The organism is Marinoscillum sp. 108 (assembly GCF_902506655.1).
Taxonomy (GTDB): domain Bacteria; phylum Bacteroidota; class Bacteroidia; order Cytophagales; family Cyclobacteriaceae; genus Marinoscillum; species Marinoscillum luteum.
Genome location: NZ_LR734812.1, coordinates 1 through 57,671, shown reverse-complemented (window position 1 = coordinate 57,671; position 57,671 = coordinate 1). Strand labels below are relative to the sequence as shown.

Below are 57,671 nucleotides of genomic sequence, written 5' to 3'. Positions count from 1 at the left end.
CCATCACAGGGATCACGGGGATGGTAAGTGCCGAAAATGTCAACGGAGATGTGGAAATCAAAGGGGCTCATTCAGTCGCCAGAGCTACTACAGTCAATGGAGATGTGGAAGTCACCTTTCAGAAGCGTCCCAATCTGGATGGCAGGTTCAGCACCATCAATGGTACGATCAACCTGTATTGTACATCGGATCTGAGCGCATCGGTCACTGCCAAGACCATGCATGGGAGTCTCTACAGTGCCTTTGACTTTGAAACCAAAAAACCCGAACTCAAGAAGGTGGTTTCCAAAAAAGGCACTTCCACCACTCATCAACTCAACGAAACTTTTGGGATAGAAATAGGAAAAGACGGACCTACGCTCAGCTTTGAAACCCTCAATGGGGACATCTACCTAAGAAAACTTTAAACCAGACTCATAGACATTAAAAAAATAGCATCATGAAAAAATCAATCATTATATGCATAGGCCTCTTCGCAGCAGTAGCCGCTTTGGCCCAGGAAAAATTCTCAGAGCAGTTTACCATCCCACTGAGTAAGCCGGGCGCACCCGCCCGCATCGAGCTGGATCACCTGAATGGGGACATCACGGTGACAGGCTACAGCGGAAGTGAAGTGATCATCACCGCCTCGGCATCTGGTAGTTCACTACAGCACGGATGTGACGACTGCCATGAAGATAAGAAGTCAGCGCCTCCCGGAATGAAGCGGGTCAATGCCAACCCAATGGAACTCCGAGCCAAGGAAAGCAACAATGTTGTGAGCATAGAGTCCGACTCGTGGAAGCGCCGAATGAACATTGAGATCAAAGCGCCCATCAAAGCCGACCTGGACCTGAACACTGTACATGGTACCATTACCGTGAAGGGCATCAACGGCACCATGGAAATCTCCGGCGTGAATGGTGGCATCGCGCTGGAAAACATCTCCGGGTCAGTAGTGGCCAATACAGTGAATGGGGATGTGAAGGTCACCTTCAAGTCTTTGACCGCTGGTGAGCCTATGTCCTTTGTCACACTCAATGGAGACGTGGATGTGACCCTCCCGGCCAACGCCAAAGCCACCACCAAGCTGCGCTCGGAGCGTGGTGAGATCTACACCGACTTTGATATGGCGCTGGAGCGATCCAAAACCAATGTGAAAAAAGAGAGTGGCGAGTATGAAGTGTCTATCAATAGCTGGGTCTATGGCAAAATCAATGGCGGTGGCCCCGAGTTTACCTTCAAAAACATGCACGGGAGCATCATTGTGCGTAAGGGAAATTAAGTTTTTATTTGAATAAAGAACCGCTGCCATGGATACCTTTGGTAGCGGTTCTTAACCCTTATAGTTACCCATAATTCCCTGCTCTTTACCAGAAACAAAAACACTCCCATCACATCGCTTCACACCTCCTGTTTGCAGAGATATGCAATGCCCTACATACCAATTAACGGGGTTGGTTATTTTCTAAAAATCAGGCATTCACCGGGCTTTTTCCCCTATTCAGCCTGAATTTGAGGTCTTCTACCGAGTCGGGTAGGATTAGGTTTGTCTCATTCGCTAATTCACATCCAAAACCCGAATCAACATGATTTTTACTTCACAAAACATCGACATTAAGTCCAACTCATCATTTGGCCCTCACTGCCTTCATTTCGTTTTCAAAGGAAAATTTACCGAACAGGCAAGTTTGGAATCCACCGAAGCCTGGAAAGCCCACACCCGGCAGTTTCCTTCTGAGAAATTTACCATGGTCTGGGATTGTCTGAAAATGGACGGATTCGAGCTGTCTGCGCGGCGAGAGTGGGTCGCCTGTATGCAAAGTGAAAAGGGACAAATACTCAAAGTCATTGTCATTTCGGATAATATAGCCATTCGAGGAGCCGCCTACCTCATGCTCAAATTATTCACCTTCGAATCGCTGGTAGTCAAATCGCTGATGGAACTCGCCCAGCGAATGTAGCGCTCCGATATCCTCTGGCCTTAAATTTCTTTCGGTACCCTTTGCAACCTTTTAGTACTTGCCAAGTACTTTCTCTATCTAGTGTCCAACAAAACCCTGACTACACATGATACGGAATTTCCTGAAAGTAGCCCTCAGAAGCATCCAACGAAACAAAGTTTACAGTCTGCTGAATATCCTCGGACTGGCCATTGGACTGGCCTGCGCCATGCTCATCCTTCTATGGGTGCAAGACGAAATGAACTACGACAGCCACCACCAAAATGTCAAAAGTATTTATCAGGTGATGGAAAACCAGCATTATGCAGACCGCATAGGCACCACCTTTTCTACCCCCGGGCCACTGGGACCCTACCTCAAAGAAACGTACCCTGAGGTGAAGTATTCCAGCAGGCTCACCTGGGAGTCTGAGAATCTTTTCACTTATCAAGAGCAGTCATTTTACGAGCAGGGCCGATTCGTAGATGCCGACTTCTTCCACATCTTCACCTTCGAGTTTTTGGAAGGAAACCCACAATCACCCTTCACCGACAAAACCTCCATGGTGCTCACAGAGAAGCTGGCGCAGAAGTACTTTGGCAACGAAAGCGCCGTGGGCAAGGTGATCAAAATGAACAATGAGACCAACTTCACCGTGACAGGCGTGGTGAAAAGCTGGCCAGCCAATACCACCAATGGTGATTTTGATTACCTGATCAATTTTGACTACTTCTGGGAGGATAACCTCACCTGGCTGGACCGCTGGGGCAACAACAACGTTCGCTGCTTCATACAGCTGCAAGAAAACATTGAATCAAGTGACTTTGAGGGCAAAATCGCCCACCTGCTGGATGAAAAGAATGAAGACAATGCCATTGTACTCTTTCTTCATCCACTCGAAAGGGTACACCTCTACTCCAGCTGGGACAATGGAGTGGCAGACGGAGGCCGTATTCGCTATGTGCGCATTTTTACCATCGTGGCTTTCTTTATTCTCCTGATCGCCTGCATCAACTTCATGAACCTGGCCACCGCACAGGCCGTCAAGCGTGCCAAGGAGGTGGGCTTGAGAAAAGTAGTCGGCGCCTACAGAGGCAACCTGATCGCTCAGTTTCTGAGTGAGTCGGTGATCTTTGCATTTTTAGGTGGTGTCATCGCCCTGCTGCTGGTGTTGCTACTGCTACCGGCCTTTAACACCCTCACAGAAAAAGCCATCCCCTTCGTACTCAACCCAAGCGCCCTTCTCCTCCTCGCCACCCTGGTATTTGTCACCGGGCTACTATCGGGGAGCTATCCCGCATTCTATATCGCCAGCTTCCAGCCGGCCAGCGTGCTGAAGGGTCAGATGAAAAGTGGGAAAGGAGCTTCCCGGTTTAGAAAAGTATTGGTCACCACCCAGTTTGTGCTTTCGATCATCATGATTTTCTGCACCATAGTGGTCTATCAGCAGTTGGTCTTTGTGCAAAACCAGGAAACAGGATTTGACAAACAAGGCTTGGTCTACGTGGAAATGCACCAAAACATGCGTGACAAATTCCAGGTCATCAAGCAGCAGTTGTCGCAAAATCCGGCCATCCAGTCTGTAGCGGCTATGAGTCAGGCACCGCTGGGTTTCAATAGTTCCACCTGGGGTTTTGACTGGCCCGGTAAAGACCCACAGTCCAAAATTCTCTTTACCAACCTCTCCATTGATAACACCTTTACTGAGACCTTCCGGATCCCACTGGCAGCGGGCAGAAGCTTCGACCCACAGTTCACCACCGACACCCTCCACTTCATGATCAACGAAGCCTCTGCTGTAGCCATGGGTTTCAAGCCTGAAGAAGTGGTAGATCAGCCAGTCACCCTCTGGGGCGACCGCAAAGGGAAGGTCATTGGAGTATTCAAGGATTTTAATTTCAGCTCTTCGAAGAGCAAAATCAGACCGCTCCTCATGCTTCACGATCCCGACTGGTACAATCACATCGTGGTGAGGGCCAATGAAGGGCAAAATGCTGCAGCCATTCAGGCATTGGAAGAAATCTATCAGGAATTCGCTCCGGCATACCCTTTCGAATACCAGTTTGTCGATGACAAATGGAAGGAGTTTTATGACAATGAAGCCCGCACGGCCAGCCTGTTCAACACCTTCGCGCTGGTGGCTATTTTCATTTCATGCCTTGGCCTGTTTGGCCTGGCAGCTTTCACCATCCAGCAGCGCACCAAAGAAATAGGGGTGCGAAAGGTGCTGGGAGCATCGGTGTTGTCCATCATTCAGATCACCACCCGCGAGTTCACCATACTGGTTCTAATGGCAGCGCTCATTGGATCACCCGTGGCCTGGTACCTCATGGACATGTGGTTGGAAGATTTTGCTTTTCGGATAGACGTCACCTTCTTCATTCCGTTGGTGGCTACGGCCATTGCCATCAGTGTAGCCATCGTCACCGTGGCCTATCATGCCTTCATGGCCAGCCATACCAATCCGGTGGAGGCACTTAAGTATGAATAATCTATTTTGACAGAGTAGACACTTTTTCTGGGCATCTGTTAAGATAATTTCAATAATCAGCTTGATTATTTGTACTTATCTTGAATGATTAATGATTATTTTTGTTAATCTTCAAATAGCAAAAATCAGCAGGTATGTCCATAAAAGTAGCAGTCAGGCATTACACCAAATACACCTACGACAAGCACATCGAGCTGAGCCCGCAAGTGATCCGTCTTCGCCCTGCTCCGCATTCGCGTACTTTCATCAAGGGGTATTCGCTCAACATCAAGCCGGAGGGGCATTTCATCAACTGGCAGCAGGACCCCTTTGGCAACTACCTGGCGCGGATTGTCTTTCCAGAAAAGGTAGATCACTTTGAAGTAGACGTTGAGGTGATTGCTGACATGGTGGTGATCAATCCGTTTGACTTTTTCATTGAAGAGTATGCGGAAAAATTTCCTTTTCAGTATGAAGAATACCTGAAAAGGCAACTCTCTCCCTACCTGGAGGTCACTGAAAATGGGCCCCTCCTGATGGAACTGGTGACACGCGCCAAAGAGAAAAAACTGGAAGAGATGAACACCGTGGATTATCTGGTCGCCCTCAATCAGATGGTCAATCAGGCGCTCTCCTATAACATACGCATGGAGCCCGGGGTACAATCCTGTGAGGAAACACTCCAGCTGGCTTCCGGTTCTTGCCGTGACTTTTCATGGGTTCTTGTGCAGCTCCTGCGGCATGTCGGACTGGCCTCCCGGTTTGTATCTGGCTACCTCATCCAGCTCAAAGCTGACCAAAAAGCCCTGGACGGACCTTCGGGCACCGAAGAAGACTTCACCGACCTGCATGCCTGGGCGGAAGTGTACCTGCCAGGTGCCGGGTGGGTAGGGTTGGACTCCACTTCAGGTCTCTTTGCCGGAGAAGGTCACATACCCCTCGCCTGCACACCAGAGCCGCAAAGCGCAGCCCCCATTTCAGGATTTGCAGAACCCGCCAAAACAGAATTTTACTTTGAGAATACCGTCAAACGAATTGAAGAGACACCCAGGGTGACTAAGCCCTATTCCGAAGAGCAATGGGCCCAGATCATGGCAGTAGGAGATCAGGTAGATGCGGATCTGAATGCAAACAACGTGAAAATGACAATGGGTGGCGAGCCCACCTTTGTGTCCATAGATAACAACGACGCCCCTGAATGGAACTCCGAAGCAGATGGTGAGCACAAGAGAAAGCTCTCCAATCAGCTATTTCACCAACTGAAAGAATCCTATGGAAAGGGAGCGTTGATGCAGTACGGACAAGGTAAATGGTATCCCGGAGAGCCACTGCCTCGCTGGAAACTGGCCTGCTACTGGCGCCTGGATGGCCAACCCATCTGGCACAATGACGCCCTGCTGGCAGATATCTCCAAAGATTATGACCTCAAACACACAGATGCCGCTAAATTCATAGAAGCACTCACCTCCGAACTGAATGTTGACAAGACCAATATCACTCCGGCCTATGAAGACCCCTTCTATTTCATCTGGGAGGAAAGCAAAGTGCCCGTGAATGTGGATCTCCTTAAAATAGACCTGAAATCTCCACTGGAAAGGCAAAAACTGGCCCAGCTGCTACAAGATGGACTGGACAAACCTGTGGGCTATGCCGTGCCTTTGTCATGGGATTTGGAGCACACATCCTGGCAGAGCTGCAAGTGGAGCTTTCGCAAAAAGAACCTATTCCTTGTACCTGGAAACTCACCCATCGGGCTCCGGCTACCACTGGACTCTATCCAATATACCGACCCGGAAGACGAGGAAATCCGTCCGGAGCGAGACCTTTTTGAAGAAACCGACGCCTTGCCCTTATCGGGTGAAGCTGCTTCTTTCGAACCCGACAGCAGGCCGTTCAACAACTCCGACAAAATCTTTAAAACCTCATTGCTTACTGAAATTCGGGACGGCAAACTCTTTGTCTTTTTCCCGCCGGTCACTCATTTTGAGCACTACCTGGACCTGGTAGGGGCTGTAGAGCGAACAGCCGAAAAGCTGCAAATTCCGGTTTTGATAGAAGGGTATGACCCGCCTGCCGACAACCGGGTGCAAAAGCTCATGATCACACCCGATCCGGGGGTGATAGAGGTGAATATCCATCCGGCCAAAACATGGCGAGAGCTCCTCAGCAACTACGAAATCCTTTATGACAAAGCCCGCGAGTCGCGCCTGACTACTGAAAAATTTAACCTGGATGGCAGGCACACCGGCACTGGTGGCGGAAATCATGTAACCATTGGGGGCAGCAAGCCCGCAGAAAGTCCAATCCTTCGCAGGCCCGATGTGTTGAAGAGTTTTATCACCTACTGGCAGCACCATCCGGCACTTTCCTATCTGTTCTCCACGCAATTTATTGGGCCCACCAGTCAGGCCCCACGTGTGGATGAAGGCCGGGATGATATCCTCTATGAACTAGAGTTGGCTTTTCAGCAAGTACCCAACCACAAAGAAGACGATGTGCCATATTGGCTCGTAGATCGCATTTTCAGAAACCTGCTGGTGGACATCACAGGCAATACCCATCGGGCGGAGTTCTGTATAGACAAACTTTACTCGCCAGACTCCAGCACGGGGCGTTTGGGAATTTTGGAGTTTCGGGGCTTCGATATGCCACCACACTACCGCATGGGGATGGTGCAGTTTCTGCTGATCAGAGCCCTGCTTAGTTGGTTTTGGAAAAACCCATATGACCACAAGCTGGTCAGGTGGGGCACGCAGCTCCACGACCGGTTTTTGCTGCCTCACTATTGCTATAAAGACATGACCGAGGTGGTCAATGACCTGCGCAATGCCGGGTATGACTTTGACATTTCATGGTTCGATCCGTTTTTCAGTTTCCGCTTTCCATTTGTTGGGGAGCTACAGGTAGATGACATCCATATCGAACTGAAAATGGCGATAGAGCCCTGGCATGTACTGGGTGAGGAAATGTCCAGCTCAGGTACAGCCCGCTTTGTGGACAGCTCTCTGGAGCGACTGCAAGTGAAAATTTCGGGGATGACAGACTCGCGCTACCAGCTCATGTGCAATGGCCTGAGGATTCCACTGAAAAACACTGGCGTGCAGGGAGAGTATGTGTCGGGTATTCGCTATCGGGCATGGCAGCCACCATCTGCGCTCCACCCCACCCTGGGTGTGGATACTCCGCTGGTCATAGACCTATACGACACCTGGACAAAAAAATCTGTGGCCGCCTGCAAATACCATGTGGCCCATCCAGGAGGTAGAAATTACAACACCTTCCCGGTCAATAGCTTTGAGGCAGAGTCACGAAGGATCTCCAGATTTTTTGACTTTGGACATTCTATCAACCTGGTGGAGCCCACAGTGGAGCAACCCACTTCGGTAGGCAGATTTATCACCAAAGTGAATATCCTCACCAACTATGAAGCAACCGGTGAGGTAGTGAACCCGGAGTTTCCACACACCATGGACCTCAGAAGATACAAAAGCGTGAAGTAGTCTTTTATATTCAGGAAAAGGATAATTTTACTGGTATGATCGAATCATATCTTGTTGATCGAATGTTCAACAATGAGCCGTTTCTGGACGAGCTGGCTACATCTGAAAATAAAGTCTCCTCACAGTGGCAAAAACTGGCCATGTACTATGACCGGCTCGGCCCTGAAAAGCTCGGTCAGTATCATGATGAGGTGAGCAGGCAGCTCCGTGAAAATGGTGTGACCTATAACATCTATGGCGATCCGGAAGGGATGAACAGGCCCTGGACGCTCGATCCGGTTCCGATGATTTTCAGTGGACAGGACTGGGCTGTGATAGAAAAAGGGCTTATTCAGCGCGCCGAGCTCCTCAATCATATCCTTTCGGATATCTACGGGAGCCGAAGCCTCATCAAAGACGGGTTCATTCCCTTCGAGCTGATCTACAATCATCAGGGATTTTTGCGGCAGGTCGATAAAATCAAGCTGGACGGCGAACAGCAGCTGATCCAGTACGCAGCGGACCTGGCTCGCGGACCAGATGGTAAAATGTGGGTACTACACGACCGAACAGATGCCCCGTCAGGTGCAGGCTATACCTTTGAAAACCGGGCAGCCATGACACGTGTTTTCCCGGATCTGATCAGAGAAAATGAGGTCAGGAAGATTTCTACCTACTATCAGACCCTCAAAAATACACTGGTCAATCTTTCATCCCGAAACAAAGAGAACCCGCGAATTGTGCTCCTCTCCCCCGGGCCAACCAACGAAACTTATTTTGAGCACGCCTACCTTTCTTCTTTCATGGGCTTCACACTGGCCCTGGGTGAAGACCTCACCGTGAGTGATGGGTACGTATGGCTAAAAACCATCAAAGGATTAGAAAAAGTAGACGTGATCATCCGGCGGGTAGATGATGTGTTTTGTGATCCCCTTGAGTTTCGAAGCAATTCACACCTGGGCGTAGTGGGACTCATGGAGGCCGTGCGCCAAAAAAAGGTGATCGTGATCAATCCCCTGGGTTGTAGAATACTTGAAAATCCTGGTTTGATGGCCTTTTTGCCAAGGCTTTCCCGACATATCCTGGGTGAAGAACTCATCCTCCCCTCTGTGGCCACGTGGTGGTGTGGGCAGGACAAAGAGAAAAAATATGTGCTCGATCACCTGGAGACGCTGATTATCCGCAAGATTTATCGGAGTGCAGATAACCGGTCGATATACGGAGGCTCCCTTTCCAAAGAGGAACTAAACCAGCTAAGAGCACAAATAGACAGGAGCCCCTACCTCTACGTGGGGCAGGAGTTGGTCAACTTCTCCACTACTCCGTCCTGGATCAATCAGAAGATGGAGGCGAGAAACGCGGTGTTCAGAAGCTACATTGTGGCGGATACTCAAAGCAGCACGTACTCGGTGATGCCGGGTGGCCTTTCTCGTAGCTCTGCGCAAAAAGGAGCCTTTATTGTATCCAACCAGCAGGGGGGCATCAGCAAAGACACCTGGGTACTCGGCAAGCGGGAGGAATCCAAAGTCACACCTGTAACAGAGGCTGGTCTTCGGCCCGAACTCAAAAGCGTGCTTCCCAGCCGAACTGGTGAACACCTTTTCTGGATCGGGAGATACATGGAGCGCTCCGTATACACGGTGCGTCTGATGAGGATGGTGCTCATGACCTACAATGAGGTAGATGAAGACATTCATATTAAAGAAAACCCTGTAGTATCCACCCTGCTAAGAACCCTGACCAAACTTACCGGTACACAGCCGGGATTTAAAGACAAAAAAATCCTCAGACATCCCGAAGAAGAACTGATTTCGCTGGTCCTCGACTCCAGTCGTGTAGGAAGTCTGGCCTACTCACTCAATGCTTTTCTATCTAATGGCTATGCCGTGCGTGACCGGCTGAGTCTGGATACCTGGAGAATCCTCGACAGCATTTCTGAGGAGCTTTCCCGAATGAAAAAAATGGGCTCCGATCTTACTCAGATATATGACGGGCTGGATAGTATGGTCATAAAGCTCATGGCATTCTACGGGCTCAACATTGACAACATGACCAGGGAACCTACGTGGCATTTACTGAATGTGGGACGATTCATAGAGTCCGCCATCAACAATTGTACGGTCCTGGGGTCGATGCTTGGCAAGCGCTTTGGATCAGAGACCGACAAATCCCTGATGGAGGATACCCTCCGCTGTAGCGAAAGTCTGGTCACCTATCGGTATCGCTATCGATCTGTGATGGAAATGAAAGGTGTGCTCAGTCTGCTCATTTTGCACGAGGAGAATCCCCGATCTGTCATCTACCAGATCATGCGGATAGAAAAACACCTAAGTAGTATGCCTCCGCAGGATCAGGAGGTGGAGGAGTTTCTCAGCCCAGCACGGAAAAAACTGCTGGAGGCTGTGACCAAAATTCGCCTGTGCGACATAGACCTACTGGCCACTGCCGATGGAAAGAAAGGGAATTACACTCATTTGAAAACCTTTCTGGATGAAATCACCGCGCTACTGAGCGACACTTCAGACCTGATCTACCAAAAGTATTTCAGCCATACCAGCAATCGCTACCACATGATTCAAACCTCTCTCCTCCCGGAAATATGAGATATCAGGTCACCCACATTACCGACTACATTTATCAAAACACTGCCTCTCTGTGTCACAACATCATGGTGCAGCTGCCAAAAGACTCAGAGTGCCAGACCGTAGAGGAAAGCAGTTATGAGATAGATCCGGAACCCAGCTTTCTGGGCGAGCGAAAGGATTTTTTTGACAATCAGTACCTCTATTTTTCCATAGAAAGGGCGCACAAAAAACTTACGGTAACCTCCAGAACCAGAGTAACTCTGAAATCACCAAAATGGATGGGAGTGGACCCGGCGAGCACCAGCCCGTGGGAAGAAGTGGTGAAATGGCTCCGAACCACGGATGCCCTGAATGACATTCGCCAGTTTTATCTGGAGTCCAAGCATGTGCATTTCGTAGAAGGGATTAAAGCCTATACCCTTCAGTCCTTCACCCCCGGCCGACCCATCATGGAGGCCATGATGGAACTCAACTCCAGGATCTTTCATGATTTTAGTTTCACTCCTGGCTTTACAGACATCAGTACTCCCCTTGAAAAGGTTTTTGAAACTAAAAAAGGGGTTTGTCAGGACTTTGCTCACTTTGCCCTGGCCTGCCTGCGCTCCATCAATCTGGCCGCCAGGTATGTGAGTGGCTATATAGAAACATTGCCTCCTCCAGGCAAGCCTAAACTGGTAGGTGCAGATGCATCTCATGCCTGGGTAGCCCTCTACATTCCAGAGTTGGAATGGGTGGAGTTTGATGCCACCAACAACCTGCTGGTGGATGACAAGCACGTGCGGGTGGCCGTAGGCAGAGACTTTGCAGACATTACGCCCCTCAAAGGGATTGTCTACAGTGTGGGTAAACAAACCATGAAGGTCAGCGTGGATGTACGCAATCTGGATAATGTGTAGGATCTTATTCAATAATTCTGTCTAATCCACCCGCCAAACCTGACCGTCTCTGACTATTTTAGAATAAATTTCAGGCTATGGCAGACCAAAATCCTCAGACTCCCCAGCTTAAGAAAACATTAGGTCCGCTGATGCTCTGGGGACTGGGCGTAGGCTATGTGATCTCCGGCATGTACTTTGGCTGGAACCTTGGCCTGGCTGAGGGGGGCACGCTGGGGCTGGCTATCGCCACGTTCTTCATTATCATCATGTACCTCACCTTCACCTTTAGCTACACGGAGCTTGCTTGTGCCATTCCCAAAGCCGGAGGAGCTTTTGATTATGCGGACAGAGCCCTGGGTAAGAAACTGGGATTTCTGGCCGGTATGGCTCAGAATGTAGAGTTCATCTTTGCACCTCCAGCCATAGCCGCAGCCATTGGTGCCTACTTCAATATTTTCTTCCCGCAGGTCGATACGCTCTACATTGCCATTCTGGCTTACCTGCTGTTTACCGGCCTGAATATCCTCGGTGTGAGGGCTGCCGCCATCTTCGAGCTGGTCATCACCGTCCTTGCCGTGCTGGAGCTGTTGATCTTTGCAGGGGTTTGCCTGCCTCACATGAAAGTTGAAAACCTCACCCTCAATGCCCTACCCAATGGGTTTCAGGGGGCGTTCGCAGCCATCCCATTTGCCATCTGGTTTTTCCTGGCCATAGAGGGAGTGGCCAATGTTGCTGAAGAAGCCAAAAACCCACAACGAAGTATTTTGATTGGCTTTGGCTCTGCCATTTTCACACTGGTGGTGCTGTGTCTGCTCACCTTCGTGTCGGCAGTCGGTGTGGATGGCTGGGAATCTATTGTCTACCCTCCAGGGAGCACTGAAGCTTCCGACTCTCCTTTGCCTTTGGCTCTGGCCAAAATAGTCGGCGACAGCCACCTGCTGTATCACCTGCTGATCACCGTAGGCCTGTTTGGTCTGGTAGCTTCCTTTCACGGGATCATCCTGGCGGCAGGGCGTTCCACGTTCGAGTTTGGCCGGGTAGGCTATATCCCCAAATCGCTGGGCAAAGTGCATCCTAAAACCCTCACTCCGGCCAATGCCCTGGTGGTAAATATGCTCATAGGGATTGTGGCCCTTCTAACCGGAAAAACAGGCGAAATCATCACCATTGCCTGCTTTGGGGCTTTGACTTTGTATATAGTATCCATGTTCTCATTTTTTGCGCTGCGCAAAAATGAGCCCGACCTTGCTCGTCCGTTTAAGGTGCCACTTTACCCCTTTTTCCCAGCCTGTGCCCTCATCATAGCCAGTCTGGCGCTGGTGGCTATGACCATTTATAACCTGAAGCTGGCATTGATTTACGGGCTGATTATGTTGGCCGCTTACTTATGGTTTCTCTTTACAGAGAAAAAGAATTAATTTGATCTATGTCATTTCGTTCCATCACATCACGGAGTTTCCTTTATGCAAAACAGGCTGAACTTTAACTTTCCTACGCCCATCCGGTTTGGGGCCGGGGTAATCGATGAACTACCCGATCACCTGCTGGCTCAGGGGCTTAGTCATCCACTTCTGGTGACGGACCCAGTGGTATCTGAGCTGGAGTTTTTTCAGGATATCCTGAATGGGTTGAGGTCAAAAAACATGACCCCTGAGGTGCATACAGAAATGCACAAAAATCCGATCGAATCAGATGTGCTCAAAGGTGGAGATCATTATCACCGCTCCGGATGTGATTGTATTGTGGGCATCGGCGGGGGTGTAGCATTGGATGTAGCCCGGGCCATTGTGCTCCGCATTCATCATCATCGGCCCCTCTTTGACTATGATGACCTGATAGGTGGCGACCAGTATGTAACCGAAGAAGTGCCTTATTTTGTGACGGTTCCCACCACGGCCGGTACCGGAAGTGAAGTGGGGCGCAGTGCCATTATTTCGGAGGATATTTCCAAGAAAAAAAGAATCCTCTTTGCTCCTAAACTGATGGCCCGACAGGTGTTTGCCGATCCCATGCTCACCATGGAGTTGCCCCCCTTTGTCACAGCCGCTACGGGTATGGATGCTCTCACGCATAACATGGAGGCTTACCTGGCCAAAAACTACCACCCCATGTGCGATGGAATCGCCCTGGAGGGCATGGCCCTCATAGCCAAATCCATAGAAAAAGCTACACACCACCCCGACCTGGAAGCCCGCTCAAATATGCTCCTGGGATCCCTCATGGGTGCCGTAGCTTTCCAGAAAGGCCTGGGTGTGGTGCATAGCCTGGCACATCCGCTTTCCAGTCTGCTGGACACTCACCATGGACTGGCCAACGCCGTGAATCTGCCCTATGGCATGGAATTTAACTATGCTGGTTTGGAGTCCCGATTTGATAAAATGGCGGAGTTTCTGGGTGTGGTGGACGCAGACGGAGCGCGCGTGGTAGATTTCCTCTTTGAGCTCAATCAGCGGCTGGAACTGCCAACCAAGCTGAGTGAAATCGGCGTACGGCCAGAACATATCGAAGAACTTTCGAACATGGCGGTGGCAGACTTTGCTCATCCCAACAATCCCAAGCCTGTGAGCTGGGATGACTTTCATACCTTGTATCAAAATGCACTTTGAGCATGTTAAAAATCGGCATTTCTGCCTGCTTTCTCTATCCCGACCCCCAACGTTCGGTTTTTGGACCAAAGACCCTGAGTTATCTTGAAAATGACATGGCCAGGTACCTTACCAAAGAAGGAGTGATCCCTGTACTCATTCCCGATGTGGAAGATAAACTTCTCCTTCCACTCGTAGAGGAAATGGATGGCTTCATTTTCCAGGGCGGCACTGATCTGGCACCAGAGTCTTACGGTGAAAAGCCGATAGAAAATGGTCGTTGGAAGGGTGATCCCGTAAGAGACAAGTATGAACTCAAACTCATGAATTTGGCTATGGAGAGTGATAAACCCATCCTGGGGATCTGCCGTGGGATGCAGCTCATGAATGTATATTTCGGTGGCACGCTCTATCAGGACACCAAAACCCAGCGACCAGAAGTATTGGTACACCGTGATGCCGAACAGTACGATACCGTCTCCCATGAAATTTCCTTTACGGAAAAAAAGATCCTATCGAAAATCTACAAAAACGCCCAAAGCACCCGGGTGAACAGTGTACACCACCAATCCATCAAGAACCTGGGCAAAAATCTGGAGGTCCTGGCCGAAAGCCCTGAAGATGGGGTGATTGAGGCCATTGGCTATACCAAAGCCCCAGACGGCTGGGTAATGGGGGTGCAGTGGCATCCTGAGTTTTCTCATACCCTGGGTAGTCAGGTCATCAATGCCGACAAACTTTATCTCTATTTTCTGGAACATGTAAAATCGCTGAAAAGCTAACCCTATGAACGTCATCAATCCTGCAACGGAAGAAGTCATCTCCGTGCTGACACCAGACACGGCCGCTACGGTCGCTGCAAAACTCAAGGCACTCAGGGCTGGTCAAAAGGACTGGCAAAATCATAGTGTGGAAGAGCGGCTGGCCATCATTGAGCGATTTGGTGAACTGGTCATGGAAAACAAACCCGAACTGGCCCGGATTCTGACCAGCGAAACGGGCAAGCCCATCTCACAATCCATCAATGAGATCAATGGCTCACTGGGCCGAATCCAGCACCTGAAGACCAATGCCGAAAAATGGCTGGAAAGTGAAATGATCACGCCAAAGGATGCTACAGTGGAGTTCATCACCCATGAGCCACTGGGAGTCATTGCCAACATTTCTGCCTGGAATTTTCCTTACAATGTAGGCTACAATGTATTCCTATATGCCCTGGTGGCTGGCAATGCCGTGCTCTATAAGCCTTCGGAGTTTGCATCCCTGACAGGATTAAAATTTAAAGCCCTCTTACATGAAGCCGGAGTCCCCGCCAATGTGTTTGAAGTAGTCATTGGCTCAGGTGCTGTGGGCCAGTACTTGCTGGAAGCCGATCTGGATGGGTATTTTTTCACGGGCTCATACAAGACCGGAGTACACATCACCCAAACTGTCGCACACAAGCTGGTGCCAGTCCAGCTGGAGCTGGGTGGCAAAGATCCCCTTTATGTGATGGATGATGTGGTGGATGTTCGGCAGGCGGCTATCAATGCGGCAGAAGGTGCTTTCTACAACAATGGTCAGAGCTGCTGCGCCGTAGAGCGCATCTATGTGCAGGAAGACATTTATGAGGAGTTTGTGCAGCACTTCACGGAAGAGGTAAAATCCTACAAACTGGGTGATCCCATGGAGGAGGACACCTTCACCGGGCCACTGACCAGGCCACAGCAAATAGCGGTCCTCTCAGACCAAATTAAAGATGCTGTTGCCAAAGGTGCCCAACTGGTGCTGGGAGGAGAGTCCCTCAGCAGAAAAGGATATTTTATGAGCCCGGCTGTACTTACCGGTGTAAATCACACCATGGAACTCATGCGGGAGGAATCTTTCGGGCCGATCATCGGAATCCAGAAAGTAAGCTCCGATGAAGAAGCTACCGATCTGATGCGAGACACCCCGTATGGCCTGACTGCAGCGGTGTTTTCCGAAGATGAGGCCAGAGCCCGCAAAGTATTGGATCAAATGAATGTTGGCACCGTATACTGGAACTGCTGCGACCGTGTGAGCCCCAATTTACCCTGGTCGGGAAGAAAAAACTCAGGGCTTGGGGCCACCCTTTCGTATATGGGCATTCGCGCTTTCACCCAGCCCAAAGCGTATCATTGGCGGGGGTAGACCATTTTCACCAAAACCATTATCTTTCGAGGCTGAAATATGGAATCAATAGACAATATCACCATCAACTTCTCAGACCAAAACATTTTTATCCTCAACCTCAGTTTAGGGTTTATCATGTTTGGTGTGGCGCTCAAACTAACTCCTGCTGATTTTAAAATGGTGCTGGCACAGCCGCTGGGCACCCTGGCCGGAGTGCTTTCACAGTTCATCATCCTGCCTTTTCTCACGTTTGTGCTGGTATGGATTCTGGAGCCGCACCCCACTTTCGCCCTGGGAATGATGATGGTGGCGGCCTGCCCTGGCGGCAACATCTCCAACTTCTTCTCTGCCCTGGCTCGTGGAAATATCGCCCTTTCAGTCAGCCTTACGGCCATTTCCAGCATTTTAGCCATCTTCATGACCCCCATCAACCTGTCTTTTTGGGCCAGTATGTATGCACCCACTGCCGCGCTACTCACTGAGGTGAGCCTCGACTTTTGGGATGTCTTCAAAACCATTGTTACCATTTTGGGAATTCCAATCGTGCTGGGCATGAGCTTCAGACACAAGTACCCTAAAACAGCTGAAAAACTTCACCCTTATATGCACTTTGGGTCCATCGTTATTTTCGCAGCGATCGTCATCCTGGCTTTTTCTGCCAACCTGGACATCTTCCTCAATTACATTTATCTGGTGGTCTTTTTGGTCTTTCTTCACAATGCCATCGCCCTCATTTCCGGATATCAGTTGGGGAGAATTTTCGGGCTGCCAGAGGCCGACAGACGCTCTCTGGCCATAGAAACCGGCATTCAAAATTCAGGACTCGGATTACTCCTTATATTTGCGTTTTTTCAAGGCCTGGGTGGCATGGCCATTGTCGCCGCCTGGTGGGGCATCTGGCACATACTGTCAGGCTTGTCCCTGGCTTATTGGTGGAACTATAGGGTAGCAGTAGCATTAAAATGAGAGCACACTGGTTTTATTATTTAGTAAAGGTTGCGAGTTGGATTGGGTTAAAATTATTCTTTGGCGGGGTAAAAATCTATGGCGCTAAAAACATCCCCAGGGATGCAGCGCTAATATTCACCCCCAACCATCAGGGTGCCTTCATGGATGCGGTGCTGGTGGGTACATTCAACAGAGTGCCAGTCTCTTTTCTCACCCGATCTGATGTGTTTAACAAATGGTCCATGCCCTTTTTGAAGGCGCTGAACATGATGCCGATCTATCGCATTAGGGATGGAATTGCCAGTCTTTCTCAAAACGATGCAGTATTTGACACCTGCTTCAGGATGCTCTCTGAGAAACGTGCGATCCTCATTTTCCCGGAAGGAAATCACGGAATAGAATATTATCTGAGACCTCTCTCCAAAGGAACTGCACGACTGGCGCTGGATGCACGGGCGCAGGTGGATCCCAATACCAAAATATACATCATCCCCACGGGCATCAACTATTTTTCGCATTACCGTCCATTGGCGAAAGTACTGATCAAGTTTGGTGAGCCCATCGAGCTGGAGGACTACATGGCGCAGTACCACGAGCATAAACAAAAGGGATATAATCAGCTGAAGCAAGACCTGGCCGAGGCGATGAAAAAGACCCTGATTCTGGCTGAAGATGGAACAGACTATACCCAGAAAAGAGACTGGATTTTCCAGCCCAAACATGAGCATCTGTCATTTGATGAGCTCAAGACCATGGCCGAGGGGGATCACTTTGAAGCACGTGAGCCAATGAAAAAAGGGCCTGTGCGAAAGGCGCTTATCTGGATATTATCCATATTCAACCTGCCTCCAATGCTGGGCCTCAGCAAAATCATCCGTGGCATCAAAGATCACGTGTTTTACGTCTCCATCAAGTACATGGTAGGGTCATTCCTCCACATCTTATGGTGGTCGTTTCTCTTTGCCGCTGGTGTTATCTGGATTGGCTGGGAGGCAGGACTTCTGTTTGCCTTTACGGCCATTATGGTGGCTATGGCGCGTCAGTCGCTCATCAAATTCTAGTTGACCCTCGCCTCGTACTTTTTGCGGTCATAGATGATATGCCCCTCCCTGTCCCACTCTTTGGTGATGACGGGTTTGGCTTTCTTATCAAAGGCCTCCAACGGGTAAGTCACTTCTCTTTTCACGCGCTCATTGTCATAATATTCGCGCCAGACACCTACCCGATGGTCAAACTGATAATGACCCACCACAGCAAGCTTCCCGTTCGGATGGTAAGCGTAGTACTCCCCTTGTCTTTCGCCAAAATGCACCGGAATCATTTCCTTGAGCTGCGTGCGATCAAAGTCATAGTAGGCCAAAAGTGACTCTTTCGGCCACCCCTTCCAGTAAATTTCCTTTTCTTGCAGGATATCGTGTCGGTTGTACCTGACCCATCGGCCGTGCTTCATTCCCTTATAGAAGTAGCCCTCCTCAATCACCTGATCACCCATCTTCTTTTCGTAATGGCCGTGCAGCACCCCTGCATTCTCACGTTTCACACGTAGGGAGTTCACGATCTTCTTTTTCTTAAAATCATACCAGTAGAAGTCCCGGGCATATGGATCAGGACCCTCATAGTCTTTGTCTTTGAGGTAGTAAAAAAGCTCCACCACGGTTCGGTCGCCAAAGCCCTGCTTGGCAAAACCACGCTTGGCTTTGATCTTATAGTAGATTTTAGGGTTTTTCTTCTTTTCCTTCTTCTTGGTCTCCGCCTTATCCAGAGGGTCTTTCTCCAGATCGGCTTTCATATCCAGAGTCAGAGGAGTTTCGTAATTCACCTTGAAAAGCTCATCGATGGACTCGCCATCTTGCCCCATCAAGGCAAAGGCCACAAAAAAGAATACAAGTAGCGATAATATTTTCTTCATTTCGGGATACTTCTTGCTCACTTCAACGATCAAACCTACCAAAAAATTTCATTCTTCTGCCGCTGCGCTGCTGATCGTTTGTCCAAAGAAAAGTGCATTCAGAAAAAGCTTATTGGTTCCGTACCAAAAGGCCCTGAAATTGGGGTTGTCAGCAAAGGTGATAATCCGCCCCTTTCTCAGTGCTGAAATGGTCACTGCCGGAGTAGCGGAGATTTGCTTCAGTCTTTCATCAGAAATATAGCCACTGAGCAGCGGGGTATCCAGGTAGACCATAGGATAAGCATATGGATTTGATGCTTTTTTCATCATAAGGCTATGGTCTCTAAAAAGCGGAATTTGAGCAGATTCGAGTCCGTAGCTGAGGGGGTGCCCCAGATCCACACGGGCCTCAAAAATAGCTCCGCCAACCACCTGTGCTCCACGATTTTGATCCAGCTCCAGGTACTTTTTGTAGCCGGTGGTGTCCGGTACGGCCTTCGCATACTGGACTTTGGAAATCTCCTTGTCCGACAACCATTTACCTCCTCGTTTCCATGTCACTATTACTCCACCTCTTGTGACCCATTGTTTCAGGTTTTCCACTCCCGTGTCAGATATGGCACGGTAATTACCATCTGTCATCACGATTCTATTGTATCGGCTCAGATCGGTCCGGTTGAGCGCTTCTACTGGCAAAAGGGTCACCTGCATATCCATTCGCTGATCCAGCAAATGCCATACCTCCCCGGCCTCATTACTATCCACACCATCTCCCACCAGTACAGCTACCTTCGGCATGGTCAACACTTCGGCCTGCCTGGTGCCCAGATCCGATCCTCCAATGGCTAAGCCGGTATTAAGCCCATAAACATTGATGCCATCCAGTACGGCAATCTCCTGAATAATCGCTTCTATGACGTCCCTTTTCTCCCGCTGCAGGCCCACAGGAATAACAATAGATCCCCGGACATATGATCGGTCGCGATCTGTATGTATGGAATGATTCACTTCCGTGACAATTCCCGCCTTTAACAACCGCATAATCGCCCTTGGAGTATAATACCCATTGGGCTCAAACAGGTAAGCATAGTCTGAACTACCAACGACCCGTCCCTTAGGAAACTGAGGCGTGGCAATCACCTCACCCAACTGGGTCTGCACGTAATCCCTGGCGCCGAGCTCATCATACTTGAGGTTGAAAGCCAGGGGCAGCGTCCAGGTAGACACGTCATAGAACAGGCTGTCCTGAAATGAAGTGCGGGTCTCAAATAGTGCCTTGATCAGCCGGTACTGTGGCTGATTAGTGGGGATCACGTAGCTACCAGTGCTGTATGCCTGTGTTCCTTTTTTAATGTTTTTTTCTACAGGATAAATGAGGATATCGTGCCGATGGAGTATTTCCATTAGGTGAAATGCCCTGGCAGGGTCACCCTCAGAACCAAAAACATAGGCCTTTACCGGGTCAGCTCCCGCCAGCTTTATCGACTCCTGGTAGAAAAGACTCTGGTGTTTGAGCAGGTCCGCTCGCAGATCGTTGGCTGCTTTGAGGGTGGACAATGATGTGACAAAATGATTCCTGATGGCCTCAGGAAATCCTATGCTCCCGAACTGATTCTCCTGCAGATGGCCTCTGGCACTGGCCTGCTCAAACAATATACCCACTGCTCCATTCATATCCGGATATGTGGATCCCTTGCCTACATAAAAATCATCAAATCCCTCCTTGGAGTAGTATAGTGAACCAACGCTATCCAGCGCGGCGGCATGGTATTGTGCGATTTTTTCTGTCAGGGTAACATTGTTCTGAGGAGTCAGGGGATACTTCCGGGAGGGTACACCCGGCTGAAAAAAGAAGGTACTATTACTCCCCATCTCGTGATGGTCTGTAAGAATGTTAGGTTTCCACCGATGATAGAGAGAGAGCCTGCCCTTTGACTCGGGGTGCTGCACAGGCATCCAGTCTCTGTTCAGATCAAACCAGTAATGATTGGTTCGTCCTCCCGGCCAGGCCTCGTCAAATTCCCTGGAGCTGGGATCAGACACCAGGTTGGCAGATTTATGCATGTTCACCCAGGTGGAAAATCGCTGAAGCCCATCCGGGTTAAATGAGGGATCGAGTAAGATGACCGTTTCAGAAAGCAGGCGGTCCACCCATGGGCCCTGAGCTGCTGCCAGGTAGTAGGCGGCCAACAAAGCAGCATTGGAGCCACTGGCCTCATTGCCATGAACACTGTAGCCCATATAATGGACGAGTTTTGAGTCACTATTGGGGGAGCCTTTTGTATTCACCAGCTGAACATGCTCGGAGCGGATGGCCTCAAGGTTCAGGTGGTTTTCAGGGCTGGTGATTACTAGTACCATCAGAGGTCTGTGCTCATAGCTGTAGCCGTATTCCTGTAAGGCGATGCGATCAGATACCCGGGCCAGTTCGCGCATGTATGAGACCAACTGGTCGTGACTCACATGCCATTCCCCCACCTCATAACCCAATATTTCTTCCGGTGTAGGGATCGCCAAATCATAGCTTACGTTTTGCGGGAGGTAGTCTTCGATGGGTGTCTGTCCCAGCGTAATCCAAGCCAGGAAAAGAAGCACCGATGACAATATTAATTTCTTCATACTAATGAATTTCCATGGTGTAATGGCAGCTAAAAATGGCAGAAGCATCCAGTTTCCTGATCCCTTCTTTGGCGCTTAGCTCTCCCGAGTGGTCCCCATAGTCAGCCAACCCATACCAGGGCTCTATACACACAAATGGGGATTCCTGGCTTTTCGACCAAATTCCCAGGTAGGGAAATCCTTCGAAATGAAAAGTCAGCCATTTCTGAGAGAGACTGGACAGGCTGACGCGGGTAGAATTGAGCTGCTTAAAGACGAGCGCATCTTGGTCAAAAAGATGATCTGTAATATGAAGACGTTGCCCATCCAGGTCAATGGCTTCCTTCTTGCCTGTAAATAATCCCCCATCAAGCCTGTGTGTAAATAAAGTTTCTTGCTGATCAAACTCCAGCCAGTAGTCAGATCGAAACTCCTCCGGATTAAGAGGGCAATCAAATGCCGGGTGTCCACCAATGGAAAAGTACATGACTTGTTTTCCTTTATTTTTTACTTCATAGGTGGTTCGCAAAGAGTGCCCCTCCAACTGGTAGATGATCCTCAATTCGAATCTGAAAGGGTATTTCTTCAAAGTATTTGAATCCGCATCCAGCTGAAAAATAATTTGATCTGAAGTGTGTTCTACAATTTCAAAATCCAAATCCCGAGCAAATCCATGCTGTCCCATCTCATAGGTTTTACCCTCATGCCGATACTGATCCTTTTTCAACTTGCCCACAAAAGGAAAAAGCACAGGAGCATGCCGTCCCCAATATTTGGTTCGAGCCTGCCAGATATATTCCCGGCCGGTGGCATTATGTGTCAAACTCGTGATCTCTGCTCCCCTAACATTGAAAGTCGCTTTGAGGTGATTGTTTGAAATCTTCATTCACTAAAAATAAAAAAAGGTAGCTTCTTGAGTGCTATTTTCAGCCTTTATCTCAAAAGTATCATTGGTTCCATAAGACCATAAAAAAAGGCACCCCGGTGGGGTGCCTTCTCCTCTGTTATGTTTTTTTCTATCAATAGAGGTAATTCAGTGCGGTTCTGTCATCGTTGTTGAAAGGTCTGTCACCACCATCTGTACAGGCCAGCATCCAGGACTTAGCAGAAGCAGTAGCTCCAGTAGGCGTGCCAGGGATGTGGTTGGCACCTACTCCACCGTCACCTTCATTGGAGGTTCCTCCTCCACAAGAGATGCTTCTGTCAAAATAATCTGTATGACGGAAACCAACACAGTGGCCCATCTCGTGCGCAATAATGGTAGCAATACCAGCAGTACTCAAACCATAAGAAGACTCCAGCACACCACTCATTTTGATTTCTCCGTAAGGATCACCAGAAGCTGTTGGGAATCCGGCAGATCCCAAAACACCTCTTCGCTCATCTCTTTTGTTCAGTCTGGTCATTACGATATCCGCATTGCTAGACGAAGTGACCCTTTGAAAAGAAATCTCCAGGTTTTGAGCATTGTAGCGGGAAATGGCTAAATCAAGGCCCGCGATCATTCCTGGGCTATAGCCTCCTGAACCGCCACCTTTTTTGCCTTTACCTCCTCCTCCGGAGCTTTCCTCTGGAGCGTAAACGGTGATCACTCTGTTACCACCAGTAGTCACCAGATTGTTGGTGCTGTACTGCTCCTCTACAGGTACACGTACTCCCGCTTTCATTCTAGCCAAATCAGCGTCGGTCAGATAAATATCTCCTTCTACCAAATAACCCTCTTCAAAAATCAGGGGAGCCTGGTCGGTGACGTCAAATCCAAGGTCGGTCAATCTGGCCATTACTTCAGGTGAAACAGTTTCTTCTTTCATCACTTGATCGGACTCACATGCAAAGAATGTTGCGCTTGCAAGAAGCATACATGCTGTGAAATAATTGAGCTTTTTCATTGTTGTAAGATTTAAGTGTTTAAATAAGTAAAATCAGCCAGTTGGAATAGCTATAAAACGGAAAGGACATCCTTTTGAGATGTCCTTCCAATATGTCATACTAAAAATATCAATACAGGTAATTAAGTGCTGTTCTGTCGTCGTTGTTGAAAGGTCTGTCACCACCATCTGTACAGGCAAGCATCCAGGACTTGGCAGCTGCTGTAGCGCCAGTAGGTGTGCCAGGGATATGGTTGGCACCTACACCAGCGGTTCCCTCATTTGAAGCAGACCCTCCACATGAAATACTCCTGTTGAAGTAATCTGTGTGACGGAAACCTATGCAATGACCCATTTCGTGAGCGATGATGGTAGCGATTCCTGCAGTGCTCAGACCGTAAGAAGACTCCAAAATACCACTCATTTTGATTTCGCCGTAAGGATCACCCGAAGAAGTAGGAAATCCGGCTGAGCCAAGGATACCTTGACGCTCTTCTCCCTTTTTAAGTCTCGTCATCACAATGTCAGCATTGCTTGAAGAAGTCACTCTCTGAAAAGAGATGGCCAGGTTCTGAGCATTGTAACGAGAGATGGCCAAATCCAAGCCAGCGATCATTCCAGAGCTATAACCATTTCTTCCGCCCTCAGGAGCGTACATGGTGATGGTTCTTGATCCGCCAGTAGATACCAGATTGTTGGTGCTGTACTGCTCTTCTACGGCCAGTCTTGTGCCTTCTTTCAAAGAAGCAAGATCAGCTGCAGGGATGTAGATATCTCCCTCTACGAGATAACCGTCATCGAATTTGATGGGTGCTTGTTGTGTTACATCAAATCCAGCATTGGTTAGGGCCGCAAGTACTGATTCAGAAACTTCATCCTGTGCAACCACAGCATCGTTCTGCTGTTCACAAGAAACAAATAGCATGCTCACTGCCAGAGTAAACACCGCTAGGTAATTAGTTTTTCTCATTGTGTAATAAGTTTTGAATTAGGTTTGAAAGATTCTTGATACCTCACCAAGAATTCCCCTAAAGTATCCAAAAAGTTGATTTGAGCAAAATATTCTTTCGAATTAGAATGTATTCATGAATTTATGTTTTTTTACAAAATATAATTCCGTCAAAAAATAGAATTTTGTCCGAAAATTCTGTCGTGCGATGACTTTGTCGAGGTAAACCCTCAAAACAAGCCCTCAGAGCCGAATTACCTCGCAAATCTGGCCGGATGTGTACTCACATTATCTTAATTATATTCGCTGCTATGAAGTGGCTGTTTTGGGTGCTTTTGGTCTCCCTGATGTGTGTGAATACGGTTTTGGCTCAGTCCAAGCTCTCTCCTAAACTGATAGAAGAGTCTCAGAGGCGCGCACACCTCAGCACCATGGATACATTTACAATTGCAGTGCAGAACCGGCCTCTTTTTGTGAGGCAATATGGGGGTCGGGTGAAGATACTCACCTGGCATTCGGCTTCATCCACGCTCACTTTCTATGCCACTCAAAGTCTGATCTTCGGTGAATTAATAGAGGACGAAAATATTCTCTTCATTGATGCCCCCGATCAGCCCAGAGAAGAATCGGTACTGGATGTGCCGAACTTTCAATACAACAGAATCCGAAAAGCACAACATCAATATCCCGACAACAGCGGCAGCGGTCTCAGGTTGTCGCTCAAAGAGCGAAAATTTGATGAAGCAGATATCGACCTGACTGGCAATACCTTTTCCATAGGTCTGGAAGCCGAAGACGTGTCGCAACATGCCACGGACATGGCTACAATCATCCTGGGTGCAGGCAACACTTCTCCCTTTTATAAAGGGATCGCTCCGGGGGCCCTGGTGGCCTCCTCAGACTTTAACAACCTGCTCCCCGATGATGAAACGGTACTGACTCAAAATGGCATTTATCTTCAAAACCACTCCTATGGAGTGGGCATTGAAAACTATTACGGGGTAGAAGCATACGCCTATGATCAGTCCATCTTTTCCGAACCTGAAATCGTGCATGTGTTTTCGGCAGGTAATGCCGGCACCTCCAGCCCTGAGGATGGTACTTACAGCGGTCTCTCTTTTGCCAATCTCACTGGTACATTTAAGCAAGCCAAAAACACCCTGATCGTAAGCGCTGTAGATACCAGTCTGGCCATAAGCCCCTACAACTCCAGAGGGCCTGCCTTTGACGGACGTATCAAGCCTGAGTTGACGGCCTATGGTGGTGGGGGCACCTCAGATGCTGCAGCGATTGTTTCAGGCATAGTGACATTGCTTCAGGAATCCTTTCAAAAAAAGACCCTGCACTTGCCTTCTTCGGCTTTGATCAAAACAGTGCTCATAGCTGGTGCTGAAGATATAGGGCCGGAAGGAATTGATTTCTACTCCGGATATGGTAGTGCAAATGCCTCCAAATCGCTGCAAATTCTGGAAAGCGGCTGGCACGATGAAGTGGTTGTCACCAAAGGAGAGAATACCACATTGGAAATAGAAATCCCCACAGGTGTAAAACAAATCAAACTGGCAGTCAGCTGGGTGGACCCTGCTGCTGAACTCAATGTCACCCGGGCCTTGATCAACGATGTGGATGCCCAACTCTCTCATGGTGGTGCTACCTGGCTGCCATGGGTTCTCAATCATAGTCCCTCGGAGGCCGCGCTGAATGAACCTCCCCAAAGAGCAATGGATCACCTGAACAATGTAGAATTCATCTCTCTGGAGTCTCCAGAGGCCGGAACCTATCATCTGGAATTATCCGGCGCAAATCTTAGTTCGGCCAGTCAGGAGGTGTCCGTCGCCTGGTATTTCGAAATGGCCGACACTTTTGAGTGGGACTTTCCAACCTCCAGTGATATTCTGGCTGCCAATACTGCTGAATGGCTCAGCTGGAATTCAACTTTCAATGCCAACGAAGGCCTGATGGCTTATCAGCTGAACGATGGGGAGTGGGTGGACATTGGCACGGTGAAGCTGAATGAGCCCTTCAGGTGGGCAACTCCAAAAATCTCTGCCGCGGCCCGGCTGAAAATGACCGTGGGGGTCAACGAGTTTGTTTCCAACAATTTTTCCATCTCTGAATTACCAAAGGTGTCTGTAGCATTTAACTGCGAAGAAACTTTTGGGCTTCAGTGGCCACAAATCGAGGCAGCACAGTCTTATGAGGTGTACGAGATGGGGGCCACTTCCCTCCACCTGATCGGGACAACAACAGACACTATCTATACCATCGAGAAGTCTGCCAGTGTATATTACTCAGTAGCTCCGGTGATTGGCAATGCCGGTGGTTTGCGGAGCCAGGCACTCAATTACACATTTCAGGGGACCTTTTGCTATTTCAATTTCTTTGCGGCAGAGCGTGCAAATGAAGAAACCGTACGGATCACACTCAACCTGAGCACGTCGGCCAACATAGAGCACGTGGAAGTGCTCAAATCCGTGAATGCTTCCGAGGAATTATTGACCGATATAGTACCCGAGGGGCAAACTTCTTTTGTGCTTTCAGACCCTGATTTAGATCCTGGCCTCATGACTTATCAGGCGATATTGTATTTCAAAGACGGAACTACCTTAAGGTCGGACGAGAGCTCTCTTTATATAGAGATTCCCGGGAAGCTGCTCCTATTCCCAAATCCCGCGACCGACCCCTACATCAACCTGCTGTCCTCTGGCAATGGGCAACTACTACAGATCACAGACGACCAGGGCAAATTGGTGCTGGAAAAGAAGTTGGTGGAGTCCTTTGAATACATCATCGTGCAGGACTTTCGGGAGGGCCTGTACCTCTACAGACTCCTGGAAGGGAAAAAAGTAGTGGATACAGGAAAATTTATCAAATACTAGCAATTAAAAAAGCTGTCCCGAAATGTAACCCGCGACTGGAATTAGCCGGGATTTATTCAGGACAGCTTTCTGATTCTACCTCGACAGAAATTTATTTTACCGCCAACTCCACACTCCTGTTGATGAAGTTGGTCAGGTTTTTACCACTCAGCATCCCCTGTGAGAGGAGCGCCCAGTCATAAGCCTGCTTAGCCAGCGCAATCTGATCTTCTTCACTTTCGGCCTCCACAATCTTGCGGGTAAACGCATGGTTGGCATTCACCGATACCGCAAGGTTGAGCGGCATCTCACCGAACATCATCGGGCCTCCACCGCCCTGCGCCTGCATGTCTCTCATCCTTCGGATAAACTCAGGCAGGGTGATCGTCACCGGCATGTCATCGGTGGCCATAGGCTCCACGGTCACATTGTTTTTATCATCCCCAATGGCTTTCTTGAAGGCCGCCGATACTTTCTCTTTTTCAGCATCAGATAATACAGATTCCTTTTTCTCATCTTTATCGATGAGCTTGTCTATCACGTCGGCATCCACCCGCTTGAGGGTAACGCCTTCATATTTCTGCTCCACGTGGTTGATAAAGTGGCTGTCCACAGGTCCGTCCAGTACCAGTACATCATAGCTTCGCTTCTTCGCAGTTTCGAGGTAGCTGTGCTGCTTTTCTTCATCCGTGGTATAAAGGAAAACCACACTCTTGTCCTTGTTGGTCTGGTTAGTGGCCACCTCTGTTTTGTACTCCTCTATGTTGAAGAACTTTCCCTCCACGTTTTTCACCAAAGTGAAATCCTTGGCTTTTTCTTCAAATTTCTCCTCGGAGATCATTCCGTATTTCACGAAAACACCAATATCACTCCATTTTTGCTCATAGCTCGGTCTGTCTTTTTTGAACAAGTCACCAAGCTTATCTGCTACTTTTTTGGTAATGTACCCGTTGATCTTCTTCACGTTGCTGTCTGACTGCAGATAGCTACGAGATACGTTTAGCGGGATGTCCGGAGAGTCAATCACCCCATGGAGCAACTGCAAAAAGTCCGGCACTATGTCCTTCACCTCATCGGTGATAAACACCTGACGCGAGTACAGCTGGATCTTATTCCGCTGCACCTCGAAATCTTTTTTCAATTTTGGGAAATAGAGGATTCCGGTAAGGTTGAAAGGATAATCCACATTCAAATGAATCCAGAATAGTGGCTCTTCTGAAAAAGGATACAGTTCCTTGTAGAATTCGAGATAATCTTCATCCTTCAGTTCGCTTGGTGACTTGGCCCAGAGCGGCTCAGGATTGTTGATAATGTTATCTTCTTTGACGGTTTTCCATTTTTTCTTACCGTCTTTGTCTTCTCCATCCTCTACTTGTCTGTCCTTTTGTCCGAATCGGATCGGTACAGGCAAAAATTTGGAGTATTTGTCCAGAATCCCCTGGATTCTGTGTTCTTCTAAAAATTCCTCTGAGTCATCAGCAATGTGCAGGATAATGTCTGTGCCGCGTTCCTTTTTCTTGCTGGTTTTGATCTCAAACTCTGTGTTTCCATCGCACAGCCAGGCGGCGGGCTCTGCGCCTTCCTGATAAGAGAGTGTCTGGATTTCCACCTGCTTAGCCACCATGAATGCTGAGTAAAAACCCAACCCAAAATGACCAATGATCTGCTGCTCATCACCCTTGTCTTTGTATTTCTCCACAAACTCTGTGGCGCCAGAAAAAGCTATCTGGTTGATGTACTTCTTGATTTCATCGGCAGTCATTCCGATCCCTTTGTCAGAAATCGTGATCGTTTTTTTCTTTTTGTCAACGCTGACATCAATGGTCAGGTCTCCAAGCTCACCTTTGTATTCTCCCAGGGAAGCCAATCTCTTGATCTTCTGGGTGGCGTCTACGGCGTTGGAGGTCAGCTCGCGTAGGAATATCTCATGATCGGAGTATAAAAACTTCTTGATGATCGGGAAGATATTCTCCGTGTGGATTGAAATAGTACCTTTCTCTTGCATATCGTTATTGTAATTTTTTTAATTCTGAGAGTCCTTGAAATCAAATACTATTCCAGAGGCTAAAGACTGTCAAGATGGCAGAACGTTGACAGCTCCAGGTGACCTGGCTCCAAACAAAAAATCCGTCTGAAGACGGATTTGGAATGTTACTATGTCGTGAAATATTATCTGATCCTATCAGCACTTCTCACCAGCTTCTCATCCTTACGAATAAAGCGGTTGGCCAAAGAGTTGAACAAAAGGGCTGCAGCGATAATATAAAAGCCAATTTCAAAGTTGCCTGCCGTATTCGGATTTAGCATTTGGTCACCCTTGGTGGAGTAGTAATACGTCATACCCAGGCAGCCGCCCATGATCAGGGAATTCAGCGCACCGAGTTTCATCTGCCTTAGCCTGGCTTTGTATTGAAAAATAGAAAACAAGGCAATACCAGCCGCTAAAATAGCCAGCGCCGAAATCCAAAAAGTATCCACAGAAGCCATCACTGTAGGTTCCCCAGCCTCATCGTAAGAGGAGTACACCATTTTAAAAGCATTGAGGGTCACTTTCTCCTGGGCATCAAGATCCAGTTTGTTCCAGATAGGTAAAAAAAGCACGGTCACCATGATAGCGGCTACCAGAAACAAAAAGACAGATTGGATTCTTTGAATCATAATTTCTAATATTTCCCGCAAAAATGCCGATACCTCCCCACAAAGCCAATCGAATCCTTACAAATTCTTTACAAGGTAAAGTCTTACTTTTGCAGCCATGAGATATTTCCTGGACATTTCATATCGCGGCACGGCATTTCATGGATGGCAAATACAGCCGAATGCTCATACTGTGCAGGAAGAAATCAACCGGGCGCTGAGCATCATCTTACAGCAGGACATCAGCTGTCTGGGCAGCGGCCGAACGGACACTGGCGTGCATGCCCTCCAGCAAATTGCACACTTTGATGCGGAGCTTTCTGATACGCTGGATCAACTTCAGTATCGACTGAACGGATTACTCCCGGCTGAGGTCAGTATCAACTCCATCCGACCGGTAAAACCGGAAGCACACGCCCGCTTTGATGCCGTACGGCGTACTTATCATTATCATCTGCACCGTCAGAAAGATCCCTTCAAAACGGGGGTCTCCTATTTTTTTTCAAGAAGCCTGGAAGCCGCGCCCATACAGGAGGCCATTGGCTTGATGAAGAATTGGAAGAACTTTCAGGCTTTCAGCAAGGTTCATACTGATGTCAATCATTTTGATTGTGATATTTACGAGATAAACTGGCAAGAAACCAACGAGGGTTACGTATTTTCCGTAAGTGCCAATAGATTTTTGAGAGGCATGATCAGGGCCATGGTGGGCACATTGCTCGAAGTAGGGCAGGGCAGACTTAACCAGACAGACCTTAAGAACATATTAGAAAGCGGTGAAAGATCACGCGCAGGGCGGGCTGTGCCTGCCGAAGGGCTTTTCCTTACTGAAGTAAAATACCCCGAGTCCATATACCTAGACATTTAAGCATTGGAGAAAGAAAAGACGATTAGTGGGAATATATTGGATTTGCAGATATTGAGGAGACTCTTTGTCTTCGCAAAACCCTATCAAAAGCAATTTTATCTGGTGGTGTTTCTCACCATTGCCTTGGCGGTGCTCACACCTTTACGCCCGTGGATCATCCAGTATACCATAGATAATGACGTGGCAATCGGAAACTACAACGGCCTGGTATTTTGGGTCATTGTACTGATTGTGCTACTCGTTGCGCAGGCCATTGTGCAGTACTTCCACACCTATATGTCTGGATGGCTGGGGCAGTACATTATCAAGGATATACGGGTTAAACTTTTCAACCACCTCCAAAACCTTCGTCTCCGTTTTTTTGATAAAACGCCCATCGGCCGACTGGTCACCAGAAGTGTAAGTGATATAGAAACCCTCTCAGAAGTATTCAGTACGGGTATTGCAGGCATCATTGCCGACATCCTCCAGCTGCTCGTCATCCTGGTGTTTATGTTTGCTCTGAGCTGGCAACTCACGCTCGTCAGCCTGGCCCTATTGCCGATCCTCCTCTTTGCCACTTATGTTTTCAAGGAAAAGGTGAAGGTATCTTTCAATGAAGTGCGAACTGCCGTTTCCAACCTTAACGCTTTTGTGCAGGAGCACATTACCGGGATGAACATTGTGCAGATTTTCAATGCGGAGAAGAGAGAGCTGGAAAAATTCAAAGAAATCAACCGCGAGCACCGCAAAGCCAATATCAAAGGGGTCTTTTATTATGCCACCTATTTCCCGGTGGCAGAAATCATTCAGGCCGGAGGTATCGGACTCATCGTGTGGTACGGGGCGGGCAGTGTCATCCAGGAGCAACTGACCCTCGGGGTACTCATTGCCTTCATCATGTACATTCAGATGTTTTTCAGACCCATCCGAATGATTGCGGATCGGTTCAATACCCTGCAGATGGGGATAGTGGCCTCCAACAGGATTCTGGATCTCATGGATAGCAAGGAGTACATAGAAGATAATGGAAGCCACCACCCGGAAGACATAGAAGGCACCGTGAAATTTGAAAATGTCTGGTTTGCCTACAACGATGAAGACTGGGTCTTGAAAGACATCAATTTTGAGGTGCAAAAAGGCGAGGCTTTGGCCCTGGTGGGAGCTACAGGCGCGGGTAAGTCATCGGTGATCAATCTACTCACCCGGTTTTATGAGATCAACAAAGGAACGATCGCCATTGATGAGACCAATATCCGTGAGTTTGAACTGGGAAATCTCAGAAATCACATTGCGGTGGTGCTGCAGGATGTGTTCCTGTTTTCTGACACCATCTACAATAACATCACCCTGCGCAATCCTGACATCACCCTGGAAAAGGTGAAAGAAGCGGCTGAGCTGGTGGGCGCCAAGTCATTCATCGAACGCCTTCCGGGTGGATTTGACTACAATGTCATGGAACGTGGCGCCACCCTTTCGGTAGGCCAGCGACAATTAATTTCATTTGTACGCGCCATGGTATATGATCCGAAAATCATCGTGCTGGATGAAGCTACCAGCTCTGTGGATACAGAGACCGAAGAGCTCATCCAGGAGGCCATACAGAAGCTCATGAAAGGCCGGACGTCCATCGTGATAGCCCACAGGCTCTCTACCATCCAAAACGCCGATAAAATCCTGGTGCTGGATAAAGGAGAGATTGTAGAAGAAGGAACCCACGAAACTCTGCTTGAATTAGACGGCTTTTATACGCAACTTCACCAAATGCAGTACAAAGAAGTAGTATCATGAATGTGACCCTGAGCAGGTATTTCTACCTGAGCCTTATCATTTTATTTCTCACCATCATCATCGGTTCCGTCTATTATATGCTGGGCGGTTTTGAAGAGGTAAAAGTGTATAAGCTAGACCCCATCAACAGAACTGTGGCTGGTAAAATGTTTATCACCCACTATACCGACCAGGCTCCGATAGACTTTGGCACCGAATGTAGGGAGATGGTTGCCAATGGCGACATAGACGGAACACTTACCATCATTACTTTTCAAAACGACACACTCCCAAAAAATAAGATCGCCAGGTTTATAGGCATTAGTTTGGCCGCAGAGATGTCTGAGATTCCTGAGAATTTCGAAGTGCGTCAATTTCAATCAAACTCACGCTATGCAGTGTTTCTCAGCATGCACGTGCTGGTACAGCCAAGGCCGCACAAAATTGAGGCGATGCTTCACGCAAAGGCACAGGAAGAAGGCGATGAACTTGATGATTTCTTTATGGAGATCCGTTTTCCGGACAATTCACTGACTGTGGAAGGCTGGACCAGGTAGATCAGATCTCCAGCTTTTCCTCAGATTCACTGACCAACTGCTTGTCGTGCAGCTCTCTGTAGGCACCACCTCGTGCGAGAAGTTCTTCATGAGTGCCACTTTCCAGTACTACCCCGTCATCCAGCATGATCACTTTATCAGCCAGCTTGGCAGACGATACCCTGTGAGAAATAATCACAGAAGTACGCCCCTTCATGATTCGGGCCATGGCGTTCAGGATGGCATTCTCTGTTTTGGTATCCACCGCAGAGAGGGCGTCATCCAAAATCAGAATTTTGGGCTCCCTGGCGATAGCCCTGGCAATAGACACCCTTTGCTTTTGTCCTCCAGAAAGAGTGATCCCTCGTTCGCCCACTCTGGTGTCAAAGCCATTGGGGAAACGGTCAATGTTTTCCAGTAAATCCGCATCAGCAGCAGCTTTGTGAACATCCGCTGTCTCCATAGAGTCAGCCCCAAAAGCAATATTTTCAGCAATGGTGTCCGAAAACAGGAAAACGTCCTGTGGTACATATCCTATCTGGCTCCTGACAGAGTCAAGGGAGTATTTTCGAATGTCCTCTCCATCTATGGTCAGAGTGCCCTCCGTGGTGTCATACATCCGGCAGATGAGGTTAGCAATGGTGCTTTTGCCAGATCCCGTGGTACCAATAATGGCCAATGACTGACCCGGGCTGATCTCAAAGGATACATGCTTCAGCGCGGTGATACCTGAGTCGGGGTAGTTGAAAGAAACATCTTCAAACCGGATGTGGCCTTCAATTTCTCTGGAAAGATTCTCTGTGGAAACAATCTCGCTTTTGGTATCCAAAAACTCATTGATCCTGCGCTGAGAAGCCGCTGCCCGCTGAATAATACTGGTGATCCATCCCAGAGAGGCCACCGGCCAGGTGAGCATATTCACATAAATAATAAACTCAGCGATCACTCCGGTACTGATGGAGCCGTTGAAAACCTCCACCGATCCGATGTACACCGTCAGGATCACACTCAGACCAATCAGCCCCATGATGAGGGGGAAAAACAGCGCCTGCACATTGGCCAGCTTCAGCGATTTGTCTTTGTAATTTTCGCTCGCTTTATCAAACTCCTGATCCATGTCGCGCTCACGCACAAATGCCTTCACCACCCGGATACCCGAAAAAGCCTCCTGTACATAGGTCGAAAGGTCTGACAAGCTCTTCTGAATCTCTTCGGATCGCTTGTCGATGATGTTATTGACAAAATAAATACTCAGCGACAGCAGCGGCAGTGGAATCAACGAATAAAGCGTGAGCCTTGGATTGATCGAAAACATAAAGGGGATCACCATGGCAAACAGTGTGAACAGACTGATTCCGTACATGATGGCCGGGCCCACATACATTCTCACTTTACTCACATCCTCTGAAATACGCGCCATCAGGTCACCCGTGTTGTTTCTTCGGTAGAAACTCAGCGGCAGCGACTGATAATGCTCATAAATTTCATTTTTCAGGTCATACTCGATATGCCGGGACATCACAATGATCGTCTGGCGCATAAAAAACATGAACACACCTTTGAGGAGCGCGGAGATCAAAATGAGCAGACCGAGTATAAAAATACTGGAAGCAAACACGTCATACGTCTCAGACTGGAGCTCAAAACCACTAAAGGCTTTAAAAATATCATAGCTGCGCTGAAGCAGATCAAAAGAATATCTGACTACTACGGCAGGCACAATGCCAAATAAGTTGGAGACAATGATGAAAATTGTCCCAAGAATCAAATGCCATTTGTATTTTCGGAAGTATTTATTGAGATGAGCTAAGTCTTTCACTAGGAATAAAACGGTGAGTACACCAAATGGTTATTTACTTAAAAACAACTAATTTTGAGGCCCCATAATTCCGGGTGCTCCGTTTTTTAGTCGGGGCAACAAAAGTAGCTAAAACAACAAGAATGATAGATACCCAGCCCCAAGTAAAAAACAGTGAGATTTTCAGCACAATGGCTCGTATGGAACACGAGCAGCTTGTGTTTTGCCACGATGAAGTATTAGGCCTGAAAGCCATCATAGCGGTGCACAATACCGTACTCGGCCCTGCCATGGGCGGCACACGAATGTGGAATTATCAGTCGGAAGAGGAAGCCGTAAAGGATGCCTTGAGACTTTCGCGTGGGATGACTTTCAAAAATGCCATCGCCGGACTGAATATCGGGGGAGGAAAAGCCGTAATTATCGGTGACGCCAAGAAAATCAAAACTGAGGCCCTGATGCGCAGGTTTGGCAAGTTTGTGCACAGCCTGAATGGAAAATACTGGACCGCAGAAGATGTGAACATGAGTGCCCGCGACATGGAGTATATCCGTATGGAAACCCCGTATGTCACTGGTATCCCAGAGAGCATGGGTGGATCAGGAGACCCCAGCCCGGTGACGGCATATGGTGTATACATAGGCATGAAAGCCAGTGCCAAAAAGGCCTATGGATCTGATAACCTGAAGGGCAAGAAAATAGTGGTGCAAGGTGCCGGAAATGTGGGCACCTACCTCATTGAGCACCTCCTCAAGGAAGAAGCCACAGTATTCGTTTCCGACATTTTCGAAGACAAACTTGCTGCGGTGACCAAGAAATTTAACGTGTCGGTAGTAGATCCCAAAGACCTCTACACCATGGATATGGACATCTATGCGCCATGTGCCCTGGGTGCCACACTGAATGATATCACCATCCCTCAACTCAAATGTGCCATAGTAGCCGGAGCGGCCAATAACCAACTGGACGAAGAGGATCAGCACGCCGAAATGCTGAAAAGCAGAGGGATTATTTATGCTCCCGATTTCCTGATTAATTCGGGAGGGATAACCAACGTATATTACGAACAACAAGGCAACTACAACCGACAGAGAGTCTACGAACAGACAGAACGGATTTATGAAGTTTGCCAGGAAGTACTCGAATACGCTGAAAATAACGAAACAACAACACACCAGGCAGCTTTGCAACTAGCCCTCAACCGGATCAAGGATGTAGGGAAAGTAAAGCTCGCTTACTAAAATAAAGTCAATATATGCTTAATCGTAGGATTCTTCGTGTCAAAGCCATGCAGGCACTTTACAGTTATTTCACGGCACAGGAATCGCTGAAAGATGTAGTCAGAGAAAGACTGGAAAGTCAGTTTTACCCGGACCCGGCCAAGGATGACTTTGCCGAATCAGATAAGTTCACTGCTCGTCGAAAGACAGCGGCGCGCCTTTTCACCGAAAACCTCCAGCACAGATCTGTGACTGAAGAGACCGAAGAAGATGTGAAAGATGCCGCTGAGAGAAGCATAGAGGCTTACCACACAGAGCTCAGAAAGGAGCAAAGAAATATTCGCAACGTCATGATCAATGACATTGCGGATATTCATAAGCTTTATTTCAAGCTGGTGGCCCTCCCTCTGGAGTTTGCCCATCAGGAAAAGCTGGAGAAGGATAAGAAGGAAAAAGCCCACATTCACAAAGAGAGTGCATGGAGGTGGCACTTCATTCAAAATCCGGTCATCGATGCACTTACCAAGCACGAACCCTTCACCAAAGGGCTGATCGAGCTTAAAATCTCCTGGGACGAGGATGCGGATCAGATCAGAACCTGGTACAAGGACATTCTGAAAGCGGACCCTGTTTTGATCGAATACCAAACCAAGGAGCAGCCGACGGACGATGAGCATAAAGAAGCCATTCTGCATCTCTTCAAAAAAATCATTTTCAAAAATGAGTCCATCAATGAGTTCTTGTCAGAGTCTGACCTTCGCTGGACCGAAAACAAGGCGGTGCTCAAGAGCCTCGTCGTGAAGACTTTTCAGGATTATGAAAAAGACCTGGATCCATCCTATGAGATGAAAGAAGTCATCACCAACAAAGAAGATGACATGGAATTCTTTGAGGTTCTTTTTGACGAAACACTCAAGAAGAGCAAGGAATGGGATGATTTGATTGTGAAAAAAGTGAAAAACTGGGACATCTCCAGAGTGGCTCTGATGGATAGAATTATCCTGAAAATGGCCCTTACCGAAATGATGCAGTTTCACAGCATTCCAGTGAAAGTGACCATCAACGAGTTCATAGAAATATCCAAGTTGTACAGCACCCCGAAAAGCAAACAATTTGTGAACGGCATTTTGGATGTATTGGCAAACGAACTAACTTCGGATGGCGTTATAAGAAAAAGTGGTCGTGGACTTATCGACAACAAATAAATTCAGAATAATATGAGCAGTCGAGGAAATTCATTTTTTGCATTCATCTTAGGAGCCATCACAGGAGGTGTTCTGGGTGTTCTTTTTGCCCCAGACAAAGGCACCAATACCAGAGATAAACTTACCTATCGTCTGGACAAGTATAAGAAGCGGCTTGAAGAGATCGTGGAAGATCTGGTAGAAGGTGCAGACATGGTGGAAAACGAAGCAAAGTCAGAAGGTGAAAAAATCGTGAAGGACGCCAAGGTAAAAGCCGAAAAGCTTCTGGATGACGTCAACGGACTCATCGATCAGATCAAAACCAAATAATCAAGTGGCTAAAGACCCAGGTTTAGAGGGTCATCGTTAACAAATCATTAGGAATTATTAGGGCCTGAAAATCCTTATTGTTCTTTAAGTTTGTAATGATTTTAGCAATAAAAACTAAGTTTTATTATTATGAAAAGACATACCATTAACATTTTACTCGTTGCCATATTGGGCGTAGTAGCACTGAGCTGTGGCAACAAAGAATTGGAATCAAGAATTGCCAAGCTGGAAGGAAAAATTGCAGAATTGGAATCTAAGGGCTCTCCTGCCCGTCCTGCAGCCAACCCAGCTCCGGAAGCTGCCGAACCTGAGGTAAAACCAGAAGGTCCGCTACCTGCTATCGAGTTTGCTGAAGAAGACCATGACTTTGGTACCATCAAAGAAGGTGAGATCGTTGAGCACATGTTCAAATTCAAAAACACCGGAGATGCTCCTTTGATTATTTCTTCTGCTACAGCTTCATGTGGTTGTACTGTACCAGTTTGGCCTAAAGAGCCTATTGCAGTAGGTGAGGAAGCAGAAATTCAGGTAAGGTTCAACAGTAAAGGCAAGCCGGGTATCCAGAACAAAACGGTAACCATTACGGCCAATACCTATCCTAAAATCAACAGGGTAAAGATCAAAGCGAACGTAACCAAAGAGGCTAATCCCTCATAATCTCGAATAAACTGAAATGATAAAAGCACTTTTACTCCAGGTAGATGCTGGAGGTACCAATTATACGCAATTCATCATGCTGGCGGGCATGATAGCTATTTTCTATTTTTTCTTCATCAGACCTCAGCAAAAAAAGCAAAAGGATCAGAAGAAGTTTATAGAGGCTGTTAAAAAAGGAGATCAGGTAATCACAGTAGGTGGAATTCACGGAAAAATTGTTTCTGTAGAAGATACCACTGTTACCCTGGATGTGGATAAAGGCAATAAGCTGACCATTGAAAAGTCATCCATTTCTCTCGATGCCAGCAAAAGATTGGCACAATAAACAAGTATATAAAATATACCAATAAGTGTTAAAGGCATTCAACAACTGGAAGGTAGTCCTGCTCTCAATCATTGGGGCGACTACCTTTTGGTTTTTTAATGCCCTGAACAAAGATTACGACGCAAGGATCAGCTACCCCATAGAGTTCCAGTTTGACCGGGACAGTGTAGTGATCATGCAACCACTCCCCACTACTTTGTCCATAGATGTATCCAGCGGAGGGTGGAATCTTCTTAGAAAAACCTTTTGGTTCAATGTCACGCCTATCCAGATCGTACTGGAAAACCCTACGGAAATAGGATTTTACACCCGCAATTCGCTCATGCCGATTGTGTCTGATCAGCTGGACGAGCTCAAAATCAACTACCTGGCCACTGATACGATCTACATCAACATCGAAAGAAAGCGACAGAAAAAAGTGGCGCTCTTTATCGATTCCCTGGGTATAGACCTGGCAGAAAATCACCGGATCACCTCACCCATTTCTCTTGCCCCGGATAGCGTCATCCTGGTAGGACCACAGAGTTTCTACGATACGCTGGGTACATCCCACCAGGTCTGGATAGAAAGCCGTGGAATCAGTAGCAATTTCAATCGGGAGATCGATGTGAAACTAAAGGGTGGCAGACTCACCTCCAGTATTCCTGATCAGGTTAGAATTCAGTTTCAGGTTGATAAATTCGAGCGACGAAGTATTCAAATCCCCATCGAAAAGGAAAATTTCCCTGAGGATTCATCCGTGGTACTCTCCACCGATTTTGTGCAGATTTTCTATACCATACAGCAATCAAAAGAAGAGGACTACAGTACCCGCGATTTTGCCATCACGGCGGACCTCCACATGCTGGATCGGGCTGACTCTACTGTACTCGCCATCCTGGTTTACCAACCGGAGGAAGCCATGGATATAGATGTGATCCCGGAGAACATAAAAGTGATTCATGTCCGGAAATAGACCCGCTCTCGTTGGTATTACTGGCGGGATAGGGGCAGGAAAAAGCACAGTAGCCCGCATATTCAAAACCCTCGGTATTCCCGTGTATGATGCAGACAGCCGCGCCAAGTGGCTCATGAACAATGATCGGGAATTAAAGGAAGGCATTGTGTCCTTATTCGGGACTGAAGCCTATGATCACCAGCAAATCAATCGAACGCACATTGCCCGGCTGGCCTTTTCTGATCAGTCTCTACTATCAAGCCTGAACGCCCTGGTACATCCGGCAGTAGCCAAAGATTTTGACCATTGGGCTGGAAAGCAAGCCACTCCGTATGTCCTGAAAGAAGCTGCTCTGCTTTTCGAATCGGGATCGTACCAATCGCTGAGTGCCATAATCACAGTGACTGCAGACGAATCTCTGAGAATGCGTCGCGTACTCAAAAGAGATGCCCATAGAACCGAACAGGATGTGAAAAAAATGATGGCCGCCCAATGGGCAGAGGATAAAAAAGTAGCTCGCTCCCAATACATCATCACCAATGATGAAACCACGGCTGTCATCCCTCAGGTCTTAAAAATACATGAGCAATTATTGGGTAAGATCTCTGGGTAATTTGATCTGATCTGCATAAAAATTCATTCTCTTGGACCGCACATCCAGGGGCTCTATCCGGTCCACACGATCCTCGCTGTTGTTGTAAAATACCTCCACATATACCCTGTCCAGCAGGTACAAATTGATTTTGTGCCGATAATATCTGATGGAAGTAATCAACTGTCCATTAAAGTAGAGCCACTTGGCCCTTTCAGGGAATGAAAGTCCGAGAAAACGATTTTTGGTCATGCATTTAAGTTACTAAAGAATTTACTGATCACAGTAAATCCGTTCATATTCTTCCGGGCGAAAGGCCTGAGACCGAATGGGCGCACCGGCCAGGTCAAAATAAGTTACCACGAAAAAGGCTGCCGTTTTAAGATGTTGCTCAGCAAAAAACAAAGGAGCCTCCTTTGTTCCCAGGTTGAGAATGTCATTGTATTGCATAGGAAGCAAAATGCCCCTGGTATCGGTCATCAACCCATGGCCGTCTTCTCCCACCACGATGGCCAAAGACTGACCATCCACCGAAAACCATGGACGCACCGACCGAATGGCATCCATTACCACTTCATTTTCAAAGGTCCTAAGCGACCAGATGGTCCCTGACCGCACCCAGCAGGTGGTATCATTCCACTTCAAAAGCTGATCAAATTCAGCCGGAAGCATCCATTTATTGGCCCCATTCACCAGCCCCACTTTGCCCCCTTTTTTAACCTCATAGTACTGACCGAATGTCTGGATTCGAGTCTCATACTCAGAGGGCAGGAGTACGCCATTGTTCAGATCCAGGCATCCGATCTTTCCATCTTGCAAGAGAAAAACGAGGCCATTCTTTTCATCAATCACTTCATATTTGAAAGGAAGGACTTCCTTGCCTTTGGTATTCATGAGGCCTATCTTTTTTCCTTTTTTCACACGAAACAATGAATCCGTCAGCAGAGCCACTTCGTCCAGTTGTTTTTCCAGAATCACGTCTCCAGACGCACCAATCACTGATTGTTTTTTGGCCTGACTCAGTAGCAGATAGCTCGCCTTTGATTCCCGTGCCTGCGGCCCAATGACCCTAATGCCATCACCTGCGCCCAACGTCCTTGTTAAACCATTCTGAAACAAAAGCTGACCCTGATCTCCTCTTTGTACATAGGCGGCATGCTGCGATAGCAGTTTGACTGAATCCAGGCCCGTCAGCAGGTCCACCGACTCCTGACCCAGACGTGAGAGCAACATCCAGGCATCTGGCTTTCTGAAAGCCAGCCACCCATCGTTTACCTCGATTTCTGCAAATACCGGTGCTTTCCTCTTGTGAAATTCATCCAGGAGGTAATACCCCTCAGAATCCTTCACATACCAAAACGAACCATCAAAATAAATCTGGTGAGCCGCCAAAGGCACCAATACCTCCAGGTTCCGGCCAATTAAACTTTCCTGATCTTCCCGAAACACCTGCACCAGACTATCACCAATCATTTCATAGTCATCATATACAAATGACAATCCGGAAGAGATTCCCTGTGCCACCTCGCTCACGTCAGAAATAGCAAAAAGGCCGTCCGATTCAAATAGGATGAATGATCCCTGAGAGGCAATAGAAGTATAGCCAGGCTTGGCCAAAAGATAACCGCCAGGCGTAATCAACCCCCACTCATAATTATGTTTAAAAGCGATCCATCCATTGGACAGTTCTTGTGCATCATCAACAGTCAGTCCTGAAATTTGATAGCCCGAACTGTGGTACAAAAACCCTTCGCCATCACGATACACAATCCTGACAGCTGCGCTGATCTCTTTAATGTCCTCAACGTCAGAGACAATCACCTGCCCCAACCTATTGACCACAGCAGTTGTCTTGTCTGCCCGCACCTGCAGCCAATCGCTGGTGATACCCCCGCATATATAGTCTTCAGAAATCTCATGATAAGCAGGCGGGATAATGGTTACTCCCTTCAGATCCATTAGTCCAAATTTATTCCCTTCCAAAAATGGCAACAGAAGCTTATCCTGCACACCAGCGATGCTCCGTAATGAATCAGGCTGCGGATGCAAACTCGCGAGCCGTTGAAGGGAGTCAGGAGCGCCCAGGTAATACAGCATGTCCACTGCTTTTTTTCTCAGATGGGAGGCTGGATAAGTCTTCACAAACCAGCTATAATCTGACCACTGATTCAGAATGGTACGCCGCTCAAAAATGATCTCCTCTGCCATTTTCCGAAAGGGGGTATCCGGATGATCCTCCAAAAACTTGATGTAGCTCTCCAGCTTATCATCTTTGGTGTAGTCTTTAAAAATTAAGGACTGGTACCTGCTGCGTGCGTCTGGCACAAAGGTGGATTGCGGATATTCCTCAAAAAATCGCTCATAAGCCTGCCAGGTGTCCTGCTCAGAAGCCTGTCCAAACGCCAGGCTATCACGCATGAAAATGGCCCTTCCCTTCTTCACTGCCTCAGGGAATTTCGCTAGGTATTGTTCAAAAGCCGCAATTGACATCTCGCTCTCCGTCCGTGCAAAAGCAGCCAATTCTACCTGTTGTCTTTGGGCTACAAATCTTGAGGAATCCAACCCGGCCTCCATGAGTTCCTCCCTGACCTCAGCAGTCGCCACCCCCAGATCAGACAGTGCGTTGGTGATATAGGCATATGCTGAATCCACCTGATAAAGGTGATACCTCTCCTCCAAAAAAAGGAGCGACATATAGTATCTGGATCCGGGATTCACACGCTCCTTCTCCAGGGATTTACGCGCCACCTTTTCGGCTTTTTCGTAATCCCCCTTTTCCATCAGTTTTTGGAGTTTTTCCAAAGGACCAGCCCAAAGAGTTGCCCCAAAATGGGCCGTCAATAAAACAATAATTAAAATTTTCTTCGCCATCTTTCTATGCTGCCAGCTGCGCAAAATAATAACAAATATTTACGACCTCCCTCAAAAAATTGAGTCCCTGTTTATTGAGTCAAAGAATATTCCCGTTTAAACGCAATTTGCTCCGTTTATTCATTTGACTTATTGCTTTTTAAGTGTTTTCAATACATTTACCTAATTAATTCGCAAAGGCGAGTAAATTTTAGGCGGTGATTGATCTGGCGAAAGCCAGATCCTAAGATTCGATTCCAACCAGTTATGGATCGATCTTAAACTGGGGGCAAGTTTCTTGCCCCCTTTTTTTGTGCCCGTCTAAACCCGATCAAACGGAAATTAGGGATCAAGCGGAATTCCTGTGGGGGGATTGTACTATGCATAGATTTTAGAGAGTCGATATAGGAAGAAACATACTTTTCTTACGCCTCTAAACTGAGCCCTTAGAGCTTTGATTTTGGCATTGAAAGATTCGGCAGCAGCATTGGTACTTCTTTGATTGAAGTAATTGAGGGATCAAGCGGAATTCCTGTGGGGAGATTGCATTAAAGATGGATGGTGAAGTTGTGATCTGATACCTTATATACCTCAATCTAGTTGATTGGCCACTTACCCTTCATTTTCTTTGCTTGCCCCGGGCCGCGTAGGCAAAGAAAACAATTGGTGGTCGTCCTACAGAAGGGCACCAACCTGGCCGGTCGCACGCAAAAAATCATTTTAACTCATCGTGTTTCAGCCTTTTTTTGGAATTTTATTGGAGTCAAAATGATTCACACTTGTCCCGGCCGGGCAAGGCTTGGATGCCCCACCCTCCTGAGCGTTCCTACTTTTCGAAATTCACAGTCCATTAATTGGGCTTTACAAAATATAACTATATAGAGTTACCACACACCAATATTGCTTGATCCGAGATTGTATTAAAAGTGGATAGTGATCCGTAATCTGGCACCTCATGTGACTCAATCCAACTGATTGGCTACCTATCTTCATTTCTTTGCTTGCCCTAGGCGGCGTGGACAAAGAAAGCATTTAGTGATACTACAGAAGGGCACCAACTTAGCCGGTCGCACGCAAAAAATCATTTTGACTAATCGTGCTAGGGTTTTTAGGAATTGTTAGAGTCAAAATGATTCACGCTTATCCCAGGCGGGCAAGACTTGGATGCCCCGCCCTCATTTGCGTCACTATGTTCTGAATCCGGAGTGAATTAATTCTTCCTTACAAAATATAACTATATAGTGTTACCCCACACGAATATTGCTTGATCCGTAGTGATCCCAAAAAAGCACTAACCTCACTGGTCCGACAAGGCCTGGCACCAATCCTCCTTTATACCTGTACATTCCTGAATTACGACGTACACCGTAACCTTTTGCAAGTATTTTAGAATACGTTTTGTCCCTTTCGGATATTCAGGCCTTCTGGTACTGCTCGTTCACTTTGGGTTCTCCCAACAGAATGTCCGCTCCGGTATTCCCTCTGAATTGGTCAAAGTTCTTATGGAACTTCAAGACCAGCTTATTAGCCATTTGGTAAAATGCCTGGTCGTTCTTCCAGGTTTCTCGTGGACTTAGAATTTCTGCCGGCACACCAGGGCAGCTGGTAGGAATCTCCGCACCAAATAGTGAGTGGGTTCGATATCCGACATTGTCCAAAATGCCGGAAAGCGCAGCTGAGATCATGGCTCGGGTATATTTGAGTTTAATTCTGGAACCCACTCCATAAGGCCCTCCTGTCCATCCTGTATTGATGAGCCACACGTTAGTATGATTTTCCTCCAATTTGCGCCCGAGCAGCTTGGCATACTCAGCCGGGTGGAGGGGCATGAAAGGTGCACCGAAGCAGGCAGAAAACACAGGCGTTGGCTCTTTCACACCATCCTCAGTACCAGCTACTTTTGAGGTATACCCGGATACAAAATGATACATCGCTTGAGCAGTGGACAATCGCTGGATAGGGGGCATTACCCCAAAAGCATCGCAAGTCAGGAAAAAAATGTTTTTCGGAATACCTCCTATAGAGGGCTCCACTGCATTAGGAATGTAACTAATAGGATAAGAAACCCTCGTGTTTTCAGTGACCTCTACATTGTCATAATCCACCTCGCGTGATTCTGGCAAAAATCGGGTGTTTTCCAAAATGGCTCCGAACTTTATGGCATTGAATATTTCGGGTTCCTTCTCATGACTCAAACCAACTGTCTTGGCATAGCATCCTCCTTCGAAGTTGAATACATTGCGCATAGTCCAGCCATGCTCGTCATCACCAATCAATAGTCTTTCCGGATCAGCCGAAAGGGTGGTTTTACCGGTTCCGGACAGTCCAAAAAAGATAGCCGTATCCCGATCCTTTATACCCATATTGGCAGAGCAGTGCATGGGGAAGACTCCCTCCTCAAGGGGCAGGAGAAAATTGAGCACAGAAAAAATTCCCTTTTTCATTTCTCCAGAGTAGCCTGTACCTCCAATAAGGATGATCCGACGGGTCAGGTCAATGACTGAAAAATTTTCCTGTCGTGTCCCATCTGTTTCGGGATCTGCCAAGAACCCCGGGCAGTTGATGATGGTAAAGTTTGGTACGAAAGTCTCCAGTTGGTACCGCTCTGGTCGGATAAACATGTTGAAGCAAAAAAGATTATGCCAGGCCACAGTATTAATCACCCTCAATTTGATGCGATGGGTCTTATCTGCTCCAGCATAAGCGTCTCGTACATAGACTTTCTTATCAGCCAGATAGCCAAGCATTTTGGCATACAATCGGTCAAAACTATCCGGAGAGATTGGAATGTTAATATCCCCCCACCACACGGCATTTTCAGTTTTAGAATCCCTGACTATAAATCTGTCTTTGGGTGAGCGCCCGGTAAACTGACCCGTATCGCACATGAGGGCACCTGTGTCCGAAAGTGTCCCTTCGCGGTTTTGTAGTGCGATTTCGGTGAGTTGAGAGGGATCCAGATTCCACCAGGCCTCTTTTACCTGTTTGATTCCTGATTCTGTGAGCCCCGATTTTTTGGACTTAATACCAAACTCTAGCATGGTTATATAAATTATTAGTGGTTGATTAATTGAGTTTTTCGCTCAGAAGTATGGAGAATTCCTGTGACAGGAACATCCCTTGTCCATCGTGTCCTATCCCGTCCACAATGCTACGGGTATGTGCATGCTGACCCGGATAATAAGCATTCATAAAAGTGAAGATATTCTCTCCGCGCTGATACCTGGTGGACCCAAGCAGTGTTGCGCTGCAGTCAGAGGTGTTTAGGGCGCCATCGTTGCTCGTGTTATTGCCCAAAAAGTAAACCACTTTTCTGCCAGCAAACTGACCATTGAAGTCTTCTGGGGAAAGTCCATTCAGATAAGATGGAGCACTCTGAAAGCCAAGCGGCCAGTAATTGTATCCTGCACAATCTGATGGCTCAAAAAAGGTTCCGGCCTGTTCATTGTATCGATAGTTATTGGGATAATACAAGTACTGACTGTTAGCTACCACATATTCGAAATCGATGGCGCTATGAATGCTTTGTGAGAAATTGGCCCCTGCATAAACATGGGTGAAAAGGCCCCCGGAAGAATGACCCGTAACCAGTATTTTTTCCAAAACTGGAAACCGTGACTTGTCCACTAAGATATTGATCAAGTTATCTACTAAAGCAAACGAGCTGATCCTTACATGGCCATTGGAGGGTTGCCCTTCCCGCCAACTGGAAGTATTCCAGTAAAAATCCTGATCATTAGCGTCGGATTCTTCTTTGAACCATGGAGCCAGGAGTACCGTATTGTTTTGAAGTTCCGTATTTCTGAGTGCAGTTGTGAGGTAGGTGAAGTAATTATCAGCGTCCCTGTTTTGTCCATGCACCACAATGACAGCATTTCGAAGTGTTTCCCATTGAGCGTTTTCCAGAAGGATGGGGTGGCTGCTATAAAAGTCAAAGCTTGCCGATTGTCCCTGATCCTCTACCTCCAATGTCTCGATACACGAGAGGTTAGTACAGGGAGCCAATTCGCGGATGATTTCGTCTTCGGCTGTGGTGAAGTTGACCATGAACCCTTCCTGAAGTGATTCGCCGCTGGCTCCTATTTCTCCTACTGACAGTGTGAGCGTATATTGAGTCTTGTAGCTCAGATCTGCGGTGATCTGAGCCTTTGACTGTGCATTGGACAGTAAAACCTCCACCGGAACCATCGTGTCCTCTGCCTCCAGGGAAAGGTGAGCCTTCAGCTGGTCCAAATCCACAGAAGCATCAAACACAAGTGAAATCTCAGAATCTATCTGCACCCCTGACAACCCATCCGTCAAAGCTGCTCCATTTATAGTGGCAGAAATAATGATGAGGTTCTTCGGTGCAGGAGTTTGATCTCCGCAAGACACTAAAGCCATGCTCAGTATCACTAGCAGCATTAATTTTAACTTCATCGAACGTTTTTTAGTAAAAAAAACCAAGGATGTCTCAATTCACACTTAATGAGACACCCTTAATTTCATTTTAATCACAAAAAGTATATGGACAGGCAGAATTTTGAGTGGTGGTGGATGTTGCTGCACAATCCACCCCTCCATGGGTCCATTTACTGCCTACTTTGTAAGCCCATGATCCGGCATACTCCCAAGGCTGACCTGTGCCGTCCACATCAGAATCTCCGAATACCTCAATAATCGTAGATCCCTCAAATAGCTCAATGGCATCATCTCCATTTTGATTCATGGCATCCGTCTCAAAGACATGATTGAATCCACTAAAGCAGGTGCCAAAATAGGTGCTCAGCGTGTTTACTTCCCTTGCCAGAAGAATGTGATCTCCCTCAGACACAGACATGGATGTTAGAGAATACTCCAGCCCATCGGTGCCTCCGCCATTATTTGCTACACCTACACCATATACTCCCAGATCGGCTATGTCTCGATTTGCCAAAAGGTGCACGGCCTTTCCTCCATTGGTACCAGAACCATCCCACGAAATGGCCAAAACCCCCTTGAGAATAAGTGGATTGTCACACAATGGATATATGCAGTCCGACTCCAAGGTACTGGAAGACCCCTCGCTGCAATTAACTAATCCTGTAGTCCAATTGCCACCCAACTTATATGCCCATGACCCGGCATATTCCCAAGACTGGTCTGTTCCATCTACATCAGCATCTCCGTAAGTCTCTATCACCGCTGTACCCTTGAATAACTCAATGGCATCATCCCCGTTCTGGCTCATTTCATCGGTTTGAATGATGTGCTCAAACTCCCCATAACATGTAGTTTCAAAATAGCTCTCGAGCGCCGATGGTTCACGAGCTATCAGGATATCCTCACCCGCCAATACCGACATAGTGGGTAGGTTGAACTCTATGCTGTCGGTTCCACCTCCATTATTGGCGACCCCCAGGCTATACAGGCTAAGATCGGCAATATCCTCAACGGCCTTCAGGTGTACAGCCTTACCGCTGTTGCCGTCAGTTTCAGTAGCCCATCGCAACGCCATCACCCCTTTAATGATCAAGGCTGGCAGTTCATCATTGATCGTCAGGTTGATTTGTTGTGTTCCACTCTCTACGGCATTGATGAGCTCACCAATGGTAACCTGAACACTCTCCTCTCCCTCAATGTCCGAATCGTTAATGGCTGTAAGGGTCACAGTGCTACTTGTGCTCCCTTTGGGGATACTTAAACTTTCAGCACTGAGAGAATAGTCCATACCGTGTATCGCATTCCCTGCAAAAGACAAACTCACCGTCACATCCACTGTGGTAGGTTGATTAATTGTAGCGCTGATCGATGCAGACTCTCCTTCAAGAAGGCCTGTTTTATCCACCGATAGCGTGACCTGCGATGGAACAAATGCTTTGGTGGAAAAAGTAAGAGCATAGTCGTCTACCAGAGCCTCTCCGCTGGCACCATAGCTTCCTCCAGGCAAACTGAGGGTATAACTTGTCTCATAATCAAGAGGTGAGGAAAATGCGATGGTGACAAATGAATTGGTTTCGTCGTAACTGAACACATAGTCAGTCACATTGCTAATGGACAAAGCCTCCTCCAGAGCCGTAGTGTTCAATGAGTGTGAAAAGACCATTTCAATCTGTGGGTTTTCTGTTTCCACTTCACTACCCTCCTCCAGTGCCGTAGCATTATAAGTAATAGAAATCACCCGCAGGTCGTTCGAGATGGCTGGGTTTTCTTCCTCTGTGCAGGCAGTCAGCAAGGTCATCGAGACTACCAGCAAAGCAATCAGGTATTTGATATTAGAGTTTATATTTTTCATGATCATCAACGATTGAGGTTAGTACTATTTAGATTTTGAAATTGCTTAAACCCTTCCGGGAAAAGGTTGGGATCAATGTCCCACAAGTAAGGCAGCGCGAAATAGGTAGCTATGGTGATCAGCATTATGGAAATGAGGTTCATCCAGAACCCTGAGCTGATCATATCAGGAATTCGGAGGTAGCCAGACCCGAAGACCACTGCATTAGGGGGTGTGGCCACCGGGAGCATAAAAGCACATGAAGCTGCCAGAGTTACAGGTACCATGATCATAAATGGATGCAAATTGAAAGACAGAGCCATAGGGGCAAGTACTGGTAAAAGCATGGCCGTAGTGGCCAGGTTGGAGGTGATTTCCGTCAGAAAATTCACAATGGTCACCAGTACCAAAATCAACACAATCAATGTAAGTCCATCCATTCTGGTCATTTGATTGGCAATCCACTCAGCCAGACCGGTAGAAGTAAATCCTTTGGCCAGAGCCATTCCACCACCAAAGAGCAAAATGATGCCCCAGGGCAGTTTCACAGCCTCTTTCCATTTGATCAGTTTTCTTGACCTTGTTTTGTCCGGGATCATAAAGAGGACCACCGCAGAAGTCATGGCAATGATGGTATCATCAAGTCCGGGAATAACCTTTTGGAGCAGTGACCTGAAAATCCATGCGAACGCTGTACAGATAAATACCACCAAAACGGCCTTTTCTTCAAAGCTGATTTTGCCCAGTGCCCGAATCATGTCTCTAATCTCCCCTTTGCCTCCCGGAAACTCGATTTCATCAAATCGAAAAGCATATTTGGTAAGATATCTCCAGCAAATCACCGTGAGAATAGCGGAAGTCGGCAAACCAAACATCATCCATTCAAAGAAGCTCAGTTTCACATTGTAGATTTCCTCCAAAATGCCGGCCAACACCAGGTTGGGAGGTGTGCCGATCAATGTGGCAATGCCACCGATCGATGCACTGTAAGCAATCCCCAGCATTAAAGCTTTTCCCAGAGCATTTCCATCATGTGCCGAGCCATTGGTATTTTTCTTAAACTGAGAAACAATGGCCGTGCCTATCGGGAGCATCATCACAGAAGTCGCTGTATTGGATATCCACATGGAGAGGAAAGCCGTAGCTACCATAAATCCCAGAATGATGTTGGAAACATTTGAACCTATAATTCGAATGATGTTCAAGGCTATACGTCTATGAAGGCCCCATTTTTCTATGGCAATGGCCAAAATAAACCCACCCATATACAGGAATATGTACTTGTGCCCGAATGACTCTGTGGTACTGCCAATATCCAGTGCGCCGGTCATTGGGAAAAGTAAAATAGGCAGCAGGGCTGTCACCGCTATCGGTACAGCTTCCATCACCCACCAGATAGCTATCCAGACGGTAGAGGCCAGCACATGATAGGCTTCTATATTCATGGACTCCGGTGGCCCCACCATCTCCATGATCAGGAAAGAGAGCGGCCCCAAAATCAAAGCAAATGTTTTGTTATACTTTCTGATCATTTCTTAATGTGTTCTGGGTTGAGGATGTGAGCCTCCACTACCGTTTGCAGAAACTCTGCGTTATCCTTGCCCATCATCGCCAGGTACAGCTCTTCTCCATTCTTATCTGTAATTTTGATCCGATCTGCTAAACCGATAGGGCTCTCGCCAGTGAGCATGGCGTAAAAAACGCAGGCCGTCAGATATGTCCCCGCTGTAGATGGATGACTTCCATCATCATGAAACAACTCCAAATCCGGTCGCAGACTTCTCACCTGTGCCCACACCTGCCCAACAGGCGCGACCTCCGTAGTGCTCACCTTACCCAGATTGCTATAACCTGCAGAAATCTTTTCCTGCATCAGTGGGTTATATGCTCTGGCCCACGTTTCATACAGCATCGGCCTGGCGCCTGACTCTCTGATCAGATCAATAAACTTTTGGCCATAGGATAAAAATTCTTCAGGTGTATCGATGCTGCTCAGGCTGTGGTTTTGAATGACCACCACGTCCCATTGACTTTGTGTTATGAGTTGTCTGGTTTTTAGTCCCTTTTCACCATCCCAGTGTTGCCTAAGTGAAGCGCCACCGGCAGTGGATTTTCTTGCCATCACCGGGAAATCCCGCGATGCTCCCATCGCAGCCACCATCTGGGGAAGGTTCCAGAAGTAGGTATAACTATTGCCTACAAAAAGCACTCGGAGGGTATCCTTAGGCTGAGCATCCAGACGGCTGGCTACCAGACAAAAGAAAAAGACCAACAAAACAGAGAGATTCTGCCTATATCGAAACTGCATCATAATATTATTGATTTACCATTGTGGCCTCAAAAAACCCGGGAATGGGATTCGGCACATTTTTATTTCTATCTATTTCTGACTGTGGATAAATAAACCTCTGGGGCAATTCATTGCCTGTATTGGGAGCCACCGGCACCCGCACCGTACCCTCACCCAAAGTGCGCCGAGTATCACAAAAGCCCTCTATCTGCCCAAAAAGGGTTACATATCGCTCCTGCAGAATTTCCCGTAGCAAAGCATTTTCTGAAGACAGTCCATCAGGATTTTCCATGCCTCCATTATCAAAGTCAGCAGAAACATAAGGATCGTAAAGGATGTCGGCAGGGCTCGCACTAGTCAGGTAACCACCTGTAGACATAAAGGCCCTGAACTCGTTGAGATGACTAAGGCCAATGCCAAAACTCTGGGATCTAAGGCCCGCCTCAGCCAGGATCAATAGGTTTTCTTGATAGGTGACCATCGGAGCGGAGGCCTCTTGGGCGGCCAACCCACTAATGGTATTAGGTTGGGTACCTACATCATTAATTTGGAAATAAAATTTATACCTCCCCGTTTCGTTGGTCTTGGTATTGCCCCGATAGTTAGCGATCTGCGGGTTTGTAGCAGGGTCTGGTGCCACCAGACTAGTCATAAAGTCTGAGGTGATCAGGTCGGCTCCTCTCACCTGCACGGCAAAAAACTGATAAGTGAGATTAGACTCATCGGCACCACTCCCATGCGGGGCATAGAGTGAGCTGGCCATAGACTGAATGCCATTGGCTGCCGCCGCATAAGCTGCTTCATAATTCTTCACATGCAGGAAATATCTCGCCTTAAGCGTATATGCCACCTCAGTCCAGGCATCAGGGTTCCCATCGAAGAAGATGTCGGATCCGCTGGTAGGCCTGCCTGTACCAGTGGATAGGTTGAGAATGGCTTCATCCAAAAGCAAATGTATTTTCTGATAAACCTGAACCTGTGCTTCAAACTTTGGATGCTCTATGGAAATGTCCGCTGCTTCATCAAAAGGGATATCACCAAATAGAGATGCCTCTGTACCATAGGCCATGGCCTGGATAACCTGAGCAATCCCGGCAGTAACGCCCTCTATGCCCTCCTGAGCTGCTGCTTCCTGAGCCTCCTTGGCATTCCGAAGTGTGTTCACAAAAGCATCATCCCACAAGTTGTCAAAGTCACTGGTAGTGACAGTATAGGAGTCAAACCCCTGGTGCTGCCGCTGTATCCCCGTATAATATCCACAGAAGATACCAGCCCTTCGTGCTGTTTCACCTGTCTGTAAAATGATGTTTCCCACTTCCGCACCTGTAAGGATGTTTTGATAAGATGCTGTTGTAGGGTTATTGGGGTCATCGTTTAGGCCTTCCACCAGTCCTTCACATGAGATCAGAATGCCCACGCCCAATAGTGATAATATGAATATGCTAGGTAATTTCATGTCTTTATCGTTTAGAGGTTGAGAAGTAGGGTGAATACATAGGATTTTGTGCTGGGGTTATTGAAGTAATCAATTCCCCTGGCAGCGCTCACTCCGTTCAAATTGGTATCGGGATCATTTCCTTCAAACTTGGTCCAGAGGAAGAGATTTCTTCCTGTGGCCGAGATCTCTGCGGATTTCACCCCGAGTTTTTTCAGAAGTGAATTAGACATTTGATAACTCAGGCCAAGCTCTCTTAACCTGGTCCACGAACCATCTTCGATGTAGAGTTCATCATTTCCATTGCCAAAGAATCCGCCATCTCCCAGATACCAGGGTTCAGTGAGGGCCACAGGCCCTGCGCCGAAATCATGTACCACTCCCCGGAAGGTTGTCCCCATCGGAATAACGTTACCGTTGTAATCCAGCAAATTCTGTGTTGACATTGATTCTTTTGCCGACCCTTCCCATCGGCCCAGGTCATATAAGACAGATTTGGTGCCTGCATAGATATCTGCTCCCTGAAATGTCTCAAGAAGTGCAGAAAGTGCGAAGTTTTTGTAGCGAATGGTGGTGGACACAGATCCTTGCCAGTCTGGATTAGGATCACCGATCACGCCTTCCAGTTGATCCTGCTCTGGAAATCCGTTTTTGTCATAGACGATATTTCCGGCATCATCTCTGAGCGTTCTGGATCCCCAGAGTACTCCGAGTGACTTGCCTTCCACCGCTCGGTTGTTTACAGCATCCAATCCTCCTAGTGCGAGGGACTCCACACCGGCCAGATCTGTCACTTTGTTTTGCACATCCGTGTAGATTACATTGGCTTGCCAACCAAAATCCTTCGTCTCAATAATGGTATAACCCAGGTCAAGTTCTACTCCTTTATTTTCAATTTCAGCGCCATTCGAATAAATCCGATCGTAGCCTCTTGAATTTGCAATAGGAAAATCGAGGAGCACATTTTCGGTAGTGTTTTGAAAATAAGTTGCACTCAGGGAAAGTCTGTCTTTGAGGAACCTCAGGTCGCCTCCCAGTTCAAATTCCTTTTTTCTTTCTGGCTGAAGGTTAGGGTTTCCACGAGAAGTGCTTGGAACAAAACCTCCGTTGCCATAGAGTCCCAGGTTGAGCCCACCACCGAATTGATCAGAGTAAGTAGGAGACACAAATACATTGCTGGTATTATACCGGGCAGGCTGCACACCCACCTCACCATAAGATGCGCGAAGCTTACCAAAAGAAACGCCTTCCACGTCCAACAGTTGATGAAACTGCCATGCCGCCGATACTGAAGGGAAAATAAAAGTATTATCTGCCTGGCTACCGAAAGTTGACGCAGATTCTGCCCGTATGGTTCCATTGATAAAGAGGGCATCAAATGCAGAAAACGTCATGGAGGAATATAAACCCACCGTTCTTTCCTGTCCAAAGGAGCTCTCTACCGTCCTGTTCTCAGGCAGGGCGTTGTCTATATCTCTGGTGGGGCTGGCCACATCAGTAAATTGTATAAAGTTAGAAATCTCACTGCCATCTACTTTCAGCTGCTTATGGTTGAAATTGAAACCAACCAGAAGGGACAAATCAAAATCACCACCAATGGATTTGGTTGCCTTGGCGATATAATCCATATTAAAAATAAGATTGGAGGCAAGGTTGGAACTGAAAGTGCCTGTGCGGTATTCTCCGGCCGCAGATCCGGGCGTATTGAACTCCTGTCTTTCCTCACTATAATGATCTATGCCCACCCGACCGATGAGATCAATCCAGCTTGTGGGTGAGTAAGTCAGCTTCAGGGTATTGATAAAACGATTGACGGTAGCCAGATTCTCTTGTTCATTAATGGTCCAGAGCGGATTATTATAGGTAGGAGTAGCGTCTGCGGCTAATGGCTCCCGATACGACCTGTGTCTGTTAGACACTGGTGCCGCATCCGGCCCTGCATAATAATCTCCTCGGTACCCCGAGATATCAAAGTCTGTGGGATTCCGCAATAGGCCGAGATAAAGACCTGATGAGCTCGCCCCTCTTCTTATCCTGTTAGAATTAGTTTTGGCGTAAGTCAGGTTAGCATTTATTCTAAATTTTTCATTGAGCATGTGCTCACCATTGAATCTTACGCTCGTTCTCCGATAATCAGAATTATTGCGAATAATTCCCTCCTGATTCAGATCGCTCACGCTAAAGAACGCAGTGCTGTTAGCATTCCCTGCGGACAAGCTAATGTTGTTTTCGAGAAAATGACCATTTTGAAAAACCTGATCGAAATTGGAGTCATCGTATGTTTCCTGAGATTTTTTGTCACTGATCGGGTACCAGATTTTGCCATCCTGATCCACAAAGTACTCGCCAGAAGTTTCAAACTCATCTTGCCCGCCAGCCCTTTCGGATATTTTGTCTCCCCAGGAATCCCGTGCCCGCCCATTATACACGCCATCGTTGCCCTGACCAAAAGTGTTTTGGAGCGGGTATTTCCGATTGATTTGATCTACTGAATAGCTCGACTTAATAGTCACTTTCAGGTCTTGATTGTATTTGCCACTCTTGGTCGTAATCATAATGACCCCTCCAAGTGCCTGAGTGCCCCATAGTGCTGCCGCCGATGCGCCCTTCAACACCGTAATATTTTCAATGTCGTTGGGGTTGATGTCATTCAGCCTCGACTGCTGGGCTATTCGACCAGCACCGTTGCCACGCACATCGTTGCTAATAGGCACTCCATCTACAACGATCAGCGGCTGGGCATCACGCGTGATCGTAGACAGTCCACGTATCTGAATGTACGCCCCGGCACCCGGGTCTCCAGAGTTTCGGGAAACCCTCACCCCAGAAGACTTTCCTGAGAGCGAATTCAGCAGAGTGCTCTCAGCAGCTTTGCTCACGGATTCACTATTGACCACCGAATTGGCATATCCGAGGTTATCACGATTTTCCTTGAAACCCAATGCTGTCACAATCACCTCATCCAACTCTTCCAGGTCAATCTCTAAGGATACATCAATCGACTCAGGCCCATTGACCGTTTTCCTGAGGGTTTCAAATCCCACAAAACTAAAAGTGAGGAATGAACCATTCTGCGCCTTGATGCTAAATCTGCCATCAACATCTGAAGTGGTTCCGTAGTTGGTGCCCTCTACCATAATAGTGGCCCCTATGATGGGCTCACCATCCGGGTCCTTCACAGTACCACTGATGGTCTGCTGCGCAATTGCCCCCAGACTGGATAGCCACAAGGCGCAGAGGATTAGAATTAGTTTGTTTTTTGGCATAGGTGTCATTTTTTGGTTGATAAAAAGTATAAAACCACTCGCCAGCAGCCCTCGAAAGCAACATATTCATAATATATCGCATTCGTATAGGTTTAAAAATGAGTGATTCGTAATTATAGGGGCATTTTTTTGCGAAATACATACTTTGAGAGATTATATCCTTTTTCAAGGAATTTTATGCGATTTCAACAAATCCGGCCAAAAAGAATCGGAGCCTATTTGCAGGAATTTATTAGAATTACACCATAATGACGGAACTCTACAGTGATTTCATCCATAAGCTCAAGAAACTCTTTGGAAAATTTGATGAAAGCCATAAGAGGTTCGAGAAATCGAGCAATTCTGAAATTGCACGGGAGCTTGGATATAGTGATGCACAGTTTTCCAGATTGATCAACGAATCGGCCACCGCAGGGGAATATCAGCGTGCCATCCAAAGCATAGACAGGATATTGATGGTGGTGCAACTAGAATCTGAGCTTGGACGCAAGCTGGGTGGCACCCAAGATTGGAAAAAGCACCCCGGTTGGCTTGGTGCCACCGTGCTTGTCGTACTCTTACTCATCCTGACAATCATTTGGCGACCTGGCAGCTATCAGGAGCTACCAGACTCTGAGAAGTCTCCCAGGGACAACATGCTCAAATGGACTTTCGAAACGGCATTTATCAATCCATATGTTAAACTGGATGACTTACCGGAAGACTGCAATTATCCATGCTATAAGTATCAGGGCAAATGGGAACTGAAGGAAGGATATAAAATTCCTTTTTTCAGGGAAAGAAATGGATTCCACTACTCTGCTACCGAGGTGAATATGTATGCCCGCTGTATGAGTGAGAAAGACCCCAAGGGAAAAATCATAGAAGGCTACGAATACCAAAAGCATGAAATCTGGTATGACAGAAGGGAGCTTCCGATTGATTCTTTCATCAGGAAAGACCTGGCCCTCAAGGACTTTTATAAGCAACTAGACTTCAGCCTTGACAATAACTTTGTGAAAGTGGCCACAGTACATACCTTCTTTAGAAATGAATTTGAAATTGACTCATTGGTCATCCATCGTTCAGGAAAGGTGATCGGACGCGATCTCGAATTTACCGATCAGGAGGAGTTGGAAGAGCTCTTTTCTAGTAAAAACTTGATCAAAGATATTTTAAGTGAGTTAAACAGAATAGCTACCAACCGGCTGGAAGATTTTTCCAGACCAATAACCTGTGAGCCCGCACAAGTACCCTCTTCAAACATACATTTGATCAAGGATGGAGATGAAATGAGCTTCAATTGTCAACTGACCACCAGCCGACTGGCGATGAATTACACCAAGACCTTTGTCCTCAAAGATCAGTACATTAAAAACACCTGTAGGGTGAGTAGTAATTAGGAGAACACCTCCCTCCGATTTCGAACCAACCCCCCGCTGGTTCTCATCCAGGCCATAAAACGCAAAAAGCCAACCTAAACAGGTTGGCTTTGCTGGTCGAGGTGACTGGATTACTCATACGCACAGCCATGCGCGCAAACCCCTCGTGAATCTACGCTGCGCTCCGATTTCGAACCGACCCCCCGCTGGTTCTCATCCAGGCCATAAAACGCAAAAAGCCAA

General features: G+C 47.5%; 42 protein-coding genes and 1 pseudogene (1 of these 43 running past the window's edge). 25 read left to right on the top strand and 18 right to left on the bottom strand.

The window, feature by feature from the left end; genetic code table 11:
• From GV030_RS15955 to GV030_RS15895, 13 genes are all read left to right on the top strand, one after another.
• Positions 1-407 carry the 3' portion of a hypothetical protein gene (locus tag GV030_RS15955; RefSeq protein ID WP_159584136.1) on the top strand. The gene continues 442 nt to the left of window position 1, outside the view, so 407 of the gene's 849 nt are visible here — the last part of the coding sequence; the start codon falls outside the window, past its left edge; the stop codon is at positions 405-407.
• A 32-nt stretch (positions 408-439) separates the two neighbouring features.
• A complete protein-coding gene (locus GV030_RS15950; protein WP_159584134.1) occupies positions 440-1,264 on the top strand; it encodes a DUF4097 family beta strand repeat-containing protein in 825 nt (274 codons plus the stop codon).
• Between the two features lie 304 nt (positions 1,265-1,568).
• Complete coding sequence (locus GV030_RS15945; protein WP_159584132.1) at positions 1,569-1,943, top strand: hypothetical protein; 375 nt, start codon at positions 1,569-1,571, stop codon at positions 1,941-1,943.
• A gap of 106 nt (positions 1,944-2,049) precedes the next feature.
• Positions 2,050-4,413 (top strand): ABC transporter permease, encoded by a 2,364-nt coding sequence (locus GV030_RS15940; RefSeq protein WP_159584130.1) that lies wholly within the window; start codon positions 2,050-2,052, stop codon positions 4,411-4,413.
• A gap of 134 nt (positions 4,414-4,547) precedes the next feature.
• The gene (locus GV030_RS15935; RefSeq protein ID WP_159584128.1) at positions 4,548-7,892 is read left to right on the top strand and encodes a DUF2126 domain-containing protein; all 3,345 of its coding nucleotides are present in this window, start codon (positions 4,548-4,550) and stop codon (positions 7,890-7,892) included.
• 35 nt (positions 7,893-7,927) lie between these two features.
• Positions 7,928-10,474 (top strand): circularly permuted type 2 ATP-grasp protein, encoded by a 2,547-nt coding sequence (locus GV030_RS15930; protein WP_159584126.1) that lies wholly within the window; start codon positions 7,928-7,930, stop codon positions 10,472-10,474.
• Complete coding sequence (locus GV030_RS15925; RefSeq protein WP_159584124.1) at positions 10,471-11,352, top strand: transglutaminase family protein; 882 nt, start codon at positions 10,471-10,473, stop codon at positions 11,350-11,352. Before GV030_RS15930 ends, GV030_RS15925 begins: the two co-directional genes overlap by 4 nt.
• Positions 11,353-11,429: 77 nt before the next feature.
• Positions 11,430-12,752, top strand: a complete 1,323-nt coding sequence (eat, locus tag GV030_RS15920; RefSeq protein ID WP_159584122.1) for an ethanolamine permease — start codon at positions 11,430-11,432, stop codon at positions 12,750-12,752.
• A gap of 45 nt (positions 12,753-12,797) precedes the next feature.
• A complete protein-coding gene (locus tag GV030_RS15915; protein ID WP_159584120.1) occupies positions 12,798-13,940 on the top strand; it encodes an iron-containing alcohol dehydrogenase in 1,143 nt (380 codons plus the stop codon).
• 2 nt (positions 13,941-13,942) lie between these two features.
• Positions 13,943-14,701 (top strand): gamma-glutamyl-gamma-aminobutyrate hydrolase family protein, encoded by a 759-nt coding sequence (locus GV030_RS15910; protein WP_159584118.1) that lies wholly within the window; start codon positions 13,943-13,945, stop codon positions 14,699-14,701.
• 4 nt (positions 14,702-14,705) lie between these two features.
• Positions 14,706-16,070, top strand: coding sequence for an aldehyde dehydrogenase family protein (locus GV030_RS15905; protein WP_159584116.1), 1,365 nt, complete (start codon positions 14,706-14,708; stop codon positions 16,068-16,070).
• A gap of 39 nt (positions 16,071-16,109) precedes the next feature.
• Positions 16,110-17,018, top strand: coding sequence for a bile acid:sodium symporter family protein (locus GV030_RS15900; RefSeq protein WP_159584114.1), 909 nt, complete (start codon positions 16,110-16,112; stop codon positions 17,016-17,018).
• Positions 17,015-18,061, top strand: a complete 1,047-nt coding sequence (locus GV030_RS15895; protein ID WP_159584112.1) for a 1-acyl-sn-glycerol-3-phosphate acyltransferase — start codon at positions 17,015-17,017, stop codon at positions 18,059-18,061. The genes GV030_RS15900 and GV030_RS15895 overlap by 4 nt, the downstream gene beginning before the upstream one ends.
• On the opposite strand, the gene GV030_RS15890 is transcribed toward GV030_RS15895, so the two are convergent.
• The 5 genes from GV030_RS15890 to GV030_RS15870 all read right to left on the bottom strand — a co-directional run bounded on the left by GV030_RS15890 (position 18,058) and on the right by GV030_RS15870 (position 24,324).
• The gene (locus tag GV030_RS15890; RefSeq protein ID WP_159584110.1) at positions 18,058-18,909 is read right to left on the bottom strand and encodes a toxin-antitoxin system YwqK family antitoxin; all 852 of its coding nucleotides are present in this window, start codon (positions 18,907-18,909) and stop codon (positions 18,058-18,060) included. The two genes, GV030_RS15895 and GV030_RS15890, sit on opposite strands and share 4 nt — an antisense overlap.
• Before the next feature lie 48 nt (positions 18,910-18,957).
• Complete coding sequence (locus GV030_RS15885) at positions 18,958-21,507, bottom strand: M14 family zinc carboxypeptidase (protein ID WP_159584108.1); 2,550 nt, start codon at positions 21,505-21,507, stop codon at positions 18,958-18,960.
• A 1-nt stretch (position 21,508) separates the two neighbouring features.
• Complete coding sequence (locus tag GV030_RS15880; protein ID WP_159584106.1) at positions 21,509-22,372, bottom strand: aldose 1-epimerase family protein; 864 nt, start codon at positions 22,370-22,372, stop codon at positions 21,509-21,511.
• Positions 22,373-22,505: 133 nt separating this feature from the next.
• Positions 22,506-23,375: a M57 family metalloprotease gene (locus GV030_RS15875; RefSeq protein WP_159584104.1), complete on the bottom strand. Its 870-nt coding sequence runs from the start codon at positions 23,373-23,375 to the stop codon at positions 22,506-22,508.
• 109 nt (positions 23,376-23,484) lie between these two features.
• The gene (locus tag GV030_RS15870) at positions 23,485-24,324 is read right to left on the bottom strand and encodes a M57 family metalloprotease (RefSeq protein WP_159584102.1); all 840 of its coding nucleotides are present in this window, start codon (positions 24,322-24,324) and stop codon (positions 23,485-23,487) included.
• 290 nt (positions 24,325-24,614) lie between these two features.
• Between GV030_RS15870 and GV030_RS15865 the strand changes: the two genes are divergently transcribed.
• Positions 24,615-27,182 carry a S8 family peptidase gene (locus GV030_RS15865; RefSeq protein ID WP_159584100.1) on the top strand — a complete coding sequence of 856 codons (2,568 nt, stop codon included), beginning with the start codon at positions 24,615-24,617 and terminating at the stop codon, positions 27,180-27,182.
• Positions 27,183-27,273: 91 nt separating this feature from the next.
• Here GV030_RS15865 and htpG read toward each other — a convergent pair whose 3' ends face one another.
• Together htpG and GV030_RS15855 are read right to left on the bottom strand one after the other, a co-directional pair.
• Complete coding sequence (gene htpG, locus GV030_RS15860) at positions 27,274-29,166, bottom strand: molecular chaperone HtpG (protein ID WP_159584098.1); 1,893 nt, start codon at positions 29,164-29,166, stop codon at positions 27,274-27,276.
• A 164-nt stretch (positions 29,167-29,330) separates the two neighbouring features.
• A complete protein-coding gene (locus tag GV030_RS15855) occupies positions 29,331-29,819 on the bottom strand; it encodes a DUF4293 domain-containing protein (RefSeq protein ID WP_159584096.1) in 489 nt (162 codons plus the stop codon).
• Positions 29,820-29,916: 97 nt separating this feature from the next.
• On the opposite strand from GV030_RS15855, the gene truA reads away from it, so the two are divergent.
• From truA to GV030_RS15840, 3 genes are read left to right on the top strand one after another with little or no spacing between them, the layout of a single operon-like run.
• On the top strand, positions 29,917-30,666 hold the full coding sequence (gene truA, locus GV030_RS15850; RefSeq protein ID WP_159584094.1) for a tRNA pseudouridine(38-40) synthase TruA: 750 nt from the start codon (positions 29,917-29,919) through the stop codon (positions 30,664-30,666).
• A gap of 3 nt (positions 30,667-30,669) precedes the next feature.
• Positions 30,670-32,436: an ABC transporter ATP-binding protein gene (locus GV030_RS15845; RefSeq protein WP_159584092.1), complete on the top strand. Its 1,767-nt coding sequence runs from the start codon at positions 30,670-30,672 to the stop codon at positions 32,434-32,436.
• Positions 32,433-32,972 carry a hypothetical protein gene (locus GV030_RS15840; protein WP_159584090.1) on the top strand — a complete coding sequence of 180 codons (540 nt, stop codon included), beginning with the start codon at positions 32,433-32,435 and terminating at the stop codon, positions 32,970-32,972. The genes GV030_RS15845 and GV030_RS15840 overlap by 4 nt, the downstream gene beginning before the upstream one ends.
• A 1-nt stretch (position 32,973) precedes the next feature.
• Here the strand turns inward: GV030_RS15840 and GV030_RS15835 are convergent, their stop codons facing one another.
• Entirely contained in the window at positions 32,974-34,770 is a 1,797-nt protein-coding gene (locus GV030_RS15835) for an ABC transporter ATP-binding protein (protein WP_159584088.1), read from the bottom strand.
• A gap of 122 nt (positions 34,771-34,892) precedes the next feature.
• On the opposite strand from GV030_RS15835, the gene GV030_RS15830 reads away from it, so the two are divergent.
• The 7 genes from GV030_RS15830 to coaE all read left to right on the top strand — a co-directional run bounded on the left by GV030_RS15830 (position 34,893) and on the right by coaE (position 40,015).
• Entirely contained in the window at positions 34,893-35,990 is a 1,098-nt protein-coding gene (locus tag GV030_RS15830; RefSeq protein WP_159584086.1) for a Glu/Leu/Phe/Val dehydrogenase dimerization domain-containing protein, read from the top strand.
• Positions 35,991-36,004: 14 nt separating this feature from the next.
• Positions 36,005-37,174, top strand: coding sequence for a transcription antitermination factor NusB (nusB, locus tag GV030_RS15825; RefSeq protein WP_159584084.1), 1,170 nt, complete (start codon positions 36,005-36,007; stop codon positions 37,172-37,174).
• Between the two features lie 12 nt (positions 37,175-37,186).
• A complete protein-coding gene (locus GV030_RS15820) occupies positions 37,187-37,483 on the top strand; it encodes a YtxH domain-containing protein (RefSeq protein WP_159584082.1) in 297 nt (98 codons plus the stop codon).
• Between the two features lie 129 nt (positions 37,484-37,612).
• On the top strand, positions 37,613-38,140 hold the full coding sequence (locus tag GV030_RS15815) for a DUF1573 domain-containing protein (protein WP_159584080.1): 528 nt from the start codon (positions 37,613-37,615) through the stop codon (positions 38,138-38,140).
• A gap of 16 nt (positions 38,141-38,156) precedes the next feature.
• Complete coding sequence (gene yajC / locus GV030_RS15810) at positions 38,157-38,465, top strand: preprotein translocase subunit YajC (protein WP_159584078.1); 309 nt, start codon at positions 38,157-38,159, stop codon at positions 38,463-38,465.
• Positions 38,466-38,490: 25 nt separating this feature from the next.
• The gene (locus GV030_RS15805) at positions 38,491-39,420 is read left to right on the top strand and encodes a hypothetical protein (RefSeq protein WP_159584076.1); all 930 of its coding nucleotides are present in this window, start codon (positions 38,491-38,493) and stop codon (positions 39,418-39,420) included.
• Positions 39,407-40,015, top strand: coding sequence for a dephospho-CoA kinase (gene coaE, locus GV030_RS15800; RefSeq protein WP_159584074.1), 609 nt, complete (start codon positions 39,407-39,409; stop codon positions 40,013-40,015). The genes GV030_RS15805 and coaE overlap by 14 nt, the downstream gene beginning before the upstream one ends.
• On the opposite strand, the gene GV030_RS15795 is transcribed toward coaE, so the two are convergent.
• From GV030_RS15795 to GV030_RS15750, 10 genes and pseudogenes are all read right to left on the bottom strand, one after another.
• Positions 39,992-40,246: a hypothetical protein gene (locus tag GV030_RS15795; RefSeq protein ID WP_159584072.1), complete on the bottom strand. Its 255-nt coding sequence runs from the start codon at positions 40,244-40,246 to the stop codon at positions 39,992-39,994. The genes coaE and GV030_RS15795 overlap by 24 nt on opposite strands.
• A 21-nt stretch (positions 40,247-40,267) precedes the next feature.
• Positions 40,268-42,775, bottom strand: a complete 2,508-nt coding sequence (locus GV030_RS15790) for a WG repeat-containing protein (protein ID WP_159584070.1) — start codon at positions 42,773-42,775, stop codon at positions 40,268-40,270.
• A gap of 447 nt (positions 42,776-43,222) precedes the next feature.
• A pseudogene (locus GV030_RS15785) lies at positions 43,223-43,360 on the bottom strand (transposase); the annotation flags it as partial.
• An 899-nt stretch (positions 43,361-44,259) separates the two neighbouring features.
• A complete protein-coding gene (gene pckA, locus GV030_RS15780; RefSeq protein WP_159584068.1) occupies positions 44,260-45,885 on the bottom strand; it encodes a phosphoenolpyruvate carboxykinase (ATP) in 1,626 nt (541 codons plus the stop codon).
• Between the two features lie 25 nt (positions 45,886-45,910).
• Complete coding sequence (locus tag GV030_RS15775; protein ID WP_159584066.1) at positions 45,911-47,263, bottom strand: Ig-like domain-containing protein; 1,353 nt, start codon at positions 47,261-47,263, stop codon at positions 45,911-45,913.
• 70 nt (positions 47,264-47,333) lie between these two features.
• Positions 47,334-49,097, bottom strand: a complete 1,764-nt coding sequence (locus GV030_RS15770) for an Ig-like domain-containing protein (protein WP_159584064.1) — start codon at positions 49,095-49,097, stop codon at positions 47,334-47,336.
• Positions 49,098-49,102: 5 nt separating this feature from the next.
• Positions 49,103-50,608 (bottom strand): SLC13 family permease, encoded by a 1,506-nt coding sequence (locus tag GV030_RS15765; protein ID WP_185155829.1) that lies wholly within the window; start codon positions 50,606-50,608, stop codon positions 49,103-49,105.
• Positions 50,605-51,387, bottom strand: a complete 783-nt coding sequence (locus tag GV030_RS15760; protein WP_159584062.1) for a hypothetical protein — start codon at positions 51,385-51,387, stop codon at positions 50,605-50,607. The genes GV030_RS15765 and GV030_RS15760 overlap by 4 nt, the downstream gene beginning before the upstream one ends.
• Positions 51,388-51,391: 4 nt before the next feature.
• Complete coding sequence (locus tag GV030_RS15755; RefSeq protein WP_159584060.1) at positions 51,392-52,822, bottom strand: SusD/RagB family nutrient-binding outer membrane lipoprotein; 1,431 nt, start codon at positions 52,820-52,822, stop codon at positions 51,392-51,394.
• An 11-nt stretch (positions 52,823-52,833) separates the two neighbouring features.
• Complete coding sequence (locus tag GV030_RS15750; protein WP_159584058.1) at positions 52,834-56,067, bottom strand: SusC/RagA family TonB-linked outer membrane protein; 3,234 nt, start codon at positions 56,065-56,067, stop codon at positions 52,834-52,836.
• A gap of 248 nt (positions 56,068-56,315) precedes the next feature.
• Between GV030_RS15750 and GV030_RS15745 the strand changes: the two genes are divergently transcribed.
• On the top strand, positions 56,316-57,449 hold the full coding sequence (locus GV030_RS15745) for a hypothetical protein (RefSeq protein ID WP_159584056.1): 1,134 nt from the start codon (positions 56,316-56,318) through the stop codon (positions 57,447-57,449).
• The last annotated feature ends 222 nt before the right edge of the window (positions 57,450-57,671 follow it).

What these genes read in the sequence shown, in the direction of transcription:
- GV030_RS15950 (WP_159584134.1), top strand. Translation starts at nt 440, where the DNA reads ATGAAAAAATCAATCATTATATGCATAGGCCTCTTCGCAGCAGTAGCC.
- GV030_RS15945 (WP_159584132.1), top strand. Translation starts at nt 1,569, where the DNA reads ATGATTTTTACTTCACAAAACATCGACATTAAGTCCAACTCATCATTT.
- GV030_RS15940 (WP_159584130.1), top strand. Translation starts at nt 2,050, where the DNA reads ATGATACGGAATTTCCTGAAAGTAGCCCTCAGAAGCATCCAACGAAAC.
- GV030_RS15935 (WP_159584128.1), top strand. Translation starts at nt 4,548, where the DNA reads ATGTCCATAAAAGTAGCAGTCAGGCATTACACCAAATACACCTACGAC.
- GV030_RS15930 (WP_159584126.1), top strand. Translation starts at nt 7,928, where the DNA reads ATGATCGAATCATATCTTGTTGATCGAATGTTCAACAATGAGCCGTTT.
- GV030_RS15925 (WP_159584124.1), top strand. Translation starts at nt 10,471, where the DNA reads ATGAGATATCAGGTCACCCACATTACCGACTACATTTATCAAAACACT.
- eat (WP_159584122.1), top strand. Translation starts at nt 11,430, where the DNA reads ATGGCAGACCAAAATCCTCAGACTCCCCAGCTTAAGAAAACATTAGGT.
- GV030_RS15915 (WP_159584120.1), top strand. Translation starts at nt 12,798, where the DNA reads ATGCAAAACAGGCTGAACTTTAACTTTCCTACGCCCATCCGGTTTGGG.
- GV030_RS15910 (WP_159584118.1), top strand. Translation starts at nt 13,943, where the DNA reads ATGTTAAAAATCGGCATTTCTGCCTGCTTTCTCTATCCCGACCCCCAA.
- GV030_RS15905 (WP_159584116.1), top strand. Translation starts at nt 14,706, where the DNA reads ATGAACGTCATCAATCCTGCAACGGAAGAAGTCATCTCCGTGCTGACA.
- GV030_RS15900 (WP_159584114.1), top strand. Translation starts at nt 16,110, where the DNA reads ATGGAATCAATAGACAATATCACCATCAACTTCTCAGACCAAAACATT.
- GV030_RS15895 (WP_159584112.1), top strand. Translation starts at nt 17,015, where the DNA reads ATGAGAGCACACTGGTTTTATTATTTAGTAAAGGTTGCGAGTTGGATT.
- GV030_RS15890 (WP_159584110.1), bottom strand. Translation starts at nt 18,909, where the DNA reads ATGAAGAAAATATTATCGCTACTTGTATTCTTTTTTGTGGCCTTTGCC.
- GV030_RS15885 (WP_159584108.1), bottom strand. Translation starts at nt 21,507, where the DNA reads ATGAAGAAATTAATATTGTCATCGGTGCTTCTTTTCCTGGCTTGGATT.
- GV030_RS15880 (WP_159584106.1), bottom strand. Translation starts at nt 22,372, where the DNA reads ATGAAGATTTCAAACAATCACCTCAAAGCGACTTTCAATGTTAGGGGA.
- GV030_RS15875 (WP_159584104.1), bottom strand. Translation starts at nt 23,375, where the DNA reads ATGAAAAAGCTCAATTATTTCACAGCATGTATGCTTCTTGCAAGCGCA.
- GV030_RS15870 (WP_159584102.1), bottom strand. Translation starts at nt 24,324, where the DNA reads ATGAGAAAAACTAATTACCTAGCGGTGTTTACTCTGGCAGTGAGCATG.
- GV030_RS15865 (WP_159584100.1), top strand. Translation starts at nt 24,615, where the DNA reads ATGAAGTGGCTGTTTTGGGTGCTTTTGGTCTCCCTGATGTGTGTGAAT.
- htpG (WP_159584098.1), bottom strand. Translation starts at nt 29,166, where the DNA reads ATGCAAGAGAAAGGTACTATTTCAATCCACACGGAGAATATCTTCCCG.
- GV030_RS15855 (WP_159584096.1), bottom strand. Translation starts at nt 29,819, where the DNA reads ATGATTCAAAGAATCCAATCTGTCTTTTTGTTTCTGGTAGCCGCTATC.
- truA (WP_159584094.1), top strand. Translation starts at nt 29,917, where the DNA reads ATGAGATATTTCCTGGACATTTCATATCGCGGCACGGCATTTCATGGA.
- GV030_RS15840 (WP_159584090.1), top strand. Translation starts at nt 32,433, where the DNA reads ATGAATGTGACCCTGAGCAGGTATTTCTACCTGAGCCTTATCATTTTA.
- GV030_RS15830 (WP_159584086.1), top strand. Translation starts at nt 34,893, where the DNA reads ATGATAGATACCCAGCCCCAAGTAAAAAACAGTGAGATTTTCAGCACA.
- nusB (WP_159584084.1), top strand. Translation starts at nt 36,005, where the DNA reads ATGCTTAATCGTAGGATTCTTCGTGTCAAAGCCATGCAGGCACTTTAC.
- GV030_RS15820 (WP_159584082.1), top strand. Translation starts at nt 37,187, where the DNA reads ATGAGCAGTCGAGGAAATTCATTTTTTGCATTCATCTTAGGAGCCATC.
- GV030_RS15815 (WP_159584080.1), top strand. Translation starts at nt 37,613, where the DNA reads ATGAAAAGACATACCATTAACATTTTACTCGTTGCCATATTGGGCGTA.
- yajC (WP_159584078.1), top strand. Translation starts at nt 38,157, where the DNA reads ATGATAAAAGCACTTTTACTCCAGGTAGATGCTGGAGGTACCAATTAT.
- coaE (WP_159584074.1), top strand. Translation starts at nt 39,407, where the DNA reads ATGTCCGGAAATAGACCCGCTCTCGTTGGTATTACTGGCGGGATAGGG.
- GV030_RS15795 (WP_159584072.1), bottom strand. Translation starts at nt 40,246, where the DNA reads ATGACCAAAAATCGTTTTCTCGGACTTTCATTCCCTGAAAGGGCCAAG.
- GV030_RS15790 (WP_159584070.1), bottom strand. Translation starts at nt 42,775, where the DNA reads ATGGAAAAGGGGGATTACGAAAAAGCCGAAAAGGTGGCGCGTAAATCC.
- pckA (WP_159584068.1), bottom strand. Translation starts at nt 45,885, where the DNA reads ATGCTAGAGTTTGGTATTAAGTCCAAAAAATCGGGGCTCACAGAATCA.
- GV030_RS15775 (WP_159584066.1), bottom strand. Translation starts at nt 47,263, where the DNA reads ATGAAGTTAAAATTAATGCTGCTAGTGATACTGAGCATGGCTTTAGTG.
- GV030_RS15770 (WP_159584064.1), bottom strand. Translation starts at nt 49,097, where the DNA reads ATGAAAAATATAAACTCTAATATCAAATACCTGATTGCTTTGCTGGTA.
- GV030_RS15765 (WP_185155829.1), bottom strand. Translation starts at nt 50,608, where the DNA reads ATGATCAGAAAGTATAACAAAACATTTGCTTTGATTTTGGGGCCGCTC.
- GV030_RS15760 (WP_159584062.1), bottom strand. Translation starts at nt 51,387, where the DNA reads ATGATGCAGTTTCGATATAGGCAGAATCTCTCTGTTTTGTTGGTCTTT.
- GV030_RS15755 (WP_159584060.1), bottom strand. Translation starts at nt 52,822, where the DNA reads ATGAAATTACCTAGCATATTCATATTATCACTATTGGGCGTGGGCATT.
- GV030_RS15750 (WP_159584058.1), bottom strand. Translation starts at nt 56,067, where the DNA reads ATGCCAAAAAACAAACTAATTCTAATCCTCTGCGCCTTGTGGCTATCC.
- GV030_RS15745 (WP_159584056.1), top strand. Translation starts at nt 56,316, where the DNA reads ATGACGGAACTCTACAGTGATTTCATCCATAAGCTCAAGAAACTCTTT.